Below are 57,671 nucleotides of genomic sequence, written 5' to 3'. Positions count from 1 at the left end.
CTGGAGGGTGGCGAGATCGGGGAAGCGGCCGGTGCGCTTTTCCTTCATCGCCTGCATCGATTCGCGCACATGCTGGTTGCTCCAGATGATGCCCTGCAGCCAGCCCATCTGCTTGAGCGCCTCGTCCACCGAATGGTCTCGGGCGTAATGCACCGCCTGCTTGGTGCCCCAGATGGCGACGGGCGGCTTGGCGGCAATCTCTTTGGCGCATTGCAGCGCACCGGCCAGCAGGGCTTCAGGCGTGTCGAACACCTCATTGACCAAACCGCAGGCCAGCGCCCTGGCCGCGCCCAGCTTGCGGCCGGTATAAGCCAGCTCTTTGACCACCGCCAGCGGAATCAGCTTGGGCAGGCGCTGCAGCGTGCCCACGTCGGCCACCATGCCGATGTTGATTTCCTGGATGCAGAAAAACGCGTCGGCCGTGGCGTAGCGCAGGCAGCAGGCCGTCACCATGTCCACCGCGCCGCCAATGCAGCCGCCCTGGATGGCGGCAATCACCGGGATGCGCAGGGTTTCAAGTTGGGTGAACGTGGCCTGCATGCCGGCCAGCAGGTCGAAAATCGCGGCGCGTCCTTCGGCGCTCTGGTCGTCCAGGGTGATGCTGCCGGCAAAGGTGTCCAGCGCCATGCCTGCGCTGAAATGCTTGCCGGTGCTGGAAATCACCAGCACCCGGGCGTCGGCCGACTTGTGCAGTTGCGTCAGCACCGCGTCCAGTTCGCGCCAGAAGGCCGGGTTCATGGTGTTCATCACCTCGGGGCGACTGAGTACCAGGTGGGCAATGTGGTCGGTCGTGGTCAGGCTGAAGCAGGTGAGTGGGTTCATGAGGCTGCACTCTACGCCAGCGCATAACGTCCGGCCAGTCGCCCCTGAGACGCTTCGCCTTGCATGGCGCCTCTCGTCAGTGCTTGATGCGCTATGCCATCCGGGCGCGCAATGTAGGCTTTGAGAGACCTGCACTACTCACATTTGCTTTCAATGCATGGTATTGCGCCGAACCGGGCGGGCGCTCCAGACGCACTTTACGCCCGGCGTTTCTCCTACAGCGTGCGGTTTACAAACGCTTAACAATAATTTTGAAGCCGGAGCAGTTTGCTGCCTTTGCACACGGCGTGCAACGCAAGCTTCCCCGGTCACAAAGTCTTTTTTGTTTTGCATTCCGACAACAGCTTGATATGGCAGATACATCTTTGCTCAGCGCCCCATCCAGTTCCGGGCTGCCATTACATGATGGCTTGTTCCGTTCCTTCTGGATGGCCGGCTACGAAGGCGCCGACCATGTGAACAGCGCGGGTTGCGCCCTGTCGATGAACGAGGCCAACCAGCACTGGCAGCAGCTGGACGCCGACTATGCCTTGCTGGCCCGCTTCGGCATTCGCACCGTGCGCGAGAGCATCGGCTGGCGCGTCACCGAGGCGCAGGGCGATGCCGGTTTCGAGCGCCTGCGCAGGCACGCGGAACTGGCCGAACAGCACGGCATCGAGGTGATCTGGACACTGATGCACTATGGCTGGCCGGCCGATATTGATTTACTGTCGCCTAGCTTTGTCGAGCGCTTTTCAGTGTTCAGCGAAAGAGTGGCGCGCACGCTGCGCAGCGTGTCAAGCGGCCGGCATTTCTACCAGCCGGTCAACGAAATTTCCTTTCTTTCCTGGGCGCTGTCATCGACCGGCCTGATGCGGCATGCCCGGCGCACCCTTTTTTCTTGCGACGGGCTGGCGGTGAAAACCCAGCTGGTGCGTGCCGCGCTGCGCGCCTGCGAGGCGATTGGCGGCATTGATCCGGCGGCGCGCTTCATGCACAGCGACCCGCTGATCCATGTCACGGCGTCGCCTGGCGCGCCCCCTGAAACCCTGGAGGCGGCGCGCTGCCACAGCGCCAGTGCCTTTGACGCCTGGGACATGCTGTGTGGCCGCGCCGAGCCGCAACTGGGCGGATCGCCCCGGCACCTGGACATCGTCGGGATCAACTACTACCACGACAACCAGTGGGCCGACCAGGGGCAGGGCGCCGAGCCCCTGCACTGGCACCTGCGCGACCCGCGCCGCAAGCCGCTGGGCGAACTGCTCGATGCCGTCTGGCAGCGCTACCGCGCGCCGATGCTGATGGCCGAGACCAGCCATGTAGGCGACGGCCGGGGGCACTGGCTTGACGACGTGGCCAGAGAAGTCAGCGTGTGCCGGGCGCGCGGCACGCCGCTTGAAGGCATCTGCCTCTACCCGGCCATCGACCGGCACGGCTGGGACGATTTTTCGCACTGGCACCGCAGCGGCCTGTGGGAAGTGAAAGCGACCCTTGACGCTGCCGTTCCTGCCTTGTCCAGACGCGTCCTGTGCCAGCCCTATGCCGAGCAGCTGCAGCGTTGGCAGCAGAAGTTACCCGGCGGTCCGCGGCCCACAGCGGAAGTTTCCAGCCTTTCCAATTCAATTATTTCCACGGAGTCCTCCATGCCGACCATCATTGTTTTTTCACACCTGCGCTGGAACTTTGTCTACCAGCGGCCGCAGCACCTGCTCTCGCGCCTGGCCCGGCACTACCGCATCGTTTTCATGGAAGAGCCGGTTCCCAACGGCCGCGATTTTCTGGAGCGGCTGTCGCCAGCGCTCAACATCGAAGTGCTGCGCCCGCATGTCGCAAGCAGCATTCCGGGCTTTCATGACGACCACCTGCCGGCGCTGCAAAGCCAGCTTGCCGACTACCTGCGCGATGAGGAGATCGACGATTACCTGGTCTGGTTCTACACCCCGATGGCCCTGCCGCTGGCTGCCGAGCTGCAGCCGCGCGCGGTGATCTACGACTGCATGGACGAGCTGGCGGCCTTCCTGCACGCGCCGCGCCAGTTGATCCAGCGAGAAAACGCGCTTTACCAGCTGGCCGACCTGGTGCTGACCGGCGGCCCGAGCCTGTACCGCTCCAAGCGCGAGCGCCACGGCAACGTGCACTGCTTTTCGAGCAGCGTCGATGCCGGGCATTTTGCGTCGGCGGCGCAGGGCAGCCTGCCTGACCATCCCGCGCAGGCCCACCTGCCGCAGCCCCGGCTGGGCTACTGCGGCGTGATCGACGAGCGCATTGACCTGGACCTGATTGCCGCCATGGCCGACGTGCATCCCGAGTGGCAGATCGTCATGGTCGGCCCGGTGGTCAAGATCAACCTTGAGAAGCTGCCGCAGCGCAGCAACATCCACTGGCTGGGCCAGCAGAGCTACGAAGACCTGCCGCAGTTCATGGCCGGCTGGAATGTCTGCCTGCTGCCGTTCGCGCTGAACGACGCCACGCGTTTTATCAGCCCGACCAAGACGCTCGAATACATGGCCGCCGGCCGCCCGTCGGTCAGCACCCGCATCCGCGACGTGGCCGAGCCCTATGGCCACGTCGTTGCCATCGCCGACACGCCGCTGGAGTTCATCGAGGCCTGCGAAGCCCTGCTGGTCGAATCCGCCGGGCAAGCAGCCAGCCGGCTAGCGCAGATGCAGACCATCGTGTCGGCAACCTCCTGGGATGCCACCGCCAAAGCGATCCATGCGCAGATCACTGCGCTGCCGGCGCGCAGTGACGCGGTCCGGGACGAGGCGGCCAATTCGGACTTTGCTCCCGCCCATGGGGAAGCGCGCGGCGCGGCGTTGCCTGCCCGGCCGCCTGTCCATTATTCGACCGTGGTGATTGGCGCAGGCCCGACCGGCCTGGCCGCGTCCTATCACCTGGGCAAAGGCAGCGTGCTGCTGGAAAAAGGCGACACCGTCGGCGGATGGTGCCGCTCCATCGTGGACAACGGGTTTACCTTCGACTATGCCGGCCACATCATGTTTTCCAACGACGCCTATGTGCTGGAGCTGTACAAGACGCTGCTCGGCGACAACGTCCACTGGCAAAACCGCGAAGCCTGGATCTACAGCAAGCAGGTTTACACCCGCTACCCGTTCCAGGGCGCGCTCTACGGCCTGCCGCCCGAAGTGCTCAAGGAGTGCCTGATCGGCGCGATTGAAGCGCGTTTCGGACCGATGAAAAAGGAAGCTCCCGGCCCTGCGATTTCCGCGCCTTCGGCATCGACCGCGACGGTGGTCAACGCCGCCGGGCGCGGCCCGGTGGCCGGCGTGATCGCCCCAGCGGCCCCCCGGAACTTCGAGGACTTCATCTACAAGGTCTGGGGCGCCGGCGTGGCCAGGCATTTCGCCATTCCCTACAACAAGAAGCTTTGGGCCGTGCCGCTCTACGAGATGGAAACCTCTTGGCTGGGCGGCCGCGTGCCCATGCCCGACCTGGAGGAAATGATCGACGGCGCCCTGAAGCCGGTGAACAAGCCGATGGGGCCGAACGCGCGCTTTGGCTATCCGCTCAAGGGCGGCTTCCAGGCGCTGATGGACGGCTTTTTGCCGCTGCTCGAAGGCGATGTCCAGATGCAGGCCGATGTCGTGGCGGTGTCGCCGTCGCGCCGCACGGTGACGTTGAAGGACGGCCGCAGCTACCGCTACGACACCCTCATCAGCACGCTGGCGCTGCCCCGGCTGGTCGAGGCGATGGGCGACGAGGCGCCGCCTTCGGTGCAGGCGGCGGCCAAAGGCCTGCGCCATGTGTCGGTGCGCTGCGTCAACCTGGGCATCGGCCGCGAGAACCTGACCGACAAGCACTGGATCTACTACCCCGAGGACACTGTTTTCCACCGCATCTTCGTGCAGGGCAACGCCAGCCCGCACTGCAACGCGCCCGGCGGCTTCGGCCTGACCTGCGAGATCACCTATTCGGAATACAAGCCGCTGCCCTGCGACGGCCAGGAACTGATCGACCGCTGCATCCGCGAGTGCATCGAGGTCGGCATGTTCACCGGGGACGATGCCATCCTGGCCGCCAACCAGGTGGACATGCCCTATGCCTACGTGGTCTATGACCATGACCGCGCCGCGCATGTCGAAACCATCCGCAACTGGGTCGCCCGGTCCAACATCATCCTGGCGGGCCGCTACAGCGAATGGGAGTACTACAACTCGGACCATGCCTTCGTGGCCGGCCGGAATGCGGCGGCGCAGGCCAGTGCGCTGAACGGGGAGCTGGCGGCCGACGCCCTGCCGGCCCGCAAGGCCATGGGGTCCAGGCCGGCGCATTGAGCCCTTGAACAGGGCAGGCTGGAACACGTCTAGGACGGAAAAAGCGGATAGCTTGCTAGGGTTTCAGTAGCTGCTTGTGCCCGTCCTGCCTGCGCAGACGGCCTGTTTTGTTCATGAACCGGCGCTTCCCCGGATTTGACCAGCGCGCCGGCGCGAACGCCCAGCAGTCGCAGCCTTTGCTCCAGCGGCACGCGCTTGAGGCATTGGCCGGCGATCTGGCGGATGGTCCGGGCATCGTCGGTATGGGCCGGCGCCGTCTGGTCACGCGTGGCAATCCTGAAGTCGTCGTAGCGCAGCTTGATGCCGATGGTCCTGGCGACATAGCCCTTGCGCTGCAAATCGCTGGCGACCTGCTCGCACAGCCGGGTGAAGATCGCGCCGAGCTCGGCCTTGTCGCGCACCGCATGCAGGTCGCGCTCGAACGTCGTTTCGCGGCTCATGCTGACCGGCTCGCTCTGCAGCACGACCGGGCTGTCGTCGCGGCCCCAGGCCACCTCGTGCATCCAGGCGCCGCTGGCCTTGCCGAACTGCTTGACCAGCAACTGCCGGTCCTGCGCGGCCAGCTCGCCGATGGTCTGTATGCCGAGCGCGGCCAGCTTTTCGCCCGCCTTGGGGCCGATGCCGTTGATCTTGCGCACGTTCAGCGGCCAGATGCGGCCTTGCAGGTCGGCTTCATGCACGATGGAAATGCCGTTGGGCTTGTCGAACTCGCTGGCCATCTTGGCCAGCAGCTTGTTGGGCGCCACGCCAATCGAGCAGGTCAGGCCGGTCTTTTCAAAAATCGCCCGCTGGATCAAGCGCGCCAGCGCCCGCCCGCCTTCGCGCTGGCCGCCGGGCACGTCGGTGAAGTCGATGTAGACCTCGTCGATGCCCCGGTCCTGCATCAAGGGCGCGACCTCGGCAATCGTGCTCTTGAACAGGCGCGAGAAGCGGCGGATCTCGTCGAAATCGACCGGCAGCACGATGGCCTGCGGGCACAGTTTGGCCGCCTTCATCAGGCCCATGGCCGAACCGATGTCGAACTGCCGCGCCGCATAGGTCGCGGTGGTGATGACGCCGCGGCCGACGTAATCCTTGAGCAGCGGGAATTCGGCCACCGGGATGAAGCGCAGCGCCCGCTCGCCGTGGCTGGCCATCAGCGCCTCATCGACGGTGCGCCGCCCGCCGCCAATCACCACCGGCAGGCCCTTGAGCTGCGGATAGCGCAGCAACTCGACGGAGGCGAAAAACGCGTCCATGTCGAGGTGGGCAATGCGCCGGGGCAGGGCGGGTGGGGCTGGCTTGGGAGTCACAGCCAGGATTGTGCCGTTGTTCGAGCGCCGCCTTTCATGGCGGACAGCCCTTGCGTCACGGTGTGCGAATGTCCTACAAGATTTTTTCCATGTCGGGGCCACTCTGCCAGCTTGACCAACCTTTTCAAGGAGATTGAGCCATGCCTTATATCGACGGATTTGTGGTTCCCGTGCCGGCGGGAAAGAAGGAGGCGTACCGCGCGATGGCTGCCAAAGGCGCGGAGCTTTTCAGGGAATTCGGCGCGACGCGCGTCGTGGAATGCTGGGGCGATGATTTACCTGACGGCAAGGTCACCGGCTTCAAGCTGGCCGTGAAAGCCGAGGGCGACGAGAACGTCGTGTTCTCGTGGATCGAGTGGCCTTCGAAAGCCGCGCGCGACGAGGGCAATGCCAAGGTCATGAAGGACCCGCGCATGCAGCAGTTCAAGGACATGCCGTTTGACGGCAAGCGGATGTTTTTTGGCGGCTTCGAGCCGCTGCTGGACACCCTATGACTGCCGGCCATGCCGATTGACGCTTGTCCACCAACCAGGAGATCACCATGCAGGTTCAAGCTTGTTTGAGTTTTGGCGGGCGCTGCGAGGAAGCGCTGGCGTTTTACAAAAAGGCCATCGGCGCCGAAATGACCATGGTCATGCGCTGGAATGAAAGCCCCGACCCGGCCATGAAGGCCCCGCCGGGGTGGGAAGAAAAAATCATGTATGCGGCTTTCAGGATTGGCGAGACCACGCTGATGGCCGACGATGGCATGGGAGAGCCGGAAAAAGCCGGGTTCAAGGGCATCATGCTTTCAGTCAACGTGCCGGACGACGCCGAGGCGAAACGTGTGTTTGACGCGCTGGGCGAGGGTGGAAAGATCAACATGCCCTTGTCAAAAACCTTCTGGACCTCTTCCTTCGGCATGCTGCACGACAGGTTCGGCGTGCCCTGGATGGTCAATGTCGAGGCTTGACGCGCGGTGAATCGGCGCTGTAACTGATGTGCTATTGATCTGATAGCTGCTTGCGCACGTCCTGCATGCGTCAGGGCTTGATTTGGCATGATTGGATACGTGCCTCGGACACCCATTTGTCATTGCGGGCTTGACCCGCAATCCATGATCCCGCATCGTGCAACGAAGGCCATGGGAAATGGATCCCGGATCAAGTCCGGGATGACTGCGGCATTGACTGACGCATGTCGTTAATCAGGTTGATTTGGCGGACAAAGGCAGTGCGCAAACCACATCGCGGAGGGTGTCGCCAGCTTCGTCGGGCGCAGGGGGTCACAATAACGGCACGCAAATTGCGCGTATGTCCCGTGCTTTTTCGTGCGGGCGGCGCAGCCCCCGTTGTTTGATTTTCCAAGAGGTGTTGTTGTGACCGTTCCTGTTGCCCTGTCCCGCCGTTCCATGCTCCACACCGCGCTGGGCGCCGCTGCCGCGCTGGCCCTGGCCAGCCCGCAGGCGCAGGCGCAAAAAGCCTGGCCGGCCAGGCCGATCCGCTGGATCGTCGCCTACCCGGCCGGCGGCGGCCAGGATTTCCTGGCGCGCCACCTGTCGGCGCAGATGGGCAGGCAGCTCGGCCAGTCCATCGTCATCGACAACCGCCCCGGCGCGGCCGGCATCATCGGCACCGACGCGGCGTCCAAGGCGCCGGCCGACGGCTACACCCTGGTGACGGGCGACAACGGCGCCATGGTGCTGAATCCCGCGCTGTACAGGAAGCTGCCCTACAGCCCCGACGACTTCACGCCGCTGGGCTACATGGCCGGTTTTCCCCTGATCCTGGTGGTCAACCCCGACAGCCCGTTCACCAGCGCGCGCCAGTGGCTGGCGGCGGTCAAGCGCTCGCCGGGCAGCTACAGCTATGCCTCGCCGGGCGCCGGCAGCCCGCACCACCTGGCGATGGAGCTGATCAAGGAGCGCACCGGCAGTTTCATCGTGCATGTTCCCTACCGGGGCACGGCCATGGCGATCCAGGACGTGATGGGCGGCCAGTTGCCAATGATGATCGTCGATACCGCCGGCGGCCTGGCGCAGATTCGCGCCGGCAAGGTGCGCGCGCTGGCGGTGCTGTCGCCCCGGCGCATTGCCGCCTTGCCCAACGTGCCGACGCTGGCCGAGTCCGGCGTGCCGAATTTCGAGGCGGTCGCGTGGCAGGGGCTGTTTGTTCCGAAAGGCACTCCGCCCGACATCGCGGCGCAGCTGTCGGCCGAGATGCAAAAGGCCATCCTGGTGCCTGAAGTCAAGGCCCGGCTGGAAGAGTTTGGCCTGGAAGTCGCGCCGTCCACCGGACCGCAGCTGGCCAGCTTCATCGCGCGTGAAACGAAGTTCTGGCACAAGCTGATCCGCGAACGCCACCTGTCGCTCGATTGAGGCGAAAGCCGCCAGTGCGCTCAAGCTGTGACGCTTGTCAACGATGGTGTCGGTTTGTAAACCGCTGCTGACATTCACCTGCTCCAGGTCCAGAATATTGTCCCTGTTCCCCCGGCAGCGCCATCTGCCAGCCGGGCGCGGCGATGGACAAGATGGACAAGATGGACAAGCAAGGGGAGCGCATCATGAAACGATGGGTCAAGTGGTCATTGGGCGCGCTGGGCGCGCTGATGGTGGCGGCTGCGGCCGCTGCCGTGGTAGGCACGCAACTGGCCGAGCGCAAGAGCCACCGCCAAGTCACGGTCAAGCTTCAGCCGGTCACCTGGGCCACCACGGTGGCCGCGCCCGATACGGGAACCCTGGCGCGCGGCAAGTACCTGTTTAATTCACGCGGCTGCGCCGAATGCCATGGCCTTGACGGCGCCGGGCGCGAGTTCATCAACGACGGCAAGGGGCTGCGCATGAAAGGCCCGAACATCTCGCCGGGCCCCGGCAGCGTGGTGGCGCGCTACACGCCCGAGGACTGGGAGCGCACCGTGCGCCATGGCGTCAAGCCCGATGGCCGGCCGGTGTTCATCATGCCGAGCGAAGACTACAACCAGTTCACGCAGGACGATCTCGGCGCCCTGGTGGCCTATGTCCGCAGCCTGCCGCCGGTCAGCGGAAGCGCCGCAGTGGTGGAGCTGCCCTTGCCCGTGAAGGTGATGTATGGCTATGGCGCGATTCAAGATGCGGCGCAAAAGATCGACCATTCGCTGCCGCCGCCCCGGCCGATTGCCGCCGGCGTGAATGCCGGGCACGGCGCCTATGTCGCCAACATGTGCATCGGCTGCCACGGCCCCGGCCTGTCCGGCGGCAAGATTCCGGGCACGCCGCCCGACTGGGCGCCGGCCGCCAACCTGACGCCGGGCGAGGGCAGCGCGCTGGCGCGCTACCCAAGCGCCGATGCGTTCGTTGCCATGCTGCGCAGCGGCAAGCGGCCCGATGGCACGGCCGTCACGGTGATGCCCTTCGAGTCGCTGCGCGAACTCGACGATGTCGATGCGAAAGCGGTGTACGCCTACCTCAAGACCGTTCCCGCCCGGCCCTTCGGCCAGCGCTGAACGGCGGCTGGCCTGGCGACGGCGGGGTCTGACAGCCAGCGGCCGCTTTCACCGACACCGCTGGCAGCCGCGTGCCTGAAGAATGGTCGGTTCAACCCTTTCAAGGAACACCCAGTCATGAACACCGTCACCACCGCCGACAAGACCGAGTTGTACGTCAAGGACTGGGGCAGCGGCCAGCCAGTCATCCTGCTGCACGGCTGGCCGCTGTCGGCCGACAGCTGGGACGACCAGGCGATGGCGCTGGTCGACGCCGGCTACCGCACGATTGCCTACGACCGCCGGGGTTTCGGCCGTTCCTCGCAGCCGTGGAGCGGCTACGACTACGACACGCTGGCCGACGACCTGGCCTCCGTGATCGAGCAGACCGGCGCGCAGGATGCGGTGCTGGCCGGCTTCTCGATGGGCGGCGGCGAGGTGGCGCGCTACCTGTCGCGCCACGGCGGCAGGTCGGTGGCCAAGGCGGTGCTGGTGTCCTCTGTCGTGCCCTTCATGCTCAAGACCGACGACAACCCCAAGGGCACGGCCAAGGCGGTGTTCGACAAGATGACCAAGGGTATGCAGGAAGACCGCGCCGAGTTCTTCGCCAAGTTCTTCGAGGATTTCTACGGCGTCGGCATGCTTTCCAGTCCAGTCAGCGACGAAGTCATCGAATGGTCGCGCCAGGTGGCGATGCAGGCCAGCCTGAAGGCCACGCTGGCCTGCGCTGCGTCCTTCGCCACCACCGATTTCCGGCCGGACCTGGCGGCGTTCAAGGTGCCGACGCTGATCATCCACGGCACCGGCGACAAGACCGTGCCCATCGACGCCGCCGGCCGGGCCGCCGCAAAGGGCATTGCCGGGTCAACGCTGCTGGAATACGAAGGCGCGGCGCATGGCCTGCTGGTCACTGAAAAAGAGCGCGTGACGCGCGACCTGCTCGACTTCCTCAAGCGCTGAGGTGGCCAGGGCGAATAGCTGTCGCCTTACAGGGCTTCGGTCAAGGGTTCCTGAAGTCGAACGTGCCCGGCAGCAGGATGCTTTTGTCCACCGTGTTGATGTCGGTGCGGCCGCAAAACGCCATGGTGATGTCGAGTTCCTTGTGGATGATCTGCAGCGCCTTGGTCACGCCGGCTTCGCCCATCGCGCCCAGGCCATAGACCATCGCCCGGCCAATCAGCGTGCCGCGCGCGCCCAGCGCCCAGGCCTTGAGCACGTCCTGGCCGGAACGGATGCCGCCGTCCATCCACACTTCAATGCTTGACCCCACGGCCTCGACGATCTCGGGCAGCGCCGAGATGCTCGACGGCGCGCCATCGAGCTGGCGGCCGCCGTGGTTGCTCACGACGATGGCGTCGGCGCCGCTCTGCACCGCCAGCCGGGCGTCTTCCACATCCTGGATGCCCTTGAGGATCAGCTTGCCACCCCATTTTTCCTTCACCCAGGCGACATCGGCCCAAGACAGGCGTGGATCGAACTGCTCGTTGGTCCAGGAGGCCAGTGAATTCATGTCGCTCACGCCCTTGACATGGCCGACCAGGTTGCCGAAAGTGTGGCGGCGCGTGCCGGCCATGCCCAGGCACCAGCGCGGCTTGGTCATCAGGTTGATGATGTTGGCCAGCGTCGGCCGGGGCGGCGCGGTCAGGCCGTTCTTCAGGTCCTTGTGGCGCTGGCCGATGACCTGCAGGTCCAGCGTCAGCACCAGCGCATTGCAGCCGGCGTTGCGGGTGCGCTCGATCATCGCGGCCATGGCCTCGCGGTCGCGCATCATGTAGAGCTGGAACCAGAAAGGCGCGGTGGTGTTGGCGGCGATGTCCTCGATCGAGCAGATGCTCATCGTCGAAAGAATGAAGGGAATGCCGAACTTCTCGGCCGCCTTGGCCGCCTTGATCTCGCCGTCGGCGTGCTGCATGCCGGTCAGGCCCACGGGCGCGATCGCCACCGGCATCTTCACGTCGATGCCGACCATCTTGGTGGCCGTCGTGCGGTTTTCCATGTTCACCGCGACGCGCTGGCGCAGCTTGATCTTCTGGAAATCAGCCTCGTTGGCGCGGTAGGTGCTTTCGGTCCACGAGCCGGAGTCGGCATAGTCGTAGAACATGCGGGGAACGCGTTTTTGCGCCATGACGCGCAGGTCTTCGATAGTGGTGATCACGGTCATTGGTCTTGTCTCCTGAAGCGCCTGATGCTAGCGGTTTGGGCGCGGTTGGCGAGTGAATAATTTTTTCGGGCTGGAAATTTATTTCAACTGGTCCGCAGGTGGCGCGGCTTCTGGCGGGCTTGACAAGGGCGGGGGCGGGCAACCTTGTTGATGCGCATCAGTGTTTGGCTTGCACAAGCTCTCACAATGAAATTGTCCCCCCATTTCAAAGTCCCTTCTTGCTGACAAGCTCCGGATTTCTTCCGACTCGTCCTGACTCCCTGATGCCTGAAAAACCGCGGCCTACCACCCTTGCGCAGTTACTCAAGGCGACGCAGACCTTGAAGTCGGAACCCGTCATCACGCTGGCGATGGACCTGGAGCAACTGGGCATACTCCATCCCCGCGAGATTCAGATGCTGGCCGATGAAGACCGGCAGTTGCTGCGCAGCCGGTCGGCCGAACTGGTCGATCACCTGCTGATGACAAACGAAGACCTGCACCATGCGCTGGCGCGTACCGCCGGCATTGTTGAGGTGGATGCCGCCCACTTCGTGCTGCCGCAGCGTACGTTCGATGTGCAGTTGCTGCGAAAAATGCGCGCCCATGACCTGCTGTTCCTGGGCGAAGCGGACGACACCATCTACATGGCGACCTGGTATCCCACCGACGAAACCATGCGCAACCGGCTGCGCAGCCTGACCAGCCGCAGCGTGCGCCTGGTCTGGGCCGACCGCGACGCGATTGCCGCGCGCCTCGAACGCATGGACCCCCAGGCGCCAATGAAGGCGCCCGAACACGACATGCTCCAGGCGCACCAGGCTTTCATCCGAAAAGCATCGAGCACGCCGCCCGCAGCCACCCATGCGGTGACCGTCCACGACGAGGACATGGCGCACCTGATGAGCGAAACCGTGCGGGCGCTGGCTTCAAAACAAGCGAAAAGCGATATGGACGACACGGAAGAATCCAGCGATTCGCCTAGCATGGTGCGCATGATCATGGACGCGCAGGCGCTGCATGCGTCGGACATTCACATCGAGACCAATCCCGGAGAGGAATTTACCCGTATCCGCCTGCGCCGCGACGGTGATCTGGAGCTGTACCAGAAGCTGCCGCCCACGCTGAGTTCTGCGATGGTGTCGCGCATCAAGATCATGGCCCGGCTCGATATTTCCGAGCACCGCAGGCCGCAGGACGGCAAGATCAACTTCAGCGAGTTCGGCGGCGAAGCGCTGGAATTGCGGGTGTCCATCATGCCCACGCACGACGGCATGGAAGACGTGGTGATGCGGCTGCTGGCCTCGTCCAAGCCGGTGCCGCTGGGCAAGCTGGGCCTGCAGCCGCGCGATGCCGAGGCGGTGGCGCGCATGTCGGCGCGCTCGTTCGGCCTGATCCTGGCCGCCGGCCCGACCGGATCGGGCAAGACGACCACGCTGCATTCGATGCTGGCCGAGATCAACATCGACGAGCGCAAGATATGGACCGCCGAGGATCCGATCGAAATCACCCAGCCCGGCCTGCGCCAGGTGCAGGTCAACCCGAAGATCGGGCTGACGTTTGCCAGCGCCATGCGCGGGTTCTTGCGGGCCGACCCGGACGTCATCATGATCGGCGAAATCCGCGACACCGAAACCGCCAGGATCGTGATTGAAGCGTCGCTGACCGGCCACCTGGTGCTGTCCACGCTGCACACCAACAGCGCCAGCGAAAGCGTCGTTCGCCTGCTCGACCTGGGCATGGACGCGATGAACTTCGCCGACTCGCTGGTCGGCATCATCGCGCAGCGGCTGGTTCGCTCGCTGTGCCCGCATTGCGCGCAAAAGGCGCCCCTGCCGGGCGCGCAATTTCCCGAGCTGGTCAAGGCGTACGTGCATGCCTCGCCCCCGAGCGGGGACGAAGGGCGCCAGCGCCTGCTCACGGCCGCCGGGCTTGGCTCGCCCGAAGAACTGACCCTCAAAGACGGCCGTTGGCTGCGAGCGCTGCGCTAGCAAGGGCTACAAGGGACGGATGGGCATTTACGAAATCCTGCAAAACAGCCCCTCGATACGCCTGCTGATCCAGCGCAACGCCCGGCCCACCGAGATGTACGACGAGGCAGTTCGCGCCGGCATGCGCAGCCTGCGCCATGACGCGCTGGAAAAATGCTTCCAGGGCCTGATCGACCTGCGCCAGCCGCGCCTGGCCTACTTGTAATAAAGCCAAGGCAAACTCAGGCGCAAGCCGGTTTTGAACCGTGCATGGGCTGGTCAATTGCTGATTCCTGCTGGAATTAGCCTGAATTGATATTTCATATATAAATACTAAAAGTAGTAAATAAGATGATGTTTACTACTTTTTACGCTGAATATTTTATAAAAAATAAGTAATATTTACATAAAATTACTTTGCTGACTTTATTCTGAGCGCAACTTTTACAGTTTTCCAGGTGCTTGACGATGTGCAGGTGTGTAAAGAAAAATTGTCGCTGTTCACGCCCTGGCCGCTTGCTGGCATCTCAACATTTGACAGCGTCCCATGCAATACCATCTGTAAAGCATTTCCATGAAAAACACGCTGAATATGTCGACGTCCTCCCTTGTACGCAAAGGAAAGATGGTTTGCCCGCAGTGCGGCGATCCTGCCACTCGCGTCAAAAGAAGCCTGCGGGACCGAATTACCAGTTTTCTTAACCCTGTCAAGCGCTACCGCTGTGATTTTTGTAACTGGACGGGAACTGTTCTCAAGGACAAGAGCGAGGGACATTCAGATCTCTCATGACGCCATGCGGGGCGACGCGTCAGTTGTGTCCTGCGTCATGCGACTGATTCCATTTTCACGTTGCTGAATTTTGAGCTTGCCGCACGCCGGCGCCGCGCACTTCAATCCGGATTTCGTCAACCACCTGCCCACGGGCATCAAGCAGCTGGACCACATGCCGGCCCGGCCAGGGCAGCCAGCGGACGTCTGTGCCGCGCGCAAACTCCCTGCCGTCCATGCGCCAGCGCAGGCCGTTCCCCTGGGCGCTGAATGTCAGGCGCTGGTGCGCCGGCGCAATGTCCGGGTCCAGCGCGATGATGCTTCCGGGTGCCGGCGCGGTGATGCGCGGCGGCGATGAATTATTCAAGCCTTTCAAGTGTTTTTGGCCTTTTGCGCTTGTCCTGTATGCGTTGGCAGCTCCTGAATCAATAGCAAAAAGCGATTGCTCGGTGCCCTGGATGAACCATTCGCTGCGCGTTGCTTCAAGCTGGTCGCCAAACGCGACACGGCTTTGCACCACGCCCGGCGGCGGCGCGGGCGCGCGGCTGGGGTCGGTCTGGTGCAGGTGCTTCATCAGCGCGGCCCACACGGGCGCGGCGCCGCTGGTGCCGCTCACATCCCACATTGGCGCGCCGCTGGCATTGCCGACCCACACGCCGACGGTGTAGCGCTGCGAAAACCCGATGGCCCAGTTGTCGCGCATGTCCTTGCTGGTGCCGGTTTTCACCGCCGACCAGAAGCGCGTCGCCAGGATGCTGTCGGTGCCGAAGGTGCGGGCGCGCGCCAGCGGGTCAGCCAGGATGTCGGTGACGATGAAGGCGGCGCGCGCATCCAGCGCGGGCCTGGACGCGGGCTGGGGCTGGCGCACCAGCGACGTGACGCTGAAGCGCCCGCCATTGGCCAGCGTGCGGTAGGCGTTGGCCAGCGACAGCAGCGACACCTCGGCGCTGCCCAGCGCCAGGCTGTAGCCGTAATAGTCGCCCGACTCCGCCAGCGGCAGGCCGACCGCGCGCAGCTGCCGGGCAAATGCGTCGGGCGACACCATCACCAGCGTGCGCACGGCCGGCACGTTGAGCGATGCGGCCAGCGCCGTGCGGCCAGAGACCAGGCCCTTGAACTGGCGGTCGTAGTTTTGCGGAATGTACAGGCCGCCCGCCGTGGGGATTTGCGCCGACGAATCCTCCAGCAGCGAAGCCGCAGTGATGCGGCGTTCGGCGATGGCCTGCGCATACAAAAAAGGCTTGAGCGTCGAGCCCGGCTGGCGCAGCGCCAGCACGCCGTCCACTTCTGCGGCGGCGCTCAGGTCGCCCGACGAACCCACCCAGGCCAGCACCTCGCCGCTGGCGTTGTCGAGCACGACGATGGCGCCATCCTCGACATGGCGGCCGCGCAGCTCGCGCAGGTGCTGGCGCAGGGTTTGCACCGCGAAGCGCTGCAGCGGCGCGCGCAGGGTTGAACGCGCCTGGCCTGCGCGCACCAGCTGGCGCGCGGCGTGCGGCGCCATGCCTTCGCTGGCCTGAAAATCCCGGCGCTGCAGCGCGCCCGTGGCGAACAGGTCCAGTGCGACGCAGTCGATCCTGGCGCCCGGCTGCATCAGTTTGAGCACGCCGCAGGCGCGCTGCGCCACCTGCGCTGGGCGGGCATTGGGCGCCCGCACCAGCGCGCCAGCGACGGCGGCCTCGCGCTCGTCCAGCCCGTGCGCGGCCTTGCCGAACAGCGTGCGGCTCAGCGCATCGATGCCGACCAGCTCGCCGCGAAACGGCACCAGGTTCAGGTAAGCCTCCAGGATCTGGTCCTTGCGCCAGCGCTGCTCCAGCAACTGGGCCGAAAAGGTCTGGCCGATTTTCTGCGTGATGCTGCGGCCCCGCGTTCCGGCGCGCAACTCCGGGTCCAGCAGCCCGGCCAGCTGCATGCTGAGCGTGGACGCGCCGCGCGTCCTGGTGTTCCACAGGTTGGCCCAGGCCGCGCCGGACACGGCGCGCCAGTCCACGCCGCTGTGCTCGTAAAAGCGTTTGTCTTCGCTCAGCACCAGCGCGGTGCGCAGGGCCGGCGAGATGTCAGCCAGGGCGACCCACTGGCCGCGCCGCACGCTGGCATCTAGGCGCACGCGCTGGAGCAATTCGCCATGGCGGTCGAGAACCAAGGTGTCGGACGGATGAAAGTCCTGCTTTACTTGCTCAAAAGTGGCTGCCCCGCAGGTGTACAGGGCGCAGGCAGCTGTTAAAAAAATAGCAAAAGTGCTTTGGAGGAAAAAACTTCTTTCAAGGCAGGTGACCCGTGGCCATCCAGTGCTGGGCTTCATGCAAACCTCGGGCTGGCGACAGTCACAGCAGCGGCTCGGTATGGCCCGGCGCGCGGTTCAGCAACTGAGTCTGCTGGTTCAGGCTGACCGAGCGGTAGCGCTCGTAGTGGCGCAGGATGTCCACGATGATTTCCTCCGTCCGCAGGTACTGGATGTCGTAGCCCTGGCGGCCGTCCTCGAAGAAGGTCATCGGCTCGAACACCTGGTCGCGCTCGGTCTCGCGCGCCGCTTCGCGCACCATGAACACCGGCACCGCGCGGCTGACAGCCTTGACGCCATAGACAAAATCGCGCAGCGTCGGGTCGGGGATCGTCAGGCGCAGCATGCCTTCGGCCAGATCGTTCTCGTGAACGCTGGCGGCCACGCCGCGCTGGCCCATCTCGCGCGCCACGTCGCGCATGGCCTGCAGCACGCTGGTCTGCATGAAGTTCAGCACGTCCTGGCGGGTGGACTGGTGCACGATCTGCTCCAGCCGTTTGCGCCAGTGCTGTCCGCTCCAGAAGTTGGTGGCGGGCGCCAGGTCTTGCGTCGAATGCGCCACGTCGGCCTGCAGGCCGCGCCACAGCCCATAGCACAGCGCCAGCATGATGACTGCCACCGGCAATGCGGCCACCAGCGTCATGGCCTGCAGCGCGCCCAGCCCGCCGGCCAGCAGCAGCACGGCGGCGGTCACGCCCAGCACCGCCGCCCAGAACAGTCGCTGCCAGACCGGCGAGCGTGGGTTGCCGCGCGAGGCAATCGCATCGACGACAAAGGCGCCGGAGTCGGCCGAGGTGACAAAAAACACGCCAATCAGCAAAATCGCCAGCCACGACACCGGCACGGTCAGCGGCAAAAAGTCAAAAAAGCGGAACAGCAGCGCATCGACATTGCCCACGGTCTGCGCCAGCGCGCCCTGCGCCACATGCGTGTCGATCCAGATGGCGCCGTTGCCAAACGCTGTCATCCACAGCAGGTTGAAGGCTGTCGGCACCAGCAGCACGCCGATGATGAACTGGCGAATCGTCCGGCCGCGCGAGATGCGCGCAATGAACATGCCGACAAACGGCGACCAGGAAATCCACCAGGCCCAGTAGAGGATGGTCCAGCCGCCAAACCAGCCTTCGTCGCGCGTCGGCTCATAGACAAAGGTGCGCAGCGACATGTTGGCCAAGCTGGACAGGTAGCCGCCAATGTTTTCGCTGAGCGCCTGGAACAGGTAAACGGTCGGCCCGGTGATGATGACAAAGCCCAGCAGCAAGAACGACAGCGACAGGTTGAACTCGCTCAGCCGGCGCACGCCCTTGTCCAGCCCGCTGACCGCCGAGATGCCGGCCAGCGCCACCACCACGACGATGATGCCGATGCGAAAGGCGTTGGTCGAGGTGTCCCAGCCGCCGACCTTGTTCAGCCCCGCCGCGAGCTGCAGCGCGCCGTAGCCCAGCGTGGTGGCAATGCCGGCAATGGTGCCGACCAGCGCAAAGGCATCGACGCCGTGGCCGATCGGGCCGTTGATGCGTTCCTTGAGCAGCGGGTACAGGCCCGAGCGCAATGTCAGCGGCAGGTTGTAGCGAAAACCGAAGTAGGCCAGCACCAGGCCCATGGTGCCGTACACCGCCCAGGCGTGAAAGCCCCAGTGGAAAAACGTCACCTGCAGCGCCTCTTTCGCCGCTGCCGGCGTGCCGCCGATTTGCGTCGGCGGCTTGAGGTAGTGCTGCAGCGGCTCGCCCACGCCAAAGTACATCAGGCCAATGCCCATGCCGGCGGCAAACAGCATGGCCGTCCAGGACAGGAAGTTGAACTCGGGCAGGGCGTCATCGGGGCCGAGCCGGATGTCGCCAAAGCGGCTGGCCGCCACCATCAGCAGGAACACCAGGAAGACCGTGACCGCGCTGGTGTAGAACCAGTCAAAGTGGCTGACCACCCAGCTTTGCGCACCCGAAAAAAACAGGTCGGCGCGCTGCGGGAACATGCCGCAAAAAACCAGCAGGCCGCCCAGCACCAGCAGCGCCGGCACGACGACCTGCGGCACCAGCGTGGTCAGCGTGGTCAGCGGCGCGCGCGCCGGCTCGGCAGAAGGGGGCGAGTTGCCAGAACCAGCGGAAGGCGTGGAAGAAGGGTCTTGCATGCGGTGGACTCCTTGGATGGGCTCAATCGCAGACCGGCTCCAAACGCCTTGCGCAGCAGGGGCAAGCCGGGGGCGGTAAGGTGCAGGCGAATCGGATATGCGGCGGATGGTACGCCTTGCGCCGGCCCAAACGTGTCGGTCAATGGCTATTTCGCCGCCTCCACTTTCACCCGCGCATTGGGCGCCTCGCCAAACATCTCCGGCGCATACAGCGCTTCGACGCGGCTGGGCGGCAGGGCGAAGCTGCCGACGTTGTTCAGGCGCACGGTGTAGCTGGTCTGCACTTCGCCCCTGGGCAGGTATTCGTAATAGCTGCGGAAGGACTCGAAGCTGCGCTCCTCGAACGCTGGCCAGCCTGCGCCGGTCTTTTTCTCGCCGCTGGTGGCGATTTGCGAATCGCGGCCCAAACCCGTTCCAGCGCCGCCCAAAATCGTCGCGCCGCCGGGAACCGGATCGGTGATGGCGACCCAGCTCATGTCGGCCGAGGCGTTGACCTTGAGCGTGATGCGCAGCACGTCGCCGCGCGTGTACTGGCCCTTCACCGCCTGCTCGACCGGCGTGATGGTCTTGCTGATCTGGTAGCCGGCGCTGAACGGGGCCTTGAGTTGCACGGCGGCCAGCGACTGCAGCGTGAGCCAGGGCTTGCCGCTGCCCGCATGCGTGACCGTCAGCGTGTCCTTCGCCGCGCTGCCCCACGGCAAAAACAGGGTGTTGTTGCGCAGCATGCCGGGTGCGGCGGGGGCGCCGAAGAAGCTTGCCGGGTGCGCGGCGCCCGACGCATCTGCGGCGGTGATGCGTTCGACCTTGCCCCAGTCCACGCTGGCGGTTTTGGCCGGCGCACTGGCCAGCGCCGCCTGGGTGATACCCGTCACCGGCACGGCTTCAAACTTCGCCGAGAACCTGTCGAGCGCCAGCCCGCCCCAGAGGTTGGCCGTGGTGGTGTGCCACGCGCCTTTTTGCTGGCGCGCGATGAAGCCGCTGGCCAGCCGGGGCAGAGCGTCCTTCCAAGCCGCATCGTCCATCACGGCCAGCATCAGGCGCGCGGTGTTGACATCGCCGTTGACCATCAGCCACCACCAGTAGTCGTCCTTTTCGGTGCTGAAGACCAGCTTGGTGCCCTGGTAGGACAGGCGCGATTTCAGAATCTGGCCAGCTTCGAGCAGCCGCTGCTCGCGCTGCGGCACATCGGCCACGCGTTTGAGGATGTTCAGCCAGTCGATCACCGCATGCGTCGGCCACTGGTTCGGTGCAATCGTGATGCTGCCTAGCATGCGGCCCTGCGCCTTGCCGGTGCGCGACAGCGCTTCGAGCGCGGCCAGCTTGCGCACGTCCAGGTCCTTGCGCGGGCTCCAGAAGTCGCGCTGGATGCGGCCTTCGACGAAGGCGGTCAAGCCGCGCTCCATCGCCGCGCGCGTCTCGTCGGGCAGGGCAAACGCCGGGTTGATGCCGGATGCTTCGTGCGTAGCGGCCAGCAGGTAGGCGGTCAGCGTGTCGCTGCCGCGCGCGGCGTCGCCGTCACGCGGCGGGAAGTAGCTGGCCAGGCCGTCGCTGTCGAGGTAGCCGGGCAGCTGGGCCACCACGGCTTGCCACAGCTTGCTGTCGCGCAGGCCGATCGCCTTGCTGGTCCGCTGCTCCAGGCAGGCGAAGGGGTAGCGCGCAAACCAGTCGCGCACGCCGTCCAGTCCCTCGGCGAGCTTGGGTTGCAGCGACATCTTCATTCCGCCTCTTATTGTCCCGTTCTCGGGCAGGGCGTCCAACGGCGGGTTCACGTCGAGCCTGAAGCTGCCATCGACCTGCACCAGCGTGGCTTGCTGCACCGTCAGCGGAACGGCGGGAAGCAGGCGCTGGCTGGCCTTCAGGCCGTCGCGCGCGCCGCTCAGCGTGTCTTTCGCCTGGATGTCCCACACGATGGCTTCCGTGCGGCTCAAGCCGGGCTGCGCCGGGGCCATGACGTTCCAGGTGACTTCGCGCGCTTCGCCGGCCGGAATATCGACCGTCTGCGGCTGGAGGTCGAGCAGCGTCGCGCGCGGGCTGACCTCGACCTTCATAGCCGCCTTGGTCGTGTTGCGCAGTGTGACCTGCGCGCGGAAGTCGTCGCCCTCGCGCACCAGCGGCGGCAATCCGCTGATGACCTGCAAGTCCTGCGTGGCCTGGATCGTCGTCTGGCCGGTGCCGAAGAAGCCAGTGGATGCATCGGCCACGGCGACGATGCGAAAGGTCGTCAGCGCATCGTTGAGCGGCACGCTCACCACCGCCTGGCCCTGGGCGTCGAGCTGGACCTTCGGTTTCCACAGCAGCAGCGTGTCGAGCAGTTCGCGCGTGTTGCCGCGCCCGCCGCCGCCGCCCGCCGCCACGGCCTTGCGGCCGTAATGCCGGCGGCCGATGATTTCCATCTGCGCGGTGGAAGTTTCCACGCCCCAGGCGCGGCGCTGCAGCATCGCGTCCAGCAGGTTCCAACTGGTGTTGGGCATCAGTTCCAGCAGCGCCTCATCGACGGCGGCCAGCGCCACTTCGGCATTCGCGGCGGGCTGGCCGCCGGGCAGCTTGACCTGAATCGTCACCTGCGCCTGGCCGCGCACCGGGTAGCTGTTTTTGTCGGCTTTCACGCTCACATCGAGCTGGTGCGCTTTCGTGCCGACGCGGATTTCAGCCAGCCCGAGGCGAAAGGCGGGCTTGCTCAAATCCACCAGCGCGGTCGGCGCCACGTATTCACGGCCTTCGTACCAGAACGAGGTCCACCATTCGCGCGGCGCCTTGAAGCCCCAGGTGAAAAAGCTGTACCACGGCACGTCGCGCAGCCGCCCGCGCATTGCCAGCACGCTGACGTACACGTTCGGCCCCCAGCCTTCCTTCACCTGCAGGCGCACGGTCGGGTCCTGGCCGTTGAGTTGCACCACCTGCGTCTCGATGATGCCTTCACGCTCAATCGACACCAGCGCGGTGGCGAAGCGAAACGGCATGCGCACCTGGAACACGGCGGTCTCGCCGGGCTGGTAGCTTTTCTTCTCGGGCAGCACGTCCATGCGGTCGTGGTTGTCGCCGCCAAACCAGAGTTCGCCCTGACGCGTGACATAGACCGAACTGGCCGCCTGGATGCTGCGGCCGTCCTTGTCTTTTGCCGTCACGACCAGTTCGACCTCGCCGGGTTCGCCCAGCGTGGCCTCGCAAAGCAGCAGGCCGCGCGCGTCGCTCTTGCCGCTGCAGACCAGGCCCAGGTCCTTGAAGCTGGTCTGGTTGTCGTAGGCATAGAAGCCGCCGACCATGCGCTTGCGGCTGGTGGTGACAATGCGGGCGACGGCCTTCACGTCGAGCGCCACGCCGGTAGCGGGTTTGCCGGCCAAGTCCAAAGCCAACGCCTGGAATTTGATCTTCTGGCTGCTCGATGCCCATCCTTCGGTCTTGAGGCCGGCCACCACATTGGCGGGCCAGAGCGTCGAGACGCTGCGCAGCGTCTGCACTTCGCCGTTCGGGTCGGCATAGCTGGCTTCGAGCAGCAGTTCCTGCGCCTGTTTCGTGGCAGGCACGTCGGGAATGGTGAGCTTGCCCGCGCCGTTGCGGTCCAGCGTGAGCGGCAGCTTGTCGGCGACCACGCGCTGGTCCTGCGACGCGCTGGCTTCTTCCTCGCCTTGCGCGTTTTCAAGGCGCACGGCGCGCGGCGGCGAGAAGCTGAATTCCTCGTAGTCGCTGAAGCGCAGCGTCTTGCCGCGCACCAGCGCCGACACGCGCACCGGCAGGTTCACGGCCGGCCCGCCTGCGACGTAGCTGACCTGCACATCGGCAGGCACCGCCTTGACGTTGACCAGCGGCTGCTGGTCGGCCGGCGTGATGCGTCCGGCCAGCACCGGCAGGCGGAATTCCTCGACGCGGAACTGGCCGCTGCTCAAGGTTTCTTCCTGGTTGCCGTCGCTGGTCTGGCGCAGGCCCTTGAGCTGCACGTCGTACACGCCGAGCTTGGCGGCCGGTGGAATCGAAAAGCTGCTTTCCGCGCTCAGCCCGCCGGTGGCGGTCTTGCGCCACGCCACGGCTTGCGTGGTCTGCTGGCCGCTGCCGCTGTGCGTGATGACCAGCGTGGCCTGCTGCAGGTCGGGCAGGCCGAAACCCTGGCTGGTTTGCGTACGCAGCAGGTGTTTCATCGACACCGTTTCACCTGCCCGGAACAAGGTGCGGTCAAAGATCGTGTGGACACGCGTGTCAGGCACCGGGTCGCTGCTGGTCGGCACGTTGAAGCGCCAGGGCTCGATGCCCTTGTGCCAGTCGCTCCAGGTAAAGCTCATGTCCTCCACCTCGCCTGCCGTGGCGCGGGCGCTGACAAAGTAGGCATTGCCGCCTTCGTCGCCCGAGCAGCGCGGCGGCTCGGACGACAGGCCGGTGAAGCGCGCAATGCCTTGCCCGTCTGTCGTGGCTTTCGTCAGCTCGACGCCCTGGCAGCTGGACACGCGCACCACGGCGCCGGCCACGGGCGCGCCCTTGTCGAGCGAGGTGACCCAGGCCAGCGCGTTGTCGCGGCCGAGCTTGAAGTGAACGCCCAGGTTGGTGACCAGCGCAGACGTGCGCACGTACATGGTGCGGCTGGCGCCGTGGCGCTCGTCCAGCAGCGACGCGCCGAGTTTTTGCGAGGCGATCTCGACCACATGGAAACCGGGCGACAGCGGGATGCCGACGACTTCGAACGGCCTCGGATCGTTGCCGGCCGGCTGGGGCAGGTCCAGCGTCTTCACGCCCGGCTGGCCGCCGAGCAGCGACACCATGCGCGACTGCACGACATCCCTTTCGCTGGCCTCCAGCGCCCTGGGCAGCTGGGTCTTGCTGTCGGCGGCAGCCAGCTTGCGTTCCACCTGGTAACGGTCATAGCGCTGCACCTTGCGGAACCAGGCCACGATGTCGGCATCGCTTCTGGGTTGCAGGTCGCTGACCTGGCCGGCTGCCAGCGCCTTGACCTGCAGGGCGGCCTCGACATTGCGCAGCGTGACCGGCAGCAGCGCCGGGTCGCCGGGTTCGGCAAAGCGCTCCAGGATGCCGAAGGGCGAAGCCGCGAACCTGGCCAGCGGCGGCATGGCGCCAGTCGCCACCTTCATCGGGAAACTGCCGGCATTGGCAAGCAGGCGGCCCGAGGCGTCCTTGAAGCCTGCGGGCAGTTCCAGCGTGAACTGGCCCAGCTCTGCAAACAGCGGCTTGAAACTGATGCCCGTGACCAGGCTGTCGCCATCGCCTGCGCTTGAATCAAATACCGGCTTGAATTCGCTGCTGGCGGACTTCAGGCGAATCGCTTCGGCCAGCCTGCGCGCCACCGGCGCATTGAAGTTCAGCCGCATGGCGCGAACCGGCAGGCACGCCGACTGGGCGTTTTCACGCTCGCAGCTGAAGCTGGCGGAGAACGGCTCGCGCACGGTGAAGTCGTAGCGCTTCTCGACCGAGTTGGGGATGCCGCCGGGCGTGCGCACGCCTTTGCCGTAGACCAGCTGGATTTTGGCTGCAGGCGTCAGCCGGCGGTTGCAAGCCAGCGTGGCAACCCTTAGCGGCTCTTTGGCGGCGGCCTTGTCCAGGTTTTGCGATTTCAGCAGCGCGTCGCGCTCGGCGCCGTCGATCAGCCGCACCGGCACGCGCTCGCCCAGGCCTTCGACGCTGCACCAGACGTTTTGCAAAATGCTGGCCGTGGTCGCCGGCCCATTGAGTTCCAGCACGAAGTACTGCTCCTCGTCGATGTGCTGGTAGCGGCCGGGGCGCAGGTTTTGAATGAAAGGCCCGCCGCTATTGAATTTATAGCTGCTTGCGCCCGCCAGCAGTGCGGAAGAGGGCGATTTGAAGCTTGAAACAGGGCTGACGGTGCAACTTGTCCCCGGCGGCAGGTCCTTGTCGAACTCGAAAATCCATTCCCGGTCACTGGTCCAGCGGCCCGCGCCCCTGGCGGCCTGCGCGTCGCTGCAGTTCACCGCCAGCGGCGCGGGCGCTTTCGGGTCGCCGAAGTTGACCGCCGCGTTGTCGAATCTGGCGACCACTTGCCGGATCTGCGCTACCTCGCCTTGCGGTGAAAGACTAAGGATTTGCAGCGCCTGCGCCTGCAAGGCGGCAGTGGCTGACAGCGCCATGATGATTGCGGGAACGATGCTGTCCACGTTGACTCCTTGTCTGGCGCTTGAGCGTAGCCGATTCCCGTCATCTCCCCTACCGCCTAGCCCATGAAAAACCCCCTGCCAATTCATTTCATCCCCTTGACTGGCGCCCATCGCCGCGCTGACAGGCAGGCGCCATGACCCGGCGCTGGGAACTCGATGCGCTGCGCGGCCTGATGCTGGTCCTGATGACCGTCACGCACCTGCCGACGCGCCTGAGTTCGCCGCTGGGCCAGCCCTTCGGCTATGTGTCCGCTGCCGAGGGTTTTGTGCTGCTGTCGGCCTACATGGCTGGCATGGTGTATGGCCAGATGGCAAACAGGAAAGGCATCGACGCCATGCGCCTGGCTTTCTGGCGGCGCGCGCTCAAGGTCTATGCCTGCCATGCCGCGACGCTGCTGTTTTTATTCACGGTGATCGCGGCGGTCGGGCTGCGCATCGACGAGCCTGCCGTCAAGGACCTGATCTCGTATTACCTGGCCCATCCGCTGCCGGCGCTGCTGGCGGGCCTGCTGCTGATCTACAAGCCGCCGCTGCTCGACATCCTGCCGATGTACATCCTGTTCATGCTGGCCAGCCCGTGGGTGCTGGCCCATGGGCTGCGCGGCGGCTGGCGCACGGTGATGGCCGTGAGCCTGGGCCTGTGGGTGCTGGCCCAGTTCGGCCTGGGCCAATGGGTGTACGACAGCACCGTGGCCTTGACCGGCCTGGCCGTGCCGTTTCACGAGACCGGCGCATTCAGCACGTTTTCCTGGCAGTTCCTGTGGATCCTGGGCTTGTGGATGGGCGCCAGCCGGACCGAGGCCGCGCCGCTGCCGTTTGCCTTTCCGCGCTGGGCAGTTGCACTGGCCGTGCCGGTGGCGCTGGCCTGCATGGTGTGGCGGCATGCGGTCGGGCAGGCGCCTTTCCTGTCGAACGCCAGCCTGAACCTGTTGTTCGACAAATGGCTGCTGGCGCCGTTGCGCCTGCTTGATTTGTTTGCGCTGATGGTGGTCACAATCCGCTTCGGGCCTGCGCTCATGCGGCGCATGCCGCGCTTGAGTGCGCTGGAAACGCTGGGCGCGGCGTCGCTGCCGGTGTTTTGCGCGCACCTGGTGGTCGTGCTGCTGGTGCTGGCGTTCTTTGGCGCCGATCCGGCCAAACACCCGGTGTGGCTCGATGCGCTGGTGGTGGCCGCCAGCTTTGCCGCCTTGTATGCCGTGGCGCGGCTCACCGTGCGGCTGAACGCGCACGACGCTGCTGAAAAAACTAGCGGCCCACCGCCACGGACGCGTGCTGCGGGAGCGGGTCCGTCTGCGCCGCCGTCATAGCCGGCGCCACGGACAGGTCGGCTGCAATCACCGATTGCCAGAGCCGGTAGCCGGCCTCGTTCAGGTGGAGCCGGTCGGCCAGGAACAGCTCGGGGCGCGGCAGGCCGTCGGCCGTGAGCATGGGATTGAAGATGTCGATGTAGCGCGCGTTCGGCACGGTCTGCACATAGCGGGCCAGCAGGGCGTTGGTTTGCCTGATCTGGGGAAGCAGCGCGAGCCGCAAGGGGCTGGGCTTGATCGAGATGTAGCTGATGCGGGTGTCCGGCAGTTCAGCGCGGACGCTGCGCACGAAATTCGCAAAACTGCGCAGCACGCCGTCGGGCGTGCGGCCCTCGGCCAGGTCGTTGTCGCCCGCGTAGACCATGACATGCCGGGGCTTGTACTGGAGGACCAGTTCGCGCACCAGCGCATTGCAGTCGCGCATGGTCGAGCCGCCAAAACCCCGGTTGAGCAGAACGGGCACTTGCCGGAAATCCTGCGACAGATCGGGCCACAGGCGAATCGTCGAGCTGCCGACGAACAGCACGCCGTCGCTGGCCGGGCGCTGCTGTTTGTCGGTCAAGGCAAAAGCGTCCAGGCTGCTCTGCCAGCGGGCATAGGCTGGCGCCGGCGCGACAGGCTGTGCCTGGAAGCTGTCAGCCGATAACTCGGACGGCAGGGGGATTTCAGCGAAGGCCGGCAAGGCGGCCGCGCCTGCAAGCGCCAGAAGCGCCAATCGATGGAAAAACGGAAGGCAGCGTTGCAAGGCAGGACGTGAATCAGGTGTCATGGGCATTCAAGAATCGGTTTTTGGCCAACAACCTTGGGTGCTGCTGCGGAATCAGGCGTTCGTGCAAGATTCAGCAGTCCGGATGATCGATTCGCCGGGCCAAAAAGGCGAAGGATGAGCGCTGGATGATAGCTGTTCAGTCGTCAATGCAGGCAGAAAAGCGCATGGCAGCCCCGTGAAAACTGTGTTTTTGTGGCGCCTGCGCCGCATCTGTGCGTCGCACGCTCGTGCTTGCCGCCAGTGGACATGCGTTGGAAAAAAAGCGGACCGAAGCCCGCTTTGCCGCTGCAACGCCATCAGCCGTCAGCCCAGGTCCACCGGAACGAAAATCCGGCTGTCGCCGCGCAAGATCAGCAGCGCCACCGATTTTTGCGATTTCGCCACGGCGCTACGCACCTGCTCGATGTTTTTCACCGCAACGCCGTTGATCGACAGCAGCACATCGCCCGCCTGCACGCCGGCCAGCGCCGCCGGTCCGCTGGCCTGCTGCACCACCAGTCCGCTGTCCACGCCGGTTTCCTGCTGTTCGTCAGGCTGCAGCGGCCGCAGCGCCAGGCCGAGCTTGCCCTGGCCGGGTGCGTCTTTCTTGCTGGCAACCTGCGCGGCCTTGTCGTCGGCATTGGCCAGCCGGGCGTTGATTTCCTTTGCCGCGCCCTGGCGCCAGACATCGAGCCTGACGCTGTCGCCCGGTACGGCCAGGCCGATCACCGCCGGCAGGTCTCCCGATGACACGATGGGCTGGCCGTTGACTTGGCGGATCACGTCGCCCGGCTGCAGGCCTGCCTTGTCGGCCGGGCCGCCTTTTTCGACCATGGAAACCAGCGCGCCTTCGGGCTTGTCGAGCTTGAAGGAGTCGGCAAACGCCTGGTTGACCTCCTGCACCGCCACGCCCAGCCGCGCATGCTCGACCTTGCCGGTGGCAACGATCTGGTTCTTGATCTTGTTCGCCACGTCGATCGGGATGGCAAACGACACGCCCTGGTAGCCACCGCTGCGCGTGTAGATTTGCGAGTTGATGCCGACCACCTCTCCGCGCGCGTTGAACAGCGGCCCGCCCGAATTGCCGGGGTTGATGGCGACGTCGGTCTGGATGAAGGGCACGGCGCTGTCGTCGGGCAGCGAGCGGCCCTTGGCGCTGACGACGCCGGCGGTCACGGTGTTTTCAAAACCGAAGGGCGAACCGATCGCCAGCACCCATTCGCCGACCTTCAGCTCGCTGGTCTTGCCCAGCGTGGCGACCGGCAGGTTGCTGGCCGCGATTTTCAGCACGGCAATGTCGGTCTTGGCGTCCGCGCCCAGCACCTTGGCGCGGAACTCGCGCCGGTCGGTCAGCTTGACGGTGACTTCCTTCGCGCCGCGCACCACATGGGCATTGGTCAGGATGATGCCGTCGGCGCTGACGATGAAGCCCGAGCCCTGGCCGCGCGTGGGCATGTCCTGCGGCGCGCCGGGTCCGCCCCGGCCTGCGCCCGGGTGCCCCTGGCCCTGCTGGAAGCGGCGCAGCAACTCGCCCAGCGGGCCGCCGGGCAGCGCGTCATCGCCTTCGTCGCCGCCGTCCTGCGCCAGCGGCGAGTCGCTGGACACCTTGGTGGTGCCGGTGACGCTGATATTGACGACCGATGGGCCGTAGCGCTCGGTGATCTGCGAAAAGTCGGGCAAGGCCATCGGCGTGGCGGCTGGTCCTGCTGCGACAAAGGCAGGCGGCGAAATGGCGGAGGCCGGCGTATGCACGGCGTTAAAGGCGCCAACCCCGGCGCCGCCGATGGCGCCGGCGGCCAGCAGGGCGGCGACCAGCCGGGTGTTTGTCAAAGCTGCGCATGTCATGAGGAAGTTCCTTGCATCAGATAGGGCACGCCTTGGTGCCGATGCAGCTAACTATGGGGACGCAGGCTTAGGCGAAACTTAAAGTTCGGCGCGCGGCGCGCCTGGTGCAAAACGCACCTCGACCTTCAGCCCGCCCAGGCGCGCCGATTCGCCCAGCGCCAGCACCGCGCCGTGCCGGTCGGCAATCGCCTTGACGATGGCCAGCCCCAGGCCGCTGCCGGTTTGCGGCGCCGCGTCGCTGGCGCGAAAAAAGCGGTCGAACACGCGTGAACGGTTTTCCGGCGCAATGCCCGGTCCGCTGTCTTCCACCAGCAGCACCGGACAGTCCTCCACCAGCGCCAGCGACACATCGACCTGGCCGCCCGGCGGCGTGTACTTGACAGCGTTTTCAAGCAGGTTGCGCAGCAGGATGCGAAGCGCCTCCAGCTGGCCGCTGACGGGCGGCACGGCCTGTGCTGGCAGGTTGCCGGCCAGCCCCAGGTCGATTTGTTTGTGCCGTGCCTGCGGCAAGGTGTCGGCCACGGCCAGCTGCACCACCTGCTGCAGATCAACCGGAACGGCGCTGGCCGGCGGCGCGGAACCGGCTTCCTCGCGCGCCAGCAGCAGCAGTTGCTCGACGCCGCGAATCGCCCGGTCTATGCCTTGGTTCAGGCGCGTGACGGCCGCTTCGCGCGCGGCGGGGTCGCTGTCCACGCGGCGCAGGGTTTGCGCCTGGAGCTTGAGCGCCGTCAGCGGCGAGCGCAGTTCATGCGCGGCGTCGGCGACAAAGTTTTTTTGCGCTTTAAAGGCATGGCGCACCCTGCCGAACAGCAAGTTCAACTCATCGACCAGCGGCCGCACCTCGTCGGGCAGGCCGGCGCCTTCGAGCGGCGAAAAATCATCGGCGGCTCGGCTGGCGACGACCTGGCGCGTGCGTTCGATGGGCGCCAGCGAGCGCTTGATGATCCACCAGACCGCCAGCATCAGCAGCGGCGTGAGCCAGGCAAAGGGCAGCACGGCGCGAAGTGCCAGCGCCCGCGCCCGGGCGGTGCGCGCGCTCAGGTCCTGCGCGATCTGCACGGTCTGCAGCGGCGTTTGCAGCGTGTACACGCGGTAGCGGTTGCCGTGCGCCTCGACGTCTGAAAATCCCAGCACCGCGCGCGGCGGCAGCGCCGAGCGGGTGGAGCGGAAAATCTGCGTGCCGTCCTGCCCCCAGATCTGCACGAACAGGTCGTAGCCCGGATCGTCTTCGGCCCCGGCCTGCGGCAGCCCGAGCGGAATGCCGCCGCGCAGCGAACGCGCCATCTGCTGCAAATGGTCGTCAAACATCGCGTCGGCCTGGCGCAGCGCGCCCCGGTAGGCGGTGACGGCCTGCAGCACGGCGGCCAGCAAGATCGCCACCAGCACGAACCACATCAGCCTCTTGCGCAGGGAATGCGTGCTGCTCATTCCCTGGGCACCACATAACCCAGGCCGCGAACGGTCTGGATGAAGTCGTTGCCGAGCTTCTTGCGAAGGCCGTGGACATACACCTCGACCGCGTTGCTGCTGACATCGTCCTTCCAGCTGAACAGCTTTTCCTCCAGCTGGGCGCGTGACAGCACCGCGCCGGGGCGGGCAATCAGCGCTTCGAGCACCGCCCATTCGCGTGCTGAGAGCAGCGCCGGCTGGCCCTGCACCGTGGCTTCGCGGGTGGCCGGGTTCAGGCTCACGCCCTTGTGGGAAAACACCGGCTCGCCCCGGCCGGCGCTGCGGCGCAACAAGGCGCGGATGCGCGCCAGCAGCTCGTCGATGTCAAAGGGCTTGACCACATAGTCGTCGGCGCCGGCGTCCAGCCCGGCGATGCGGTCGCCGACCGCATCGCGCGCCGTGGCGATCAGGACGGGAACATGGGCGCGCCGGGCGCGCAGGGCGCGCAGCACATCCAGGCCGTCGCGTTTGGGCAGGCCCAGGTCCAGCAGCACCAGGTCGTACTGTTCGCTTTTGAGTGCGCCGTCGGCCATGACGCCATCGCGCACCCAGTCCACCGCGTAATGCTCGGCGCGCAGCACCTGCAGCACGGCCTCGCCGATCATGGCGTCGTCTTCTACCAGCAGCAGGCGCATGGGGTTCCTTTTGAAAGTCGTGGGAGTCTGGCGGGTGTAGCTTAGACGGGGCTTAAAAACTGCGGCGCAAATTGCAGAGTGCCAAAGCTGGTTTTTTAAGGAAAAATGGTCGTTTGCGCGATACCTGTATGCATAGGCAGCTATTTTATTGATAGCGATTCAATGGCGCACGCACAGCGCCTTATCGTCCACGGTCACCGCTACCGACAGAATTAGGCATTTTTATAGACATCAAGTGATGCTAATATTTGTGCCTTAATTCATTTTTATGGAACATTCATCATGCGAACCACACTGTCCCTGGACGACGAACTGCTGGCCAAAGCCGAGAGTTACACCGGCCTGAAAGAAAAATCCGCCCTGGTGCGCGAAGCCCTGAAAGCCCTGATTGAACGAGAGAGTGCGCGCCGGCTGGCCTTGCTGGGCGGCACCGAGCCTGCGCTCCAGCCGATTCCCCGCCGTCCGTCGCAAGGCTGAGTCGGCATGGTTCTGGTGGACACCTCCGTGTGGGTCGAGCATCTGCAGCGCGGCAACAGCGAACTGGCCGGCCTGCTTCAGCGTGGGCAGGTGTTGTCGCATGCTTATGTTGTGGGTGAACTGGCCCTGGGCAGCCTGCAGCAGCGCGCCACGATCCTCGATGCCCTGCAAAACCTTCCCCAGGCCTGCGTGGCCAGCGCCGAAGAAGTGCTTGGTTTCATTGGCATCCATGCCCTGCACGGGTTGGGGATTGGGTATGTGGACGCGTGTTTGCTCGCCAGCGTGCGGTTAACGCCGGGTGGTGTGTTGTGGACGCTGGACAAGCGCCTGGCGGCAGCGGCGACGCGCCTGGGCGTGGCGGCTGGCTTGCTGCATTGAAGTGGCAAGTTGGAATCTGCGCTTCACTTTTTACCGTGGATTGCGTTTTACGCTTGAACCCTTCTTCGGAAATGCCATGACGATGAATCCGTCAGCGCTGACAACGCAATGAGGGGTGGATTCCCGTTAATCCTTCATGCATGAATGCACCCAGCTTTTCAAAGCGTCATTGATACGCGTTTGCCAGCCATCGCCTGACGCCCTGAATTTCTCCACCACCTCTACATCAAGGCGCAGCGTGACCTGCGTCTTGGTGCCGCTACCCAGTGGACGGCCACGGCGCACCTGGGGCTTGACCTGCTCCCATTCGGCATCCGTGAACGGCACGGCATCAAGGTCAGCCATTGCGGCAGTCGTGATGGCTGCGTCCTCGGCAGGCGTCGGCAGAATGGTTCCGGCTTTAAGTTTCGGCATAGCGTTTCACCTCTCGGCTGTCGGCTTTTCTCAAACTGATGATGCGGCGCTCGGTTGCTTGCTCTGGCGGGCGGTCCACAAACACCACGGCCATGAGGCGCAAACCTATGTAGCCCAGCGCCGCCATGCGTGGCTCGTCATAGTCGCGTCTCTGGTCGGGCCAGACCAGGGCAGTGCCCCATTCAAAACGCGCTGCATCCAGCAATGGAAAGCCATGCTCTGCCTGATTCGCAGCGTCTTTGACAGGGTCGAACGTCAGATTCATGATTTTTGTAGTTACGAATATTTGAAATACGAAAATTATTCGTAACTACGCTATTTCAAGAATACCGTTCAATCACCCCAGCCGCGCCCGGTGCCGTGCAATCTGCGCCCGCACCTGCGCCGGCGCCGTCCCGCCCAGGATGTTGCGCGCATTGAGCGAGCCGCGAAGGCTCAGCACGTCATACACGTCCTTTTCAATCGACGGGTTGAACTCCTGCAGCACGGCCAGCGGCAGTTCCGACAAATCGACCTGGTGCGTCGTCGCGGCCTTGACCGCGTGGGCGACGGTTTCGTGCGCGTCGCGGAAAGGCAGGCCTTTTTTCGTCAAGTAATCGGCCAGGTCGGTCGCCGTGGCATAGCCACGCAGGGCGGCGCGCTCCATCGCCTCGGGCTTGACGGTGATGCCGCCGACCATTTCGGCAAAAATCCGCAGCGTGTCCTTGAGCGTGTCCACGGTGTCGAACAGTGGCTCCTTGTCTTCCTGGTTGTCCTTGTTGTAGGCCAGCGGTTGGCCTTTCATCAGGGTGATCAGGCCCATCAGGTGGCCGACGACGCGGCCGGTCTTGCCACGCGCGAGTTCGGGCACGTCGGGGTTTTTCTTCTGCGGCATGATGGAACTGCCGGTGGTGAAGCGGTCGGCAATGTGGATGAAGCTGAAGTTCTGGCTCATCCACAGAATCAGCTCTTCGCTGAAGCGGCTGATGTGAATCATCGCCAGCGAGGCCGCTGCCGTAAATTCAATCGCGAAGTCGCGGTCGCTCACCGCGTCCAGGCTGTTCTGGCAGACCTGCGGCTGGCCGTTGTCATCGACCATTCCCAGCGTGGTGGCGACCCGCTCGCGGTCCAGCGGGTAGCTGGTGCCGGCCAGCGCGGCGGCGCCCAGCGGCAGGCGGTTGACGCGGCGGCGCACTTCGCCCATGCGCTCGGCGTCGCGGCTGAACATCTCGACATAGGCCAGCATGTGGTGGCCAAAGCTGACCGGCTGGGCGACCTGCAGGTGCGTGAAGCCGGGCAAAATCGCTTCGACGTTTTTATCGGCAATCTCGACCAGCGCTTTTTGCAGATCAAGCAGCAGGCCGCCGATCAAATCGATCTCGCCGCGCAGCCACAGGCGCACGTCGGTGGCGACCTGGTCGTTGCGCGAGCGGCCGGTGTGCAGGCGCTTGCCGGGGTCGCCCACCAGCTGCGTCAGGCGCGCCTCGATGTTCAGGTGAACGTCTTCGAGGTCGAGCTTCCATTCAAATTCGCCGGCTTCGATCTCGCGCGTGATCTGCGCCATGCCGTACTGGATGGCGTCATGGTCGGCCGGGGCGATGATGCCCTGGGCGGCCAGCATGTCGGCATGCGCCAGCGAGCCGGCGATGTCGGCCTGCCACAGGCGCTTGTCGAAGAACACGCTGGAGGTGTAGCGCTTGACCAGGTCGCTCATGGGTTCGGAAAACAGGGCGGACCAGGCTTGGGATTTCTTGTCGAATTGATTCATGGCGGGCTTTCTTGTGGGGCAGGCGCGGTGCGGGTGGGCGCGAGCGCTGGGTGGGGGCTGGGCCGGCGGCTGAAATAGTCTTCAGCGCGAGGGCCTGAAAGGCTTGACCGGTGCAATACTCATCCTGGCAATTTTATCTGCGCGCCTGCCTGCCTGAAAATCACCGCCTGACCGAACAATGACAACCCTTGCTTTCTTGATGAAGCCCAGCACTGCCTCACAAAACTTCGATGATTCCACCCTGCATGGCGGCTTGACGCCGTCCGATGCGCTGGTGGTTTCCTCGCCTTTCGCGCCGCGCGCCAGCCTGTTCGACGCCTGTCATGTGGGCGTCGTGCTGCGGGTCGTCCTGCTGGTGCAGGCGGTCGCCGGCGTGGGTGCGATGTTCGGCACCTCTACCCCGCTCGACTGGCTGCTGCAGTTTTCGCTGCTGACCGGCGGCGTGCTGCCTGCCACGCTGGCCTGGCTGATTGCGGTGTGCGCCTTCAAGGCCCGGCTGAACCGGCTGAAAGTTCCGGGGCAGTGGCTCGCCGGCACCGTCCTGGGCGCTGCTGCAGGGGTTTATGCCTGCGGCCTGCTGGCTTTGATGGGCATGCTGCCGGCGCCGCCGTGGTGGGCCAGCGGGGCAGCCGGCGTGCTGCTCTCTAGCCTGGTGCTGGCCGGCCTGTTCTGGCGCGCCAAGGCCAGGACGCCTGCGGCCACGGCTGCCCGGCTGGCCGAGCTGCAGTCGCGCATCCGGCCGCATTTTTTGTTCAACACGCTCAATAGCGCGATTGCGCTGGTGCGCGCCGAGCCGGCGAAGGCCGAGGCGGTGCTGGAAGACCTGAGCGAGCTGTTTCGCAGCGCGCTGGCCGATCCGGCCGAGTCGGTCACGCTGGGGCAGGAAATCGTGCTGGCGCAGCGTTACCTGGAGATCGAGCAGATCCGCTTTGGCGACAGGCTGCGGGTGCAGTGGAGCCTGGACAGCACCGCCGACGCGGCCCGGCTTCCGCCGCTGCTGCTGCAGCCGCTGGTGGAAAATGCCGTGCGCCATGGCGTGGAGCCCAGCGCCAGCGGCGCGGCCATCCGGATTTCGACCGCCCGGCGCGGCGGCGCGGTGGTCATCAAGGTGACCAATTCGGCGCCTGCCGGAAGCGGCCAGGCGGGCCACGGGCTGGCGCTGAGCAATGTGCGCGAGCGCCTGTTCCTGCTGCATGATGTGCAGTCACAGTTCAAGACGACCTGCAAGGACGGCCTGTTTCAGGTCAGGCTGGAGATTCCCCTATGAGCGCACTGAAGATATTGTTGGTGGACGACGAAGCCCTGGCCAGGTCGCGCCTGCGCGCCTTGCTCGGCGACTGCACCGAGCCGGCGTCGGTGGTGGCCGCCGAAGCCGGCGACGCGGTGCAGGCGATGCGCGCGCTGCAGCACCAGTCGTTCGATGCGGTGCTGCTCGACATTCACATGCCCGGCGCCGACGGGCTGGCGCTGGCCGGGCTGATCGCGCGCCTGCCCCGGCCGCCGGCCGTGGTGTTTGTCACCGCGCATGCCGGCCATGCGGTGCAGGCCTTTGAGCTGGACGCGGTGGACTACCTGACCAAGCCGGTGCGGCTGGAGCGCTTGCGCCAGGCGCTACAAAAAGTAGAGCGCACTATGCAAGCCAGTATTGCGCAAGAGCCCGAAAAAGTTCAGGAAACACTGCTGATCCAGGACCGTGGCCGCACCGAGCGGGTGCCGATTGGCGAGGTGTTGTTTTTCAAGGCTGAACTGAAGTACATCACCGTGCGCACCGCCGGGCGCAGCTACATCCTGGACGGCTCGCTCAGCGAACTGGAGGAGCGTTTTGGCAGCCGGTTCATGCGGATTCACCGCAACGCGCTGATTGCCAGGGGCGCGGTGCGCGCGCTGGAAAAGCATTTCGATCCCGAGGAAGGCGAGGGCTGGGCCGTGCGGCTCAATGGCCTGGAGGAGTTGCTGGCGGTGTCGCGCCGGCAACTGGGCGCGGTCCGGGACGCCATTGCCAGCTGATTTCGCCTGTGTCTCAAGGCCGAAGAATGATGCCTTCCCTGGCCGAGCCGGGCGTTTGCAACCGGTCCCTCCCGCCAATGTCGAGTTTCCGGGGAGGCGTCCTATGGCACTTGGCCGGTTTTTCGGGTGCAATACCTCAAACCGCCCGCCGTAGCTGACAGAATGCCGGGCACCACCACCACCCAACCCTCACGAGGATGACAAATGGCCGAAGAAACCAGGGCGGACGAGCCGGTCGTCGCCGAAACCGATGTCACGGTCTTTCCCGAGCCGGAACGGTTTTTGTTGCACATGCCGGTGGATGTGCGCAACGTGTCGCTGGTGGTTCTGGCCATCCTGGCCAGCCTGTTCGTGCTGCAGTGGGCGCGGGTCGTGCTGATTCCGATCATGCTCAGCGTGCTGTTCAGCTATGCCTTTTCACCGCTCGTCAACTGGCTGGAGAACCGGCGCGTGCCGCGCTGGCTCAGTTCGGCCGTGCTGCTGCTGGCCATCCTGGGCGGGATAGGCTCCGGCGCCTACCTGCTGCGGCTTGAAGCGGCGCAGCTGATCGAGGCCTTGCCGGCGGCGGCGCAAAAGCTGGGACAGGCGCTCAAGCCGAGCAGCGGAAAATCGGACAGCGCGCTGGAAACGGTGCAAAAGGCGGCCGCCCAGATCGAGCAGGCGACCCGCGAAAGCGCCGCCGTCACCGGACCCATCCGGGGCGCGACCCGGGTGGTGATCGAGGCGCCGCGCTTCAACATCAAGGACTACCTGTGGACCGGCTCCATCGGCCTGCTGGCGCTGATCGGACAAATCGCGGTGGTGGTGTTCCTGACCTATTTCCTGATGCTCTCGGGCGATACCTTCCGGCGCAAGCTGGTCAAGCTGGCCGGTCCGAGCCTGAGCAAGAAAAAAATCACGCTGCAGGCGCTGCACGAGATTGCCGGGCAGATCCAGCGCTACCTGCAGGTGCAGTTGCTGACCAGCCTGCTGGTCGGCGTGCTGACCGCAGGGGCGCTGATGTTCCTCGGGCTGGACAATGCCGCCGTCTGGGGCGTGGTCGCCTGCGTGCTCAACCTCGTGCCCTACATCGGCTCGCTGGTCACTGCGGCCGCCTCGGCACTGGTCGCGTTCCTGCAGTTCGGCTCGATCAACATGGCGATGGCCGTGGGCGGGGCTTCGATCGTGATCCACACGCTGGTGGGCAATCTGCTCACGCCCTGGCTGACCAGCCGCGCCAGCCGGCTCAGCCCGGTCGCCGTGTTCATGGGCCTGCTGGCCTGGGGTTGGCTCTGGGGGGTGTGGGGCCTGCTGCTCGGCATCCCGATCCTGATGATCGTCAAGTCGGTGTGCGACCGGGTCGAAGACCTCAAGCCCATTGGTGAATTCCTGGGGTCCTGAAACTTATTTCATCATCGGATATGCCTTTCGCGCAAACTGCACGGGCATAACCAGCTATTTTATTGATAGCACTCAGGCAACACTGGCGCTGCGCTGCCGCGCACCAGCAACACGGCCTTGGCGGGCAGCGTGTCCAGCCGCGTCCATTCGCCCCAGGCCAGTTGCCTGTCGGACACTGGCGCCGCGCCAGCCGGTTCGCGCAGCCAATGTACGGTGATGTCATGGCCCTGGAGCTGCAGGCGCAGCTCGACCGCCGGCCAGTGCGCGGGCAGGCGCGGCGACAGCGACAGGCGGCCCGGCTGCACCGCCAGGCCGAGCAGCGTTTCAAGCCCCGCCCGGTACAGCCAGGCGGCCGAGCCGGTGTACCAGCTCCAGCCGCCCCGGCCCACATAGGGTTCGGCGCTGTACACGTCGCCGGCCATCACATAGGGCTCCAGCTCATAGGCCGGGCCGCGCACGGGATGCGCGCTGCGGTGCGCCGGGCTCAGGTCTTCGAAGCTGCGCCAGGCGCCTTCGGCATCGCCGCTCAGCGCCTGCGCCATCAGCGCCCAGACGCCGGCATGCGAATACTGCCCGCCGTTCTCGCGCACGCCGGGTGGATAAGCCTGGATGTAGCCGGGGTTGTTGGCCGAGTCCCGCAATGGGGGGTCGAGCAGGCGCAGCAGGCCGGCTTTTTCATCGATCAACTGGTTGTTCAGCGCCAGCATGGCCGAGCGGGTGAAGGCCGGGGTCGAGGCGCCGGACAGCACCGACCAGGCCTGCGCGATCAGGTCGATGCGGCATTCGGCATTGGCGTCCGAACCGAGCGGCGCGCCGTTGTCGAAAAAGGCGCGGCGGAACCAGGCGCCGTCCCAGCCGGCGTCGTGCAATGCGGCGATCCAGCCGGTGCGCGCATCCTGCCAGCGCCGGGCGCGGGCATTGTCGCCGCGCCCGACGGCCACCGGCGCGAAGCCCTCGACCACGCTGCACAGAAACCAGCCCAGCCAGACCGACTCGCCGCGCCCCTCGTGGCCGACGCGGTTCATGCCGTCGTTCCAGTCGCCGGTGCCCATCAGCGGCAGGCCATGCGCGCCCAGCGCCAGGCTGCGGTCGATGGTGCGGGCGCAGTGCTCGTAGACGCTGGCCGACTGCTCGCTGGTCTGGGGTGCGTAATAGGCGTCTTCCGTGCCTTCGGGAATGGGCGGTCCGTCGATGAACGCCACGATCTCGTCAAGCACGCTGGCGTCGCCCGTGACCTGAAGGTAGTGGCTGCAGGCATAGGGCAGCCACAGCAGGTCGTCCGAAAAATGGGTGCGAACGCCTTCGCCGCCGGGCGCGTGCCACCAGTGCTGCACATCGCCTTCGGGAAACTGGCGCGAAGCGCTGAGCAAAATTTGCCCGCGCAGCCGCGCCGGGTCGGCCAGCGCCAGTGCCATCGAGTCCTGCAGCTGGTCGCGAAAGCCCGATGCGCCGCCCGCCTGGTAGAAGCCGGCCTTGGACCACAGGCGGCAGACCACCGTCTGGTAGAGCAGCCAGTGGTTGATGAGGGCATCGAAACGGGCATCTACCGTGCGGACCTGCACCTTTCCGAGCAGGCCGGACCAGGCGGCCTTGACGCCGGCCAGGGCGTCGGTGCAGGCCTGCTGCGTCCACCCGGCGGCCATCTGCTCGGCTTCGGCGGCATCGGCGGCATGGCCGAGGATGAAGCTGAAGGCCAGTTCTTCATTGCCGGCCAGCGAAAATTCGCTGGACAGGCAGGCGCAGGGGTCGCAACCGGTGCCGCTGCGGCCGGCCAGTGCGGCGGGCAGGAACAGCCGGCCGAGCGTGTCAAAAAATTCGCCCCGGTCGCAGGTCCATTGCAGGCGCCTTGATGCGCCCGCCAGGGCCAGGAACACCGTGCTGCCGCCATAGCCGTCGCGGGTTTCCTGCTGCCGGGCCATCAGCGCCGCCTGTTCCGCAGGCTTCCAAGTCTCCAGCGTGCGCCGCCGGCCGCGTGCGTCGCCCATCTGCCATTCGACTATGGCGACTGCGCGCAGACGCCGGCGCTTGCCGCCGTCCAGCCGCACCTTGACCTGGACAACCTTTGCGGCGGCCTGCATGTCGGCGAAAAAGGTGGTTTCCACCTGCAGTCCGTCCTGCATTCCCTGGAACACCGAATAGCCCTGGCCGTGGCGCACGCGCCAGCGGCTGTCGCTGGCTGCCAGCACCGAGGGCGCCAGCGGGAAAACCTGGTCGCTGTCGATGTCCTGCAGCAGCCAGTGCTCGAACGCCGGGTCGCCCACCGGATCGTTCGACCACGGCGTGAGCTGGTGCATGCGGCTGTTGCCGGCCCAGCTCATGCCGCTGCCGGTTTCCGACACCTGAAAGCCAAAGTCCGGATTGGCGATGACATTGACCCACGGACGCGGCAGATACTGGCCGCCCTGCAGGTCAAACCAGAACTCGCCGCTGGCCGGGTCGAACTGGCCGGCCCCTTGCACGGCTTCTGCGATGGCCGGCATGCCTTCGGGCTGAGTGGTCGCGGGCCGGCTTGAAAGCAGCGTTCCGCCGGCCAGGCTGGCCTGCTGGGCGGGCCAAACGCCGGCGCGCAAGGCAGACACCTGCATTTCCAGCCCCCGGCCGTCCGCCGTCAGAACCACCCGCGCCAGCCCGGCCAATGCGGCTTTTTCGGCGGCGGAGGTTTCGGGGTCGCGCAGCAGGTGAAAGCTCGATGACAGCTCGGCGCCCTTGGCAAAGCTGTTGCGCACGTGCTGCATCAGCCGGTCGCGCAGCGCCAGGATGTCGCGCTGCAGCGGCATGAGGTAGGAATTGGGCTCGCTGTTGAGCACCACCAGGTCCACCGCCAGGCCGCCGAAAGTCCACCACGGCTGGGCGCGCAGCAGGGCATGGACCAGCGGCAGCCCGCTGGCGCCTTGGATGCGCACCAGCACGATGGGCTTGTCGCCGGAAATGCCGAAGCGCCACAGCTGGCGCTGGTCCAGCGGGCCGGCCACGGCATTCAGCCGGGGCGTGCTGTACATCAGGGCGGTGGTCAGGTCCTGCACCGCCAGGTGTTCCTCGGGTGTCAATGTCAGGTCGCGCAGCCGGACCTGCGCCAGCGTGGCCGCCATCTGGGTGGCGCGCACGATGTGCATGGGCTGCAGGTACTTGTCGATGCGCGCGATCAGTTCGTCTTCCGTCTGCGCCGCCGCCGTGGCAAAGGTCAGGCGGGCCACGGCGCCGGGCGCCAGCCGCACGGTCAGGCGCAGGCTGGCCACCGGGTCCAGGCCGTTGATCGGGTTGCTGTCGGCGTCCATGGGCTGGTCCCCCAGCGCGGGCCGGTGCTGCGGCTGGTGGCGCCCGGCAAATACCCGGCGGTCGGCGATGCAATCGACCGACAGCAGGTCGGCATCGGCCTCGGCCAGGAAATGCGCGACCGCCATTGGCGGGTCGCCATGCAGGCGCGGCATGCGCTTGAGCAGCAGGGCGCGCCACTGCGGTTCCCAGCGGGTCTGCACGAACAGGTTGGAAAATGCCGGATGGGCTTCGTCGGCGCGCGGGTCCGCCAGCACCGCCTCGAAGCACGACACCAGTTCAACGACGCGCTCGGTCCGGCCGGTGTTGTGCAGCTGCACGGTGCGCAGTTCGGTGTCGTCCTCTGGGCTGACCAGCACGCTGATGCTGGTGTTCAGGCTCTCGCCCTGCGCATCGAACTGCACCCGGTCGGCCATGAAGCGCGCCTGGTAGCGCCAGCCCGGCAGCGGCGCCGGCGCGGCGGTCAGCGACCCGGTGCCTTCGTTGCCGCCCAGGTTCAGGTAGAAAAAGCAACCCTGGCTGTCGCGCAGCAGGTCGTCGCGCCAGCGGCTGATGCTGCGGCCCTGCCAGCGGCTGACGCCTGCGCCGCTGGCGCGCAGGGCCACGTTGTAGCGCCCGTTGGACAGCAGGTGGGTCGGTTTCCAGCCAAGCTGCAACGGGTTGACGTCGCGCGAATGGAATACCGGCGCGCTGCTGTGTACCTCTAGCAGGGGCGGCTGGCGCGGGCTGGCGCTTTCAATGATCTGGCGCGGCGTGCGTTCATGCAGCAGGGCTTCATGCGCGGCCACCTGGGGCTCGGCGCAGAACCAGCGCCGGGGTGCATCAAGGCACAGCACATTGCACAGCGCCACCAGCGACATGCCCTGGTGGTGCGCCATGAAGGTCTGGACGACGCTGAAGGCCTGCCTTTCGGGCTGGCGCGAGGCGGTGAAGTCGAGCGCCTCTAACATGCCCAGTTCGCCGCGCCCGCCCAGCGCTTCGAGCCGCCGCAGGTTGGCCGCCGACGCTGCCGGCTCAAACAGCGTGGCCAGCACGGTGGCGTAAGGCGCCACCACGCGGTCGGTCAGCGGCGTGCGCCGCATTGCCAGGCGCGGAACGCCAAAGGGCGAGTACTGGTAGGCCAGCGAATGGTCCTGCGCGAAATAGGCCGATTCGGAAATTCCCCAGGGCAGCTGCTGCTGCCGGCCAAACTCGCGCTGCGCGGCAATGGCCGATCGGGCCATGGTCTGCAGCAGGCCCTGCGCGGGCTCGCGCATCAGCAGCGACGGCATCAGGTATTCGAACATCGAACCCGACCAGGAAGCCAGCCCGGGCGCGCCGCCCACTGACAGGAACGGCCGGCCCAGCGCGATCCAGTGGCGCTTGGGCACGTCGCCCTTGGCAATCGCCAGAAAGCTGGTCAGCCGCGACTCGGACGCCAGCAGGTCGTAGTAGCTGCTGTCCAGCGTGTTGTCGTCAACCCGCAGGCCGATGTGGAAAAGGCGGCGCTTGGGGTCGTACAGGCCCTTGAAATCCATCGCCTCGTACAGGCTGGCGCAGCGTGCGGCCAGGGCGCGCAGCGCTGCCTGCGCCTGCCCGCCATCGGTGCCTTCCTTCTCGTCCTGCCGCGCCAGTTGCTGGCATGCCTGGCCCACGGCCAGCAGCAGGCCGGCCAGGTTGCCGCTGTCGACCGACGACACATAGGCCGGCAGAAGGACTTCGAGCGTGCGCGTGTCGTACCAGTTGAGCAGGTGGCCCTTATGCTTGGCCAGCTTGTCGATGCTGTCCAGCGATGCCTGGAGGCGCCGGATGACCTCGTCGGTACTGATCCAGCCAAATTCGCGCGCGCAGCAGACGGCCAGCAGGTACAGGCCGATGTTGGTGGGCGACGTGCGGTGCGCAAGCAGGGGGTCGGGAACCAGCTGCAGGTTGTCGGGCGGCAGGTGGTTGTCGCCCGGCCCGACGCTGCGCTCGAAAAAGCGCCAGGTGTCGCGCGCCAGCGCCATCAGGTAGCGCTTGTCTCCGGCATGCAGCGCATGCTCCGCGCTGGCCGGGCGCGGCTGGCTGGCCCACCATGCCGCGATGGGCGAGGCGCCCCAGAAGAGAAACAGGAAGATGCCGGCCCACGGATGCGCCGCCCAAGGCGCTGCCATGGCCAGCGCGGCACACAGCAGGGACGCCGCCGCATGCTGGTGAACGAACACGAAAAGCTCTTTGCGCGACGCCGATTGCGCCTGCGCCGCGGTGGTCCACTCCATCAGCCGGCGGCGGCTGACGCTCATGCGCCAGATGGAGCGCAGCGCGGCATCGAGCAGCAGCACCGACTGCGCCGGTATCTGGCTGAACTGCCAGGCGGCGGCGCCCAGGGTGACGCGCAACTCGGCGCGTCCGCCCTTGAAAAAGTGGCGCCAGGCAATGCCGGCGTGGGTCGGCACCAGGCCCGCCAGCGCGCCCAGCAGCGGCCCGGCCAGCAGTGCGGCAATGACCGCCAGAAATGCGGTGCCCAGGGGCAATGCGCCGGTGAAGATCACCCAGACCAGCAGTGCGAACGCGGCAGGCAGCACCAGCGAGCGGCGCAGGTTGTCCAGCATTTTCCAGGCGCTGAGCGCATCGATGCCGTAGCGCCCGGCGTTCCAGAGCAGCGGAATCAGCTGCCAGTCGCCGCGTGTCCAGCGGTGGTTGCGCGATGCGGCCACGCCGGCATGGTGCGGCGGGTCTTCGACCAGCATCACATCGCTGACAAAGCCGCAGCGCGCCATGCTGCCTTCGAGCAGGTCGTGGCTTAGCACCGTTTCATCGGGCAGGCGCTGGTTCAGCACGGCATGCAGCGCCCTGACATGCAGCAGGCCCTTGCCGCTGAAGCTCCCGGTGCCGAACAGGTCCTGATAGACATCGGAGACGCCGCTGCTGTAGGGGTCGATGCCGCACTGGCCGGCAAACAGCCGGTGGTAGGCGGTGTCTTCCGAGCGGCCGGGCAGGGGCGTGACCACGCGGGGCTGCAGGATGCCGTAGCCGCTGACCACCCGGCGCAAACGGGCGTCCACCTTTGGCGCGTTCAGCGGATGGGCGGCAATGGCGACCAGCTCGCGCAGTGCGCCGGGTGGCAGGCCGGTATCGCTGTCCAGCGTGACCACGTAGCGGATGTCGCCAGCCAGCCGCAGGGGCGCGGCCAGCGGCACGAAGCCTTCCATGCTGCCAGTGGCCAGCAGGCACATCAGCTGCTCCAGCTTGCCGCGCTTGCGTTCCCAGCCAAGCCAGCGCTGCTGGGTTTCGCACCAGCTGCGCGGGCGGTGAATCAGCAAAAAGCGCGGCGGTCTGCCTGTGCCTGCCGGGTAGCGTGCGTTCAGCGTTTCCAGCCGGGCCAGTGCATCGTGCAGCAGGCCGGCATCGCCGGGCAGGCTGGCTTCGGGCGCATCGACCCAGTCGGTGAGCAGGGCAAACTGGGCTTCGTTTTCCCGATTGGCCAGCCAGTGAAACTCCAGCTGCTGCAGCAGTTCCTCGCTGGCCTGCGTGGACGCGAGCAGCGTCGGGATCACCACCAGCACCCGGTGCTCGGGCGGAATGCCGGACGCAAAGCCAAGGCGCGCCAAGTGCTGGACCTTCAGCGACTCGGCAATCAGGCGATGCACGAAAGCCGAAGCGGCCTCGAAAGCCGGACCGGCCAGCAGGAACAGCGCCACCAGGGTCTGCCAGCGGTGCCAGTCGGCATGGCGCGTTGCCAGCACCACCATCACCAGCGTCGCCAGCGTGATGCAGCCGATGTACAGGCTCAGCCGCCACCGGCGCCAGTTCAGGCGTTGCCGGGCGCGCTGCGCCGGCATGTCCAGGGCGGCTTCCAGGCGGGCACGGCCATCGCCCATCAGGTAAAAGCCTGCGGTTCGCTCGGCAGCGTCCGCCGCCAGGTCGCCAGGCACCGCCTGTGCCGCCGTCACCACCGCCTGGGCCACCGCATGCTCGGTTTTTCCGCTGTCGCGCGCCAGCTGCTCCATGGCACGGGTGATCTGCTGGCGCGTGCTTTCGCTTTCGCTGGCAAAGCCGGGCAATTGCCGCAGCACCTGCAGGGACCGGCTGACGGGCTCGATCAGCTCGACCCAGTCAATCTGGCCAATCACGCGCAGGGTGGTGATGATGTTGCCAACGGTCAGGTTGGACGCGACCTGGGCGCTCTGGCTTTCCAGCATCAGCGCATGGCCGTCAGGGCAGTTTTTCTCGATCCAGCGCACCATGGCGGACGAGTCGCCTGAAAGCTCGGTCGGCAGGCGCTGCCAAAGCTGGGTCTGGTAGCTGCGCTGCACGCCGCGCTGGCGCATCAGGCTGTTGATGGTGTCCAGGTCCGCCTCGTCCAGCCCTTGCCCGCTGTCCCAGACCGCATGGGCGACTTCGCGCGCCAGTTTGCTGCGCGCAATGTCGTCGGCCATGCGGCGCAAGTTTTCCAGCAGCACCACCCGCAGCGTCGTCGGCAGGGCCCACAGTTCGCTCAAGCGCAATTCGCTGCAGCTCTGGTAGGCATTCAGGAAGGCGGTGAACACTTCCGGGTTCAGCACGCTGTCGGTGTGCGCCACGTAAGCCCAGGCAATACCGTACACGCGCGGCAGTCCGCGCAGCGGCAGCACGGCCAGCTTGGGCAGCCGGGCGTAAAACCGGCGCGGCACGCCTTCGCGGATTTGCTGCAGCTGCGCTTCGATCAGCGGGAAATTGTCCAGCAGCCATTCGGCTGCCGGTGTGGCGTAGTGGCCGCCGTGCGAGGTCAGCGCGACATAGTCGTAGGCAACGCGCAGTGCCGCCAGGTTTTCTTCAACGCGTGGAAAGAAAGGGGCGTGACGCACCGACTGGGCATCGGTTTCAACGACCTGCGCCTGCGCCAGGCTGCAGCCGTGCTCTTCGAAACGCTGGATACCAAACAGCTCCGCGCGGATCGGTGGTTCGGCGGGTCCTTCCTGCGACAGCAGGAGTTCTCTGGAATGGGTGCTGAGCGTTGCAAGCCGGTCTAGTACGGCAGGATTCACCCGGTCAAGCCATGGTCAGCAGGCCCAGACCGATCAGGCCCAGGCTGCACACCACCAAAGCGGCACCGGTCGTGACAAGCCTGGAGGCAGTGACGGCATGCAGGCTTTCAAGCCGGGTGCGCAGGGTAAAAAACCGGCCGCGCGAACGTTGGCAGTCGGTCATGTGCGAGGCAAGCGCCATGAAGTCGCTGGACACCAACTCGTTACTCAGGGAGAGGCGGTGAGCAGACTGTGCATGGGAAGGGGTCATGGGTCAGGTCCTCTCGAAAGTTGGGTGCTCTTGACGCGCTAAAAGCGCGAAATTTTTCGCATTCCTCCTATGCTAGAACCTGCCGGCTCGCGCCGCCATCAAGGGCCCCCTCTTAGGTGTGTAGGACCGGGCCGATATTGCCTGTCAGCCGGTATTTCGCAGGCCGGCGGCAATGCCGTTGATCGAGATATGGATGCCGGTCTGCACCCGCTGGTCGGTCTGGCCGGCACGGTAGCGGCGAACCAGCTCGACCTGCAGGTGGTGCAGCGGGTCGATGTACGGAAAGCGGTGGCGGATCGAGCGCTGCAGCGCGGCATTGCCGGCCAGCCGCTGCTTGTCGCCGGTGATCAGGCTGAGCGCCTGTGCGGTCTTGCGCCACTCGGCATCTATCGCGCTGAAAATTTTCTTGCGCAGCCTGGCGTCGGCCACCAGCTCGGCATAACGCGAGGCCAGCGCCAGGTCGCTCTTGGCCAGCACCATGTCCATGTTGCTCAGCAAGGTGCGAAAGAACGGCCACTGGCGGTACATTTTCTTCAGCAGCGCCAGCGCATCCTTGCGGCTGTCCGGCGTGCCGCCCTGGCCCAGGAAGTTTTCGATGGCGGTGCCGAATCCGTACCATCCCGGCAGCGTCAGGCGGCACTGGCCCCAGCTGAAGCCCCAGGGAATTGCCCGCAGGTCCTCGATTTGCTGCGACGGCTTGCGCGACGCCGGCCGCGAGCCGATGTTGAGCTCGGCAATCTCGCGGATCGGCGTGGCGCTGAAGAAATACTCGGTGAAGCCAGGCGTCTCATACACCAGCGCCCGGTAGGCCGCCATGCTGGCCTGCGACAGTTGGTCGGCGGCCTGCAAGAACGCCGGGGTCGCCGGCTTGGTCGGCTGAAGCAAGGTAGCCTCCAGCGTCGCGGCGACCAGCGTTTCCAGGTTGCGCCGGCCGATTTCCGGATTGGCGTATTTCGAGCCGATCACCTCGCCCTGCTCGGTCAGGCGGATCTGGCCGCGCACCGTGCCGGGCGGCTGCGCCAGAATCGCCTCGTAGCTCGGGCCGCCGCCCCGGCCCACCGTGCCGCCCCGGCCGTGGAACATCCGCAGCGTGATGCCGTGCGACACGGCCAGCTGGTCGAACAGCTCGACCAATGCAATCTCGGCGCGGTACAGTTCCCAGTTGCTGGTGAAGATGCCGCCGTCCTTGTTGCTGTCGCTGTAGCCGAGCATGATGTCCTGCTCGGCGCCGCTGCGCTGCAGCAGCGCGGCAATCCCCGGCAGCGCATAGAACTCGCGCATGATGGGCGCGGCATTGCGCAGGTCCTCGATGGTTTCAAACAGCGGCACCACGATCAGGTCGCAGGTCGATCCGCTCTTGTCTTGCGCGTCTTCGAGCAGGCCGTGCATCAGGCCGACTTCCTTTTGCAGCAGCAGCACTTCGAGCAGGTCGCTGACGGTTTCGGTGTGGCTGATGATGTAGTGGCGAATCGCTTCCTTGCCGAAGCGGGCTCGCGCGTTCAGGGCAGCCTCGAAAATCGCCAGTTCGATCTGGGCCAGTTCCGAATAGACATGGCCCAGCACGCGCAGCGGCCGAGCGTCGTTGAGCAGCTTGAGCAGCTGTGTGCGCTTGGCCGCTTCATCCAGGCTGGCGTAGCCCGATTCGATCCGCGCCACCGCCAGCAGTTCGGCGATGACTTCCTCGTGCTTGTCCGAACTCTGGCGCAGATCGACCGTGGCCAGGTGAAAGCCGAACACCTCGACGGCGCGGATCAGCGGGTGCAGGCGCTGCGCGGTCAGGGCTTCGCTGTGATGGGATTTAAGCGAGTCCTCCAGCGTTCGCAGGTCGGCCAGGAAGTCCTCGGCTTTGGCGTAGGCGTTTTGCGGCGCCACCGCATGGCGCGCCGCTTCGCCGCCGGTCAGCGCTTTCAGCGTGGCCGCCAGCCGGGCATAGACGCCGGTCAGCGCGCGGCGGTAGGGTTCGTCCTGGCGGTGCTCGTTGGTGTCGGGCGATTTTTCGGCCAGCGCCTGCATGTCAAGGCTGCAATCGACCAGGATCGCCGACATCGACAATTCGCCGCCCAGCAGATGCACCTCGGTCAGGTAGTGGCGCAGCGCCACGTCGGCCTGCCGGCGAAGCGCGTAGTTCAGCGTGTCGGCGTTGACGTTCGGGTTGCCGTCGCGGTCGCCGCCGATCCACTGGCCCATGCGCAAAAAGCTGTGTACCGGCTGCATGCCGAGTTCGCGCTCCAGGCTGGCGTAGATTTTCGGAATCTCGCGCAGAAAAGTCGCCTCGTAGTAGCTCAGCGCATTCTCGATTTCGTCGGCCACGGTCAGCTTGGAAAAGCGCAGCAGGCGGGTCTGCCACAGCTGCATGACTCTGGCGCGCAGCTGCGCCTCGTTCGCCGCCAGCTCGCGTGGCGTGAGCGCATCCTTGGCAGCGCTGACAGCCAGCGCCATGGCCTTGATGCTGTCGCGCGCCGTCAGCAGCTGGGCAATGCCGCGCTCGGCGTCCAGGATGCTCTTGCGCTGCACTTCGGTCGGGTGGGCGGTCAGCACCGGCGAGACAAAGCTTCGCGCCAGCGTGTCCGAAATGGTCTTGGGCGCAATGCCGGCCCAGCGCAGCCGGGCCAGCGCCACGTCGATGCTGCCTTCCTGCGTGTCGCCGGCGCGCTCGTGGATGGCGCGGCGGCGGATGTGGTGGCGGTCCTCGGCCAGGTTGGCCAGGTGTGAAAAATAGGTGAAGGCGCGGATCACGCTGACGGTCTGGTCGCCGCTCAGGTCCTTGAGCAAGGTCTTGAGTGCCTTGTCGGCTTCCTGGTCCGCATCGCGCCGGAAGGCCACCGACAGCGTGCGCACCTGCTCGATCAGCTCATACGCGGCCACGCCCTCCTGGTCGCGGATCACGTCGCCCAGGATGCGGCCGAGCAGGCGGATGTCCTCGACCAGCGGGCGCTCGTTGTTCCGGGCGCGAACCGACGGCGTGGCCGGCCTGGCGGTTTCAGCCACGGGAGCCAGCATGTCGGGCTTGACAGCGGTCTTGACTTTTTTCGTGCGTGCGGAAGTTGGCATCCTGGCCCTTTGCGTCTGGTGGCGGGTGGAGAAATGGGATCAAAGCGCACATGCTAGCATTCACTCCCTCTATAGATTACCGACAGGTTACCAGTGGCAGCAGCGCATCAAACTCCCCCCAAAACGCTCAAGGTGGTCATCGCCACGCGCGAAAGCCGCCTGGCGTTATGGCAGGCCGAACATGTCAAGTCGCTGCTGGAAACCCGCCTGGGCTGGCAGGTCGAGCTGTTGGGCATGACCACGCTGGGCGACCAGATCCTGGACCGATCGCTCAGCAAGGTTGGCGGCAAGGGCCTGTTCGTCAAGGAACTCGAAACTGCGCTGCTTGATGGCCGCGCCGACCTGGCGGTGCATTCGCTCAAGGATGTGCCGATGGACCTGCCCGACGGCTTCGCGCTGGCCTGCGTCCTGGAGCGCGAAGACCCGCACGATGCGTTTGTGTCCAACCGCTGTGCGTCCCTGGCCGAACTGCCGCAGGGCGCTGTCGTCGGCACGTCGAGCCTGCGCCGGCTGGTGCTGCTCAAGGCGCTGCGGCCCGACCTGGTCATCGAGCCGCTGCGCGGCAACCTGGACACACGGCTGCGCAAGCTCGACGAAGGCCAGTACGACGGCATCGTGCTGGCTGCCGCAGGTCTCAAGCGCCTGAAGCTCGAATCGCGCATCCGCCACACCTTTGCGCCCGCCGACATGCTGCCGGCGGCCGGGCAGGGCGCGCTGGGCATTGAAGTGCGCGCTAACCGCGCCGATCTGATCGAGGCGCTGGCCGGGCTCGCGCACCCGCCGACCTGGCTGGCGGTGACGGCCGAGCGCACCGTCTCGCGCGCCATGGGCGGCAGCTGCTCGATGCCGCTGGCTGCTTTTGTCACTGCCGGCAGCGACGGCGCGCTGAGCCTCGATGCCGCCTGGGGCGAGCCGGCCACCGCCGATGCGCTGTCGGGCGCCCATCAGGCCGCGCCCGCGCCGCTGGTGAAGGCCCGGAAAACCGCTGTCGTGCAGACTTTTGCCGACGCCGAGGCGCTGGGCGAAGCCGTGGCGGCGCAGTTGCGCGCCGGCGGTGCGGTCTGGGCCGGCAACGCGCCGCTGGCCTGAGCCGTTCCGGCGTGACGACATGACGACTGCCCGCGCCATCGTGACCCGGCCCGAACCCGATGCCGGGCGATGGGCGCGGCAGCTGGCGCAAGCCGGCATTCCCGCAGAGGCCTTCGCGCTGATCGACATCGCACCCCTTTCAGCCGCCGCCGACGCGCAGGCGCTCAGCCATGCCTGGCAGGCGCTGGACGGCTATGCCGCCTGCCTGTTCGTCAGCGGCCATGCGGTCGCGCACTTTTTCAAGAAAAAAAGGCCTTTTGCGCAGGATGCACGGGCGCAAGCAGCTATGAATAACGTAGCAGATGGCAGTTTTTCAGGAATTCCGCCACGCCTGCGCTTCATGGCGCCCGGCCCCGGCACCGTGGCTGCGCTGCGGGCCGCCGGCGTTCCCGCCGCGCAAATCGACGCGCCGGCGGCCGATGCCCGCCAGTTTGATTCCGAGGCGCTGTGGCAGACCATCGGGGCGCGTGACTGGCAGGGCTGCAGGGTGCTGGTGGTTCGCGGCCAGAGCGCCGGCGCTGAAGGCGCCAGTTCCGGGCGCGACTGGATTGTTCGCCAGTGGCAGGGTGCCGGCGCCAGCGTCGATTTTGTCGGCGTCTACCAGCGCCGCGCGCCGCTGCTGACCGACGCGCAGGTCGCGCGCGCCCGGCAGGCCAGCGCCGATGGCTCGGTCTGGCTGTTCAGCAGTTCCGAAGCCGTGGCCCATCTGGTCGGGCTGGGGGGCCTGCAGGGCGTGGACTGGCGCCACGCCCGCGCCGTCGCCACCCACCCGCGCATCGCCCAGGCCGTGCGCGCCGCCGGCTGGGGTGTTGTTGTGGAGTCACGCCCGGCGCTCCAGGACATCCGGCAGACGCTTGGCTCGATAGAATTGCAGCATCCATGAGCGACAGTCCCCCAGCCTTGCCCCCGTTGAGCTACCCGCCGCCGCCCGGCGAGCCGGTGCCGGACCGTGGCATGCCTTCCAGCGCCGTGGCGCCCGCCGCCCCGCTGGAAGCGTGGCTGGTGCCGCGCAGCTGGGCGCTGGCCGTGGCGGCGCTGGCAGTCGCCGGCCTGCTGGGAAGCGCGGCGCTGTGGCAAAAGCTCGGTTCCATCCAGGAAGAACTCGCGCGGCGCACGACGGACACCAGCGCGCAGTCCGTCGAGGCGCGCACCTTGGCGCAGGACGCGCAGGACAGCACCAAAGAGCAGTCGGTGCGGCTGGCGCTGCTGGAAACCCGCCTGGGCGAAGTCAGCCTGCAGCGCACCCAGCTCGAAGAACTGATGCAGAGCCTGTCGCGCTCGCGCGACGAAAACCTGGTCGTCGATGTCGAGTCCGACCTGCGGCTGGCCCAGCAGCGCGCCTTGCTGACCGGCAGCGCCGAGCCCCTGCTGGCCGCGCTGAAATCGGCCGAAACCCGGCTGGCGCGCGCTGCGCAGCCGCGCCTGAACCCGGTTCAGCGCGCCGTCACCCGCGACATCGAGCGCGTCAGGAACGCCAGCATTGCCGACGTCCCGGCGCTGATGCTCAAGCTCGACGAGCTGGCCCGCCTGGTCGATGAACTGCCGGTCGTCAATGAAGTGGCGAGCAACAACATCCCGCGTCCGGTCGATGCCGTGGCGGCCGAGCCCCAGGCCGATGCCCCGGACGCCGGCAAGAAGTCCTGGCTGCCGGGCGTTGACACGCTGGCGCTGCGCGCCTGGTCGGGCCGTCTCGCGGGCAGTGTGTGGCAGGAAGCCAGCCAGCTGCTGCGGGTCAGCCGCATCGACCAGCCCGAAGCGGCCCTGCTGGCGCCCGAGCAGGCCTTTTTCCTGCGCGAAAACCTCAAGCTGCGGCTGCTCAACGCGCGCCTGGCGCTGCTGTCGCGCCAGACCGACGCAGCGCGCGCCGACCTGATCAATGCCGGTAACTGGCTGGGCAAATACTTTGACCCCGCAGCGCGCAAGACCCAGGCCGCCCGCCAGCTGCTGGTCCAGGTGCAGGGGCAGCTCAAGAACACCGACCTGCCCCGGCTCGACGAAACCCTGGCCGCGCTGGCCACCGCCGCCGCAGGCCGTTGAGCGCCAGCGCTGGACACAGGCAGGTCACACCACACCATGCGCGCCGCTCTCTGGTTCATCGCCCTGTTCGGCATCGCCGTCGCGGTTGCCCTGTTTGCCGGCAACAACCAGGCGGTCGTCACGGTTTTCTGGCCGCCGCACCGGGTCGATGTTTCCTTCAACCTGACGGTGCTGCTGCTGGTCGGGCTGTTCATGCTGCTGTACCTGGCTTCGCGCGCGCTGACGGCGCTGTTTTCCCTGCCGGTCGAGGCGCGGCGCTGGCGTGCGCAGCAAAAAGAGCGCGCCATGTACGGCGCACTCATGGATGCGCTGGCCCACCTCATGGCCGGGCGCTTCATCCGCTCGGCCAAATCGGCCCAGAATGCGCTGGCCCAGGAAAAAAGCCTGGGCGTGACCACTGAAACGACCGGCCATCCCAGCGGCCACAGCGACACCCTGGCCAGCCAGCTGCGCTCGCTGTCCCACCTGCTGGTGGCCGAAAGCGCGCAGGCGCTGCAAAACAAGGCGCTGCGCAACCAGCACCTGGCGCTGGCGCTGCAGAATTCGTCCGCCCGCCATGCCCAGGAAGTGCGCGAAGGCGTGCTGTTTCGCGCCGCCCGCTGGTCGCTCGAAGACCATGACGCCGGCGCCGCCCTCGACTGGCTCGGCCAGTTGCCGCAGGGCGCGTCGCGCCGCACGCTGGCCCTGCGCATGAAGCTGCGCGCCGCCCGCTACGGACGGCAGACCCTGCAGGCGCTGGAAACCGCGCGCCTGCTGGCCAAGCACCGTGCGTTCTCGCCCGCCGCAGCGCAGAGCATCCTGCGCGGCCTGGCGCTCGAATTGCTCGACGATGCCCATGACCCGGTGCAGTTGCAGCAGGCCTGGGCGTTGCTGGACGACAGCGAGCGCGCCATGCCCGAGCTGTGCGTACACGCGGCCGCCCGGCTGATGAGCCTTCATGGCGATGCGGCGCTGGCCCGTTCCTGGCTCCTGCCGGTGTGGGAGCGCATGCTGGAGCCCCGCTCCGAACTGGGTGACAAGCTGCGCATCAAGCTCATCACGGTGCTGGAAGCCGGCATGGACACGCTCGATGGCGAATGGCTGGCGCGCATCGAGGCGGCCCAGGTGAGCCGGCCGCGCGATGCCAATTTGCTGTATCTGGCCGGCATGGCCTGCCTGAGCCGGCAACTCTGGGGCAAGGCGCGCCAGCTCCTGAGCCAGGCCGCGCCGGCACTGCAGGACCGGCTGCTGCACCGCAACGCCTGGCGCGCCCTGGCGATGCTGGCCGAGCAGCGCGAGGACGATGCCGCCGCCACCGAGGCCTACAAGCGCGCCGCGCAGCCCTGACCGGCCCCTCTACTCTCGCACCGCATGCAGGTTGATGCGTGCTGGCTGCTACCGCGCATCGCGCTTTAACGCAGGCAAGCCCGCTCCCTTGGGGCTAGCCCCTCGCCATCCAGGCAAGTCCCTGCCGAAAGGCAGGCACGGCGCCCCAACACGCACCCCACGACCGCCCTGTGATCGGGCCATGCAGCTGAATCCGTCAGCATCCAGCAGACAAAAAAAGGCCGCATCCCGTGCGAGGGATGCGGCCTTGGTGCCTGGGCTGCGCCTGAAGTCCCGTTTCAGGGACTCAGGCTGCCGGGCCGGTCAGGTCAGTCGGCCGATTTCTCGAACGGCAGGGGCATGCTGGCCAAATCGCGCTTGGTCTCGACCAGCACCAGCGGGGCTTCTTCCACCACCACCGGGGCAGGGCGCTCGCGCCGTACCGTGATCGGCTTGATTTCGGCAGCGATGGCGGTCTGCGCTTCGGCGATCTTGGCGGCGTCGGAGTTCACCCACTGCAGGCCCGAACCCTCGGCCACCTGGACCAGGTCCTGCAAAGGCAGGTCGTAGGCCTGAACCTTGGGCAGGCCAGCGGCCTTGGCTTGCGGTGCTGCAGCTGGCGCTACGGGCATGCGCACCGGTGCCGCGACAGGAATCGGAACAGCCGGAGGCACTGGCGCCGGACTTGCGACAGGCGCTTCCGCAATCGCTGCCATCGCAAGGGCTTCAGGTGCTACCAATTCAGGAGCTACAGACGCTTGTCCATCCTGCGGAAAAGGCTGATTTGGCTCAAAAACGCTGGCCTTGGCCATGGTTTCCTCGCCTTGCACTGCCGGTCCTTGCGCGGCCGGCTCGCCGCGATCACCACGCTCGCGGCGTTCGCGGCCATAGCGGTCGCGGCTGCGGCGTGGCTGGCGCTCCTGGCCTTCTTCCTGGCCTTCAGGGCGCGGCTGAACGTCGGTCGAAGACACCGGTGCCACTGCGTTGCCTGCCTCGTCCAGGCCTGACACGACTGCCGGATGCGCGGCGTCGAAGCTGTCAGCCTGCGCAACGGCGACCGGTGCGGCGGCGCTGTCGCTGCGCTCTGGCCGGCGCTCGTTGCGGCGGCCGGAGCGTTCGCCGCCCCTTTCGCTGCGCTCACGACGGCCTTCGACCGGTGGCTGCTCGCTGCCGGCTTCGGCGCGAACTTCGTTGCGGACTTCATCGCGTCCGCCGGCCTGACGGTGCTCGCCGCCCTGGCCGGTTTCTTCCACTGGCCGTTGCTGGCGCGGTGCGGGTGCTTCGCCACCCATGGCGGCAGCCATGGCCGCCTGATTGGCCAGTGCCAGGTCCTGCTCGACAGCATCGCGCGGGATGCGCTCGCCGCGTTCAGGCCGGTCACTGCGCTCTGGTCGCTCGGCACGGCCTTCACGCGTGCGGCCGCGCTCGCCGCCACGGCCTTCGCGGGCTTGGCCCTGCGCTTCATTGCGCGGCTGGAATTCGCTCTCGCTCCGGACTTCGTTGCGGTTTTCTCCACGGCTTTCACCGGCTGGACGCTCCTGGCGTTCCTGACGCTCGGGACGGCCGCCTTCGGCGCGGCCTTCAGGGTTGCGTTCACGGCGCTGCTCGCCGCCACGGCCGTCCGGACGTGCTTCGGCGCGGCCTTCCGGCGCTGCGCCTTCGGGGCGTCCGCGGCCGCCACTGCGGCGTCCATCGCCACGGCTGCCATCACCGCGTCCGCCGCGCTCCGTGCGGGCGCCGCGCTCGGGGCGCTGTTCACCGCGTGCTTCGCCAGGCCGGCCTTCGCGCGGCGCATCGGCTTGCGGCGCATCCTTTTTCACTTCCCGGAGGACGGGCGCGGCCATAGGCGCCGGTTCGGGTGTTTCGGCCATGCCGAACAGGTTCTTGATCCAGCCGAACAGGCCTTTTTCGGCTGGCGCTGCTGGCGCAGGAACGTGAACCGGCGGCGCAGGCGGCGCCTTGGCAGCCACCGGGGCAACGGCCACCGGTTTCGGCTGGGCCATCGGGGCCGGTGCATCGGGCAGCACACCCTTGATGATCGGTTCCTGCTTGTTGTGCTTTTCCTGGCTGCGGCGCGTCACGGTGGTGGCGTCATCGGCCTCGTCGGCCATCTTGTAGCTGGCTTCGATGTTGTCCAGGCGCGGGTCGTCGTGCTTGAGGCGTTCGAGCTTGTAGTTCGGCGTTTCCAGCGTCTTGTTGGGCACCAGCAGCACGTTGATGCGCTGCTTCATCTCGATCTTGCTGATTTCCGAGCGCTTTTCGTTCAGCAGGAAAGACGCCACATCGACCGGCACCTGGCACAGCACCGAGGCCGTGCTGTCTTTCAAGGATTCCTCCTGGATGATGCGCAAAATCTGCAGCGCCGAGCTTTCGGTGTCGCGGATATGGCCGGAGCCGCCGCAGCGCGGGCACGGGATCGACGCGCCTTCGCTCAGCGCCGGGCGCAGGCGCTGACGGCTCATTTCCATCAGGCCAAACTTGCTGATCGTGCCGAACTGCACGCGGGCACGGTCCTGGCGCAGCGCATCGCGCAGGCGGTTTTCGACATCGCGGCGGTTGCGCGACTCTTCCATGTCGATGAAGTCGATGACGATCAGGCCGCCCAGGTCGCGTAGGCGCATCTGGCGCGCCACTTCGTCGGCGGCTTCCAGGTTGGTGCGGGTCGCGGTTTCCTCGATGTCGCCGCCCTTGATGGCGCGCGCCGAGTTCACGTCCACCGACACCAGCGCTTCGGTGTGGTCGATGACGATGGCGCCGCCCGATGGCAGCTGCACCGTGCGGGCATAGGCAGACTCGATCTGGTGCTCGATCTGGAAGCGCGAGAACAGCGGCGCGTCGTCGCGGTAGCGCTTGACGCGGTGCTCGTGCTCGGGCATCACATGCGCCATGAACTGGCGTGCTTGTTCATAGACGTCGTCGGTGTCGAACAAGATGTCGCCGATGTCGCTGTTGAAATAGTCGCGGATGGCGCGAATGACCAGGCTCGATTCCTGGTAGATCAGGAACGCGCCCTTACCGCCCTTGCCGGCGCCGTCAATCGCGGTCCACAGCTTGAGCAGGTAGTTCAGGTCCCACTGCAGTTCGGGCGCGCTGCGGCCGATGCCGGCGGTGCGGGCGATGATGCTGGCGCCGGCCGGGTATTCCAGCTTGTCCATCGCCTCCTTCAACTCGGCACGGTCCTCGCCTTCAATGCGGCGCGACACGCCGCCGCCGCGTGGGTTGTTCGGCATCAGCACCACGTAGCGGCCAGCCAGCGAGACAAATGTCGTCAGCGCCGCGCCCTTGTTGCCACGCTCTTCCTTTTCGACCTGGACCAGCAGTTCCTGGCCTTCGCGGATCACATCGCTGATGCGCGCCTGGCTGACCGACACGCCCTGCGTGAAATACTGTTTGGAGATTTCCTTGAACGGCAAAAAGCCGTGGCGGTCCTCGCCGTAATCGACGAAACAGGCTTCGAGCGAAGGCTCGACGCGGGTGACGACGGCTTTGTAGATGTTGCCCTTGCGCTGTTCGCGCCCTTCGATTTCAATTTCGTAGTCGAGGAGTTTTTGTCCATCGACGATGGCCAGGCGGCGTTCTTCGGCCTGGGTGGCATTGACCAGCATGCGTTTCATGAATGTTCCTAACTGTTCTTCGCTCTAAAAGCCCAAAAAATGGCTGAACGATGCCAGGGAAGCAACGCAATGCGAACGTGGGGAATTGCCGGAGAGCTTTTGACAGCAAACAGGCCGACCGGTTTTCGGTCGGCCCGTGTCAGTCTGGGCGTAGGCGCGTGGATGGAGTGAGCAGGTATCTGACGGGATATGCTACAAGATTAGTAGCTGCTTGCGCCCGCTGTGCAAGGGTTACAGGCTGATTTATGCCATAAAGCAGGGCCAGGAGGCGCCGCAGGCAACTAAAAATCAGACTGACCCGTGTTGTCATCAGAGGGTGACCCGTTAAAAGACTTGATCTCAGCTGGATCCGGATGCAGCCCCGGGTTCGTGACCTGACGCTGCACCCCTTGGTATTCCGTGGTTTTATTCGCAAAGCGTCGACTCGTCTGCATGGCGGTTCCCGTGTCGCGA

The 57,671-nt window shown here is 66.1% G+C and carries 36 protein-coding genes (1 of these 36 cut by a window edge); 18 read left to right on the top strand and 18 right to left on the bottom strand.

The annotated features are described in order from the left end of the window. Positions 1 to 822 carry the 5' portion of an enoyl-CoA hydratase-related protein gene (locus EC86_RS0110460; RefSeq protein ID WP_029525588.1) on the bottom strand. The gene continues 24 nt to the left of window position 1, outside the view, so only the first 822 of its 846 coding nucleotides appear in the window; it begins with the start codon at positions 820 to 822; the stop codon falls past the left edge of the window. Between the two features lie 410 nt (positions 823 to 1,232). Between EC86_RS0110460 and EC86_RS0110455 the strand changes: the two genes are divergently transcribed. After that, positions 1,233 to 5,096 carry an NAD(P)-binding protein gene (locus tag EC86_RS0110455; protein WP_232229858.1) on the top strand — a complete coding sequence of 1,288 codons (3,864 nt, stop codon included), beginning with the start codon at positions 1,233 to 1,235 and terminating at the stop codon, positions 5,094 to 5,096. Between the two features lie 29 nt (positions 5,097 to 5,125). On the opposite strand, the gene EC86_RS0110450 is transcribed toward EC86_RS0110455, so the two are convergent. Next, a complete protein-coding gene (locus EC86_RS0110450; RefSeq protein ID WP_051675844.1) occupies positions 5,126 to 6,334 on the bottom strand; it encodes a Y-family DNA polymerase in 1,209 nt (402 codons plus the stop codon). Between the two features lie 194 nt (positions 6,335 to 6,528). On the opposite strand from EC86_RS0110450, the gene EC86_RS0110445 reads away from it, so the two are divergent. The 5 genes from EC86_RS0110445 (at position 6,529) to EC86_RS0110425 (ending at position 10,786) form a co-directional block, all read left to right on the top strand. Continuing rightward, a complete protein-coding gene (locus EC86_RS0110445) occupies positions 6,529 to 6,882 on the top strand; it encodes a DUF1428 domain-containing protein (protein WP_029525585.1) in 354 nt (117 codons plus the stop codon). 47 nt (positions 6,883 to 6,929) lie between these two features. Then, positions 6,930 to 7,340 carry a VOC family protein gene (locus EC86_RS0110440; RefSeq protein ID WP_029525584.1) on the top strand — a complete coding sequence of 137 codons (411 nt, stop codon included), beginning with the start codon at positions 6,930 to 6,932 and terminating at the stop codon, positions 7,338 to 7,340. A gap of 405 nt (positions 7,341 to 7,745) precedes the next feature. Then, positions 7,746 to 8,744, top strand: coding sequence for a Bug family tripartite tricarboxylate transporter substrate binding protein (locus EC86_RS0110435; protein WP_232229857.1), 999 nt, complete (start codon positions 7,746 to 7,748; stop codon positions 8,742 to 8,744). Between the two features lie 185 nt (positions 8,745 to 8,929). Then, positions 8,930 to 9,847: a c-type cytochrome gene (locus EC86_RS0110430; protein ID WP_029525582.1), complete on the top strand. Its 918-nt coding sequence runs from the start codon at positions 8,930 to 8,932 to the stop codon at positions 9,845 to 9,847. A gap of 117 nt (positions 9,848 to 9,964) precedes the next feature. Further along, positions 9,965 to 10,786, top strand: coding sequence for an alpha/beta fold hydrolase (locus EC86_RS0110425; RefSeq protein ID WP_029525581.1), 822 nt, complete (start codon positions 9,965 to 9,967; stop codon positions 10,784 to 10,786). 40 nt (positions 10,787 to 10,826) lie between these two features. Here EC86_RS0110425 and EC86_RS0110420 read toward each other — a convergent pair whose 3' ends face one another. Next, positions 10,827 to 11,987, bottom strand: a complete 1,161-nt coding sequence (locus EC86_RS0110420) for an alpha-hydroxy acid oxidase (RefSeq protein WP_029525580.1) — start codon at positions 11,985 to 11,987, stop codon at positions 10,827 to 10,829. A 263-nt stretch (positions 11,988 to 12,250) separates the two neighbouring features. Here EC86_RS0110420 and EC86_RS27020 point away from each other — a divergent pair, with 263 nt between their 5' ends. Both EC86_RS27020 and EC86_RS29890 read left to right on the top strand, forming a co-directional pair. Further along, the gene (locus EC86_RS27020; RefSeq protein ID WP_051675842.1) at positions 12,251 to 13,957 is read left to right on the top strand and encodes a GspE/PulE family protein; all 1,707 of its coding nucleotides are present in this window, start codon (positions 12,251 to 12,253) and stop codon (positions 13,955 to 13,957) included. A 19-nt stretch (positions 13,958 to 13,976) separates the two neighbouring features. Then, positions 13,977 to 14,162 (top strand): hypothetical protein, encoded by a 186-nt coding sequence (locus EC86_RS29890; protein ID WP_051675839.1) that lies wholly within the window; start codon positions 13,977 to 13,979, stop codon positions 14,160 to 14,162. 186 nt (positions 14,163 to 14,348) lie between these two features. Here EC86_RS29890 and EC86_RS28765 read toward each other — a convergent pair whose 3' ends face one another. The 4 genes from EC86_RS28765 to EC86_RS0110400 all read right to left on the bottom strand — a co-directional run bounded on the left by EC86_RS28765 (position 14,349) and on the right by EC86_RS0110400 (position 25,200). Then, the gene (locus tag EC86_RS28765; RefSeq protein WP_156955289.1) at positions 14,349 to 14,711 is read right to left on the bottom strand and encodes a hypothetical protein; all 363 of its coding nucleotides are present in this window, start codon (positions 14,709 to 14,711) and stop codon (positions 14,349 to 14,351) included. 70 nt (positions 14,712 to 14,781) lie between these two features. Next, positions 14,782 to 17,007: a penicillin-binding protein 1C gene (gene pbpC / locus EC86_RS0110410; protein ID WP_051675838.1), complete on the bottom strand. Its 2,226-nt coding sequence runs from the start codon at positions 17,005 to 17,007 to the stop codon at positions 14,782 to 14,784. A 22-nt stretch (positions 17,008 to 17,029) separates the two neighbouring features. Then, positions 17,030 to 19,114, bottom strand: coding sequence for a BCCT family transporter (locus EC86_RS0110405; RefSeq protein WP_051675836.1), 2,085 nt, complete (start codon positions 19,112 to 19,114; stop codon positions 17,030 to 17,032). A gap of 146 nt (positions 19,115 to 19,260) precedes the next feature. Continuing rightward, positions 19,261 to 25,200, bottom strand: a complete 5,940-nt coding sequence (locus EC86_RS0110400) for an alpha-2-macroglobulin family protein (RefSeq protein WP_029525577.1) — start codon at positions 25,198 to 25,200, stop codon at positions 19,261 to 19,263. Positions 25,201 to 25,361: 161 nt separating this feature from the next. Here EC86_RS0110400 and opgC point away from each other — a divergent pair, with 161 nt between their 5' ends. Further along, positions 25,362 to 26,534, top strand: coding sequence for an OpgC domain-containing protein (gene opgC / locus EC86_RS0110395; protein ID WP_051675834.1), 1,173 nt, complete (start codon positions 25,362 to 25,364; stop codon positions 26,532 to 26,534). On the opposite strand, the gene EC86_RS26075 is transcribed toward opgC, so the two are convergent. The 4 genes from EC86_RS26075 to EC86_RS0110370 form a co-directional block, all read right to left on the bottom strand. Continuing rightward, positions 26,473 to 27,303 (bottom strand): SGNH/GDSL hydrolase family protein, encoded by an 831-nt coding sequence (locus EC86_RS26075; RefSeq protein ID WP_051676150.1) that lies wholly within the window; start codon positions 27,301 to 27,303, stop codon positions 26,473 to 26,475. The two genes, opgC and EC86_RS26075, sit on opposite strands and share 62 nt — an antisense overlap. 303 nt (positions 27,304 to 27,606) lie before the next feature. Beyond that, a complete protein-coding gene (locus tag EC86_RS0110380) occupies positions 27,607 to 29,127 on the bottom strand; it encodes a Do family serine endopeptidase (RefSeq protein ID WP_029525574.1) in 1,521 nt (506 codons plus the stop codon). Between the two features lie 78 nt (positions 29,128 to 29,205). Next, positions 29,206 to 30,555, bottom strand: a complete 1,350-nt coding sequence (locus tag EC86_RS0110375; protein ID WP_029525573.1) for an ATP-binding protein — start codon at positions 30,553 to 30,555, stop codon at positions 29,206 to 29,208. Further along, a complete protein-coding gene (locus tag EC86_RS0110370; RefSeq protein WP_029525572.1) occupies positions 30,552 to 31,211 on the bottom strand; it encodes a response regulator in 660 nt (219 codons plus the stop codon). Before EC86_RS0110370 ends, EC86_RS0110375 begins: the two co-directional genes overlap by 4 nt. A 282-nt stretch (positions 31,212 to 31,493) precedes the next feature. On the opposite strand from EC86_RS0110370, the gene EC86_RS0110365 reads away from it, so the two are divergent. Next, positions 31,494 to 31,688: a type II toxin-antitoxin system VapB family antitoxin gene (locus tag EC86_RS0110365; RefSeq protein WP_029525571.1), complete on the top strand. Its 195-nt coding sequence runs from the start codon at positions 31,494 to 31,496 to the stop codon at positions 31,686 to 31,688. Between the two features lie 6 nt (positions 31,689 to 31,694). Continuing rightward, positions 31,695 to 32,066, top strand: a complete 372-nt coding sequence (locus EC86_RS0110360; RefSeq protein WP_029525570.1) for a type II toxin-antitoxin system VapC family toxin — start codon at positions 31,695 to 31,697, stop codon at positions 32,064 to 32,066. A gap of 126 nt (positions 32,067 to 32,192) precedes the next feature. Here EC86_RS0110360 and EC86_RS0110355 read toward each other — a convergent pair whose 3' ends face one another. The 3 genes from EC86_RS0110355 to argH form a co-directional block, all read right to left on the bottom strand. Then, a complete protein-coding gene (locus EC86_RS0110355) occupies positions 32,193 to 32,480 on the bottom strand; it encodes a BrnA antitoxin family protein (protein ID WP_029525569.1) in 288 nt (95 codons plus the stop codon). After that, positions 32,467 to 32,745 (bottom strand): BrnT family toxin, encoded by a 279-nt coding sequence (locus tag EC86_RS0110350; protein ID WP_029525568.1) that lies wholly within the window; start codon positions 32,743 to 32,745, stop codon positions 32,467 to 32,469. The genes EC86_RS0110355 and EC86_RS0110350 overlap by 14 nt, the downstream gene beginning before the upstream one ends. A 72-nt stretch (positions 32,746 to 32,817) precedes the next feature. Then, positions 32,818 to 34,227, bottom strand: a complete 1,410-nt coding sequence (gene argH / locus EC86_RS0110345) for an argininosuccinate lyase (RefSeq protein WP_029525567.1) — start codon at positions 34,225 to 34,227, stop codon at positions 32,818 to 32,820. 199 nt (positions 34,228 to 34,426) lie between these two features. Between argH and EC86_RS0110340 the strand changes: the two genes are divergently transcribed. From EC86_RS0110340 to EC86_RS0110330, 3 genes are all read left to right on the top strand, one after another. Then, positions 34,427 to 35,494: a sensor histidine kinase gene (locus EC86_RS0110340; RefSeq protein ID WP_029525566.1), complete on the top strand. Its 1,068-nt coding sequence runs from the start codon at positions 34,427 to 34,429 to the stop codon at positions 35,492 to 35,494. After that, entirely contained in the window at positions 35,491 to 36,234 is a 744-nt protein-coding gene (locus EC86_RS0110335; protein WP_029525565.1) for a LytR/AlgR family response regulator transcription factor, read from the top strand. Before EC86_RS0110340 ends, EC86_RS0110335 begins: the two co-directional genes overlap by 4 nt. A 204-nt stretch (positions 36,235 to 36,438) precedes the next feature. Continuing rightward, a complete protein-coding gene (locus EC86_RS0110330; protein WP_029525564.1) occupies positions 36,439 to 37,614 on the top strand; it encodes an AI-2E family transporter in 1,176 nt (391 codons plus the stop codon). 59 nt (positions 37,615 to 37,673) lie between these two features. Here the strand turns inward: EC86_RS0110330 and EC86_RS0110325 are convergent, their stop codons facing one another. The 3 genes from EC86_RS0110325 to ppc all read right to left on the bottom strand — a co-directional run bounded on the left by EC86_RS0110325 (position 37,674) and on the right by ppc (position 49,173). After that, on the bottom strand, positions 37,674 to 45,872 hold the full coding sequence (locus tag EC86_RS0110325; RefSeq protein WP_029525563.1) for a glycoside hydrolase family 94 protein: 8,199 nt from the start codon (positions 45,870 to 45,872) through the stop codon (positions 37,674 to 37,676). A 4-nt stretch (positions 45,873 to 45,876) separates the two neighbouring features. Further along, a complete protein-coding gene (locus tag EC86_RS0110320) occupies positions 45,877 to 46,122 on the bottom strand; it encodes a hypothetical protein (RefSeq protein ID WP_029525562.1) in 246 nt (81 codons plus the stop codon). A 144-nt stretch (positions 46,123 to 46,266) separates the two neighbouring features. Beyond that, a complete protein-coding gene (gene ppc, locus EC86_RS0110315; RefSeq protein ID WP_408633887.1) occupies positions 46,267 to 49,173 on the bottom strand; it encodes a phosphoenolpyruvate carboxylase in 2,907 nt (968 codons plus the stop codon). Between the two features lie 93 nt (positions 49,174 to 49,266). Here ppc and hemC point away from each other — a divergent pair, with 93 nt between their 5' ends. The 4 genes from hemC to EC86_RS0110295 are packed head-to-tail and all read left to right on the top strand — an operon-like array spanning position 49,267 to position 53,625. Continuing rightward, positions 49,267 to 50,262, top strand: a complete 996-nt coding sequence (gene hemC, locus EC86_RS0110310) for a hydroxymethylbilane synthase (protein ID WP_029525560.1) — start codon at positions 49,267 to 49,269, stop codon at positions 50,260 to 50,262. 19 nt (positions 50,263 to 50,281) lie between these two features. Then, positions 50,282 to 51,145, top strand: coding sequence for a uroporphyrinogen-III synthase (locus EC86_RS0110305; protein WP_029525559.1), 864 nt, complete (start codon positions 50,282 to 50,284; stop codon positions 51,143 to 51,145). Continuing rightward, positions 51,142 to 52,299, top strand: a complete 1,158-nt coding sequence (locus EC86_RS0110300; RefSeq protein ID WP_029525558.1) for a uroporphyrinogen-III C-methyltransferase — start codon at positions 51,142 to 51,144, stop codon at positions 52,297 to 52,299. The genes EC86_RS0110305 and EC86_RS0110300 overlap by 4 nt, the downstream gene beginning before the upstream one ends. Before the next feature lie 36 nt (positions 52,300 to 52,335). Continuing rightward, positions 52,336 to 53,625, top strand: a complete 1,290-nt coding sequence (locus tag EC86_RS0110295; protein ID WP_029525557.1) for a heme biosynthesis HemY N-terminal domain-containing protein — start codon at positions 52,336 to 52,338, stop codon at positions 53,623 to 53,625. A gap of 308 nt (positions 53,626 to 53,933) precedes the next feature. Here EC86_RS0110295 and EC86_RS0110290 read toward each other — a convergent pair whose 3' ends face one another. Continuing rightward, entirely contained in the window at positions 53,934 to 57,218 is a 3,285-nt protein-coding gene (locus tag EC86_RS0110290) for an Rne/Rng family ribonuclease (protein ID WP_029525556.1), read from the bottom strand. Positions 57,219 to 57,671: the final 453 nt, after the last annotated feature.

Origin of the sequence: Polaromonas glacialis (assembly GCF_000709345.1) — a bacterium.
Taxonomy (GTDB): domain Bacteria; phylum Pseudomonadota; class Gammaproteobacteria; order Burkholderiales; family Burkholderiaceae_C; genus Polaromonas; species Polaromonas glacialis.
Note: the sequence above shows the minus strand (reverse complement) of the source record. Positions and strands in the feature narration are given on the sequence as shown.

Coding starts and splice junctions, on each gene's coding strand:
- EC86_RS0110330 (WP_029525564.1), top strand. CDS start 36,439: ATGGCCGAAGAAACCAGGGCGGACGAGCCGGTCGTCGCCGAAACCGAT.
- EC86_RS0110405 (WP_051675836.1), bottom strand. CDS start 19,114: ATGCAAGACCCTTCTTCCACGCCTTCCGCTGGTTCTGGCAACTCGCCC.
- EC86_RS0110400 (WP_029525577.1), bottom strand. CDS start 25,200: ATGGCGCTGTCAGCCACTGCCGCCTTGCAGGCGCAGGCGCTGCAAATC.
- EC86_RS0110305 (WP_029525559.1), top strand. CDS start 50,282: ATGACGACTGCCCGCGCCATCGTGACCCGGCCCGAACCCGATGCCGGG.
- EC86_RS0110295 (WP_029525557.1), top strand. CDS start 52,336: ATGCGCGCCGCTCTCTGGTTCATCGCCCTGTTCGGCATCGCCGTCGCG.
- EC86_RS0110335 (WP_029525565.1), top strand. CDS start 35,491: ATGAGCGCACTGAAGATATTGTTGGTGGACGACGAAGCCCTGGCCAGG.
- EC86_RS0110430 (WP_029525582.1), top strand. CDS start 8,930: ATGAAACGATGGGTCAAGTGGTCATTGGGCGCGCTGGGCGCGCTGATG.
- EC86_RS0110290 (WP_029525556.1), bottom strand. CDS start 57,218: ATGAAACGCATGCTGGTCAATGCCACCCAGGCCGAAGAACGCCGCCTG.
- opgC (WP_051675834.1), top strand. CDS start 25,362: ATGACCCGGCGCTGGGAACTCGATGCGCTGCGCGGCCTGATGCTGGTC.
- EC86_RS0110445 (WP_029525585.1), top strand. CDS start 6,529: ATGCCTTATATCGACGGATTTGTGGTTCCCGTGCCGGCGGGAAAGAAG.
- argH (WP_029525567.1), bottom strand. CDS start 34,227: ATGAATCAATTCGACAAGAAATCCCAAGCCTGGTCCGCCCTGTTTTCC.
- EC86_RS0110365 (WP_029525571.1), top strand. CDS start 31,494: ATGCGAACCACACTGTCCCTGGACGACGAACTGCTGGCCAAAGCCGAG.
- EC86_RS0110360 (WP_029525570.1), top strand. CDS start 31,695: ATGGTTCTGGTGGACACCTCCGTGTGGGTCGAGCATCTGCAGCGCGGC.
- EC86_RS0110355 (WP_029525569.1), bottom strand. CDS start 32,480: ATGCCGAAACTTAAAGCCGGAACCATTCTGCCGACGCCTGCCGAGGAC.
- EC86_RS0110370 (WP_029525572.1), bottom strand. CDS start 31,211: ATGCGCCTGCTGCTGGTAGAAGACGACGCCATGATCGGCGAGGCCGTG.
- EC86_RS0110375 (WP_029525573.1), bottom strand. CDS start 30,555: ATGAGCAGCACGCATTCCCTGCGCAAGAGGCTGATGTGGTTCGTGCTG.
- EC86_RS0110320 (WP_029525562.1), bottom strand. CDS start 46,122: ATGACCCCTTCCCATGCACAGTCTGCTCACCGCCTCTCCCTGAGTAAC.
- EC86_RS26075 (WP_051676150.1), bottom strand. CDS start 27,303: ATGACACCTGATTCACGTCCTGCCTTGCAACGCTGCCTTCCGTTTTTC.
- EC86_RS0110450 (WP_051675844.1), bottom strand. CDS start 6,334: ATGGACGCGTTTTTCGCCTCCGTCGAGTTGCTGCGCTATCCGCAGCTC.
- EC86_RS0110300 (WP_029525558.1), top strand. CDS start 51,142: ATGAGCGACAGTCCCCCAGCCTTGCCCCCGTTGAGCTACCCGCCGCCG.
- pbpC (WP_051675838.1), bottom strand. CDS start 17,007: ATGAAGCCCAGCACTGGATGGCCACGGGTCACCTGCCTTGAAAGAAGT.
- EC86_RS29890 (WP_051675839.1), top strand. CDS start 13,977: ATGGGCATTTACGAAATCCTGCAAAACAGCCCCTCGATACGCCTGCTG.
- EC86_RS27020 (WP_051675842.1), top strand. CDS start 12,251: ATGCCTGAAAAACCGCGGCCTACCACCCTTGCGCAGTTACTCAAGGCG.
- EC86_RS0110420 (WP_029525580.1), bottom strand. CDS start 11,987: ATGACCGTGATCACCACTATCGAAGACCTGCGCGTCATGGCGCAAAAA.
- EC86_RS0110380 (WP_029525574.1), bottom strand. CDS start 29,127: ATGACATGCGCAGCTTTGACAAACACCCGGCTGGTCGCCGCCCTGCTG.
- EC86_RS0110440 (WP_029525584.1), top strand. CDS start 6,930: ATGCAGGTTCAAGCTTGTTTGAGTTTTGGCGGGCGCTGCGAGGAAGCG.
- ppc (WP_408633887.1), bottom strand. CDS start 49,173: ATGCCAACTTCCGCACGCACGAAAAAAGTCAAGACCGCTGTCAAGCCC.
- EC86_RS0110350 (WP_029525568.1), bottom strand. CDS start 32,745: ATGAATCTGACGTTCGACCCTGTCAAAGACGCTGCGAATCAGGCAGAG.
- EC86_RS0110425 (WP_029525581.1), top strand. CDS start 9,965: ATGAACACCGTCACCACCGCCGACAAGACCGAGTTGTACGTCAAGGAC.
- EC86_RS0110340 (WP_029525566.1), top strand. CDS start 34,427: ATGAAGCCCAGCACTGCCTCACAAAACTTCGATGATTCCACCCTGCAT.
- EC86_RS28765 (WP_156955289.1), bottom strand. CDS start 14,711: ATGTCCCTCGCTCTTGTCCTTGAGAACAGTTCCCGTCCAGTTACAAAA.